This window comes from Streptomyces sp. 5-10 (genome assembly GCF_014712245.1).
Lineage (GTDB): Bacteria > Actinomycetota > Actinomycetes > Streptomycetales > Streptomycetaceae > Streptomyces > Streptomyces violaceusniger.
The window spans coordinates 1-55,933 of the sequence record NZ_JACVYG010000030.1; the positions used below are offsets into that span (position 1 = coordinate 1).

A 55,933-nucleotide genomic window follows, 5' to 3' on the forward strand; every position below is an offset into this window, starting at 1 on the left:
CTTGGGGTGTTCGCCCGCACCGGCCAACGACTCCTCGCCCTCGCAGCCGCCATCTGGCACAACTGGACCACCGGCGCCAAGATCAAGCGATCCCTGATCGCCTACGACCACTGAGAACATCGGACTCATTCATCTAGTGGGAGACGCAGAGCCGGACCACGAGCGAGACACAGTCCCGGGAGTCGCCGGAGCCGGAGCCGGAGCCGGAGCCGCGGCCGGTCGGCTTGGCCGTGGGCCGCTGCGTCGGCTGCCCGCTCGGGGTGCCCTCCGGGTCCGACGTGCCGCCGTCCGTCGGCTTCGCGGTCGGCTTCTGGGTCGGTTCGTCCGTCGGTTCGTCCGTAGGCGCGTGCGACGGACCGCTCGACGCGGAGGACGAAGGGGGTGAAGACGTCCGCGACGAGGGCGAATCGGAGGAAGCGGATGTCGGCGCCTTCCGCGAGGGCGATACGGCGCTGGACGGCACATCCGCCGGGGAATGCCCCGTGGGCACGCTCGACGTGGACGGCCGGTTCCGGGACGCCTCCCCCGGAACGCCCGCCCGCGGACCGTCCGAGTGTCGCGAGGCGCCCGACGTGGCGGAAGAAGAGGAAGAATCCGCGGAGTCGGATGTGTCCGACATGGACGGCTCCGAGGCCGCCGCCTGCTGCTGCGCCGCCGCCGAGCCGCCGTCCGTCAGCGCCAGCCCCGTCATGACCGCCGCCCCCGCGACCAGCAGCACACCGCCCGCGGCCGCCGCGACCGCCACCGGCCCCGCCTGGCGCACCTGCCCGCGGACGAGGTGGCGCATGGAGCGGCGCGAGGAGACCAGCGGCCCGTTCGAGGGCGCCGCGTGCGCACCGCCGCCGGTCGCCAGGGCAGCCACTCCGGCAGCCCCCACGGCACCCACCGCACCGGCGGCCGCCAGCGGCGCCAGGAAGCGCGCCATGTCCCGGTCGTACAGCGCGAGCAGCGCCGGGCCGGTCAGCGCGGACAGCCGGTCGTCGGCCGCGACCAGCAGCTCCATCCGGCCCCGGCAGTCCCGGCAGCCGTCGATGTGGACGGCGATCCGCTCGGCCTGGTGCGGGGAGTCCGCGCCCCGCACGTGGTCGGGCAGCCCCTCCCAGTGCCCACCGCACGCGGCGCTCGCCGGATAGCCGGGCTGGGCGCGCAGGAACTCCTGGCGCACGCTCTCCCGGACGCGCTCCACCAGGGCCGCCGCGCCGTCCGGGCTCACCCCGGTCCGCCGCGCCACCTCCTCCGGCGGGAGCCCGTCCACCTCGGCGAGCCACAGCACCTTGACCCAGCGCTGCGGCAGCTCGTCGAGGACCTGGACGAGCGGTTCGAGGTATGACGCCTGCTGCGACGGACCCCCGTTCCCCACCCCGGCCGACAGCGCCCTTACGGCGCTCGTCAGCTCGGCCGGGATGGCGTCGGCACCGAGGGGATGCCCCGCGCGGATCCGGCGCCACACGCTGTAGTGCGCCTCGGCCACCAGGTCCCCCGCAACCCAGGGGTTGCCGGTGAGAGTTCGGGCATATCCGCACAGACGCCCATATTCGGCTTCGTAGATTCGGCTGTAGGCGGCCGTGTCGAGCGCCGCGTGACCTTCGGTCATGGTGGAACAACCCCTGGGGTGGGTGCCTCGTCATTGCCGACGTTTCTGTAACAGCTCCGCACGGCGCCCGAGACCTTGCATGGTTTGGCAAGCCTAAATGCCCTATGTCCCCTCGAAAAATCAGTCGTGACGCACGTCACGTCGAAAGCGGGTGCACTGGCCTGATCGCCCAAACGTCTTAACGGTCGTAAGGGCGACGCGCCCCGCACCGATCGCAAGGGAGCCGACGTGACCACTGTCATCGACCAAGCCGTCCAGGCACAGCTCATCGCGTCGACGCCCGAGTCACGCGCGATCCCGGCGTGCCTGCGCTACGAGCGGGACGACCCGTTCGCCGTCCGCATCTCCTTCCCGCCCTCCGCGTCCCTCGACGGCTCCGCGGTGGAGTGGACGTTCGGGCGCGAGCTGCTCGCGGCCGGGCTGCGTGGCCCGGCGGGCAGCGGGGACGTGCAGATGTGGCCGAGCGGACCGCAGGGAACGGTCCTGGAGTTCCACGCCCCCGAGGGCATGGCCATGGTCCAGTTCGACACCGCCGACCTCCGCAGATTCCTCGGCCGGTCGTACGCGGTCGTCCCCGAGGGCAGCGAGGCCGGGGAGCTCGACCTGGACGAGGGGCTGGCGTCGCTGCTGAGAGACGCCTGAGGTCCGTACGGACACCCCGAGCCCGTACGGATGCCTTGGCCCCGTACGGACGCATTGGTCCGTACGGATGCCTCGGGCCGTACGGACGCCTCGGGCCGTACGGACGCTTTGGCCCCTACGGGCGCTTGAGCCCGCCCCCCTGCCGGTGAGGGGTCAGGTGGCGGTCACCGCCGTGGTCGACGCCAGCATGGTCGTGACGACGGCGGCGGCGAGCGCCGTCCGCACCTGGGCGATCACCTTCTCCAGCACCGGGCCCATGCCCCCGCAGCGCTCCCCCAGCTCCAGGATCCGGCGCTTGCGGACCTTGGCGTCCGTGGCCGTCACCACGGACCTCAGCTCACCCGCCGCCGCCAGGGTGACCAACGCCGCGTCCCGTTCGGACACTTCGGCGGCCGGCTGCTCGCCCTGCAGCACGCGCACCGCGTCGTCCCGCATCCCGGCCACCTGGTCGGGCCGTTCCAGCGTGTACTCCTTGGCCGGGAACAGCCCCAGCATCCGCTTCCCCTTCGCCCGCACATATCCGGCCGCCACCATCTGGTCGCGGACCGCGTGCTCGGTCAGCCGCGGCTGATGCCCCACCCAGATCTGCCAGCTGCGCGGCCGGGACTCGCCGATCAGCTCCAGCAGCCCGTCGAGCGTTTGGTCCCCGGTGGCCGCGTCGGGAACGGGGCAGGGGCTGCCGTCGGAGTCGGTGAGCATGCCCCGCTGAACGAGTTCGGTGAGGGCGGCGGCGCGCACGAGGAGGGCGGTGTGAGCACCGGCGGGCCGGCCGGTCTCAGGGTCGTAGGAGAGCAGGTAGAGCGAGGCTGCGAGGGAGAGCGATCCGTTCGGCACGGGGAACCTCCGACGGTCGGGCGTCCGGTGGGGCGGCGTACTTCGACCATATCGGCCACGTGCCCTCATGATCGACCCTCCGCCAGGGGGTCTCCGCGGCTCCCGGGACACGTCACCTGGCCGAGGCCCGGTTGCCCGGAACACGTCACCTCCCTGGGTCTTGGCATCCCCCCGGGGACATGGCCTCTCCTGGACACGGCGGTCCTCGGGACGGCGGCCCTCGGGACGGCGGCCCCGGGACACGCGGAGGTGGCGGCGACGCGTACCCCCGTGTGTACGCGTGGCCGCCACCGGTCCCCGCCCCCGTCGGCCCCCTCGGGCCGCGCCCCCCGTCTGCCCGAGGTGGCCGCATCCCCCGTCAGCCCGAGGGGCCGCGTCCCCCGTCAGCCCCTCGGCCGCCCCCGCTGGCCCCGAGCCATGTCACCCCCGTTGACCCGCTCGGGCCCACGTCCCCGTCAGGGCACGCCCTCCGTCCCCCTTCGGCCCCTCAGGCTGCGGCCCCAGCCCTGAGGGGCGTCCCCGTCCAGCCCCCTTGGACCCCGCTCACGGGTGGTACAGCTTGAGCACGGCAGTCGTGGTGGTGCGCTTGAAGTCGGCCAGGGGCGCCTGGTCATAGCCGCCCATCTCGCCCCACGTCACGACGGTGACGGTCCGGCCGTCGCGGCCCACGCCGAAGAGGTGGATGCCGGGCTCCGAGTCCGGGTACGAGGTGTGGACGCCGTAGACATGGGCGCCGTCCTCGGCCGTCAGGGCGCCGTAATCCCGCCATGAGGCGGTGCCCTCCGGGAACTGGCTCTCCCAGTCGGCGGCGCAGTTCCGGATCTTCTCCTCGGCCGCGGCGGCGAGCTTGCGGGCCGCCTCCACCGTGCCGGTCCTGACCACGATCTGGGTGGCGCCGGTGTCGTACTCGGTCCAGAAGGTGCGGTGGGTCGCCCCGGCCGACGGGAAGGTCTTCTCCCCGCAGAACGGAGGCGTCTCCGGCAGGCCCTCGGTGACATCACTCGCGTACCAGTCGGAGCTCGGGTGCGGCGGGAGCTCCCTCGGTACGAGGTGGGCGGGGGTGCGCTGGGGCACGGCCGCCTGCGCCCCCGCCTGGGCCTGGGCCCCCGCCTGGGCCTGGGCCTGGGCCTGGGCCTGGGCCTGGGACGACGGTGCATGGGCCTGGGCCGGCCCGGTCCCGGCCACCGCCATGGCCGTGACGGCGGCCGCGGCCACGACGCCGAGCGCGGCGCCGCGGAATGAGTGCGTGGGCTTGCGCATGAGGTGCTTCCTCGTCTCTTCCCGATCTCAGGGTTTCAGCATGTCGCCGTCGCACCGGGAGGTCGCGACGGCAGGACAAGCGTGTGCGCCACCTGGCCGTGGCGGCTACGACCGGCGGGGCATTCGGGACGCTGGAACGCCTGCACGTACGCTGACTTGGGGGTATGACAACACCCTGGAACGCGCTCGTGGGACGCCCACGGGACGACTCGCGGTGCCGGGGACGATATTGGGGGGTGGGGGGCGTGGGGAACGCCAAAGAGGTCGAGGATTTCGCCGAGAGACTGCGGGCGCTGAAGGAGCGCTCGGGCCGCAGTTACGGCTCGCTGGCCACACGACTGCACGTCAGCACGTCCACGCTGCACCGCTACTGCAACGGCGACGCGGTCCCGGCGGACTACGCGCCCGTCGAGCGCTTCGCCCGGCTGTGCGGCGCCACCCCGGATGAGCTGGTCGCGCTCCACCGCCGCTGGATCCTCGCGGACGCCGCCAAGCGCCGCGCGCGGGAGAGTGCGATGTCGGCTCCGCGCGGGGGCGAGGACGCGTCCGGCGGCCCGGCCGCGGATGGCACCGCGCGGAGGATGGACGCCCGGTCCGGCGGCGATGAGCCTCGGCAGTCGGCCGACGTCCGAGGCGCCGACGCCGCCTCGGACGCGGCCGGAACCACCGCGACGCCCGCCGCGCCTCCGGCCGCCGACCCGCATCAGGGGCGCGTCGCGACGCCCGGCCCGGGCCCGGCGACCGGCCCTCACCCGGATGCGGACACGGCCATCGGCCGGGCCGGAGACAGCGGCAGCGGGCCGGAGGCCGGGGCGCGCTCGCGCGACGCTCAGCCGGGCGGCGCAGGCGACGAGCGACACGACGCCGCCGCCCCGGCCGACGCGTCGAGGGCCACTCCGATGTCCGACGCCCACCCGGCCGCGCGCCGCGCATCCGCCGCGGCCGACCCCGCGTCGGGCCGCCCCGGAGACGACAACGGCCCGGACCGGTCGGCACAGGCCCATGGCACCGGGCACCGCGGCGCGGCCGCACACCGCGGCGCGGCCGCACACCCGAACGGCGACCCGCACCAGCACACCGACGCCACCGACCGTGCCGACGGCACCTTGACCGACGGCACCCGCGCCCAACCACCCGGCGCGCCCACGGCCGACGCCGAATCCCCGGCCACCGAGCAGGCCCAACCGCCCCGCCCATGGCCCCCGGCCACCAACCGCGCCGACGCCACCGACCGGGCCAACGAGACCCGCACCCAACCACCCGGCGGACCCACAGCCGAGACCGAATCCCCGGCCACCGACCAGACCGACGCCACCCGAGCCAACAACCCCCGACCCCAACCACCCGGCGCGCCCACAGCCGAGGCCGGACCCGCACCCACGGCCGCCAGCAAGACCGGATCCACGCCGACGGGCAAGACCGGATCCACGCCCACGGCCAAGGCCGAACCCACGGCCGGCGGCAAGACCGGACCCACGCCCACGGCCAAGGCCGAACCCACGGCCGGCGGCAAGACCGGACCCACGCCCACGGCCAAGGCCGAACCCACGGCCGGCGGCAAGACCGGACCCACGCCCACGGCCAAGGCCGAACCCACGGCCGCCGAGAAGACCGGCCCCCCGCCCGCCAAGCGAGCCCTTTTGCGGGCCGTGGCGGCAAGCACCACCGACACCGCCGCCACCTCACGCGTACGGCGGCCGTGGACGCTGCTCGCCGGGGCCGCCGCCGTTGTCGTGCTCGCCGTTACGGCGGTCGAGGTGCGGCCGCCTGGCGAGGACGGCCGTCAGGACACCGCGGCCGCGCCTCCCTCCGCCGCGCCCTCCTCCACGCCGCCCGCCGGGCCGACCGCCCGGGGCCATCTGGACCGTCAGAAGACGGACGGCGACAAGGAGTCCGGCGCACCGCGCCGCGATGGCGGTAAGGACGAACGTGGCAAGGAGCGGCGGGCCAAAGGCGACGCCTCCGGCTCTCCGGCGCCCGGCGCGACCAAGGGGACGGACCATGGCGGGTCAGGGTCCACCCAGGTCCCGCTCACCCTCTCCACCCGTTCCCATGTCTGGGAGAACGGCTGCGGCCACCGCTATCTCATCGACCGGCCCCCGGCCCGGGTCGCCCCGCCGCCCACCGAGCAGGACGCCCCGACGTGGGCCGCCGCCCATGGCGCGGTGCACGGCGGGACCACCAACGTCGAGGTCACGGTCCAGGGCCGGGCCTCGTCGGCCGTCGTCCTCCAGGCCCTGCACGTACGGGTCGTGGGGCGCCGCACGCCGCTCGCGTGGTCGTCGTTCGCCATGGACAACGGCTGCGGGGGCTCCCTCACCCCGCGCGCCTTCTCGGTGAATCTGGACGCCGCCCGTCCGCTGGCCCGCCCCACGGACGGCAACGACGCGGGCAAGCCGATCCCCGCCGTCCGCTTCCCCTACCGCGTCTCGGCCTCGGACCCGGAGGTGTTACTGGTCAACGCCCGGACGGCGGGCTGCGACTGCAGCTGGTACCTGGAGCTGGACTGGACGAGCGGGGGCCGCTCCGGGACGGTGCGGATCGACGACCACGGCTCGCCGTTCCGCACCAGCAGCGTCAGGGGCCGCCCCGCCTACGCCTACGACTACACCGACGGCACCTGGCACAAGAGCGACTGAGCACTTAGGGCGACACGGCCACCAGCGGCCACACCGCCGCCTCGCTCCACCACCACCGTCTCACTCCACCACCGTCGTCAGCCGCAGCGCCGCGTCCCGAACGTCCGCGTGCGGATGGCCGCGCAGCGCGCGCAGCCGCTCCCGCCAGGGCTCCGCCCATTCCGTACGGGCCCCGGCCACCTCCGTAAGGGTCGCGGCGAACAGCCCGGAGGCGTGGCCGCCGTCCTCGTCGAGCTCCCGCGCGGCGCGCAGCAGGGCCGCGTCGGATCCCGGCCGCGTGGCGGTGTTCAGCCGTCGCCGCAGGGCGTCGGCGGTACGGACGGCGAGCGCGGGGCGGGTGGTGTGCAGCCGGGCGAGGCGGGCGAGGGCCGCGGTCAGCGGGCCGGGGCGGGCGTTCAGGTCGAGGGCGTTCACCAGCACATGGGCGGCCTCCTGGACGAACGTCTCGTATCCGGCGAGGAGTTCACCGGCGGCCCGCGCGGTGCGCCGGGTCACCCTGGGCCGCATCCGGGCCCGGGTGGCGAGCCGGTCGGCGAGGTGCCGGATGCGGCGGTGGGCGGGGCGGTCCCGGTCCGGTTCGGCGTCGGGGCCGCCGGGCCGGGCGTCGGCGCTGGCGAGCGCGGCGAGCGCCCAGGCCAGCGGGTTGTCACCGGGCGAACCGTCGGGCGCCGCCGCCATCAGGTCCAGCAGGGCGTCGGCGGCGGACCGCCAGCTCGCCCGGTTGCCCAGGTCGGTGACGGCCGCCACCAGCACGGGCGCCGCGTCCGGCGCCCACGGCGACCAGCGGGCCAGCGCCCCGTAACCGGCCGCCGCCACCTCGGGGTCGTCGGTGTCGCAGACGGCGCGTATGAGCTGGGCGTAGCGGCCGCGGTGGGCCTCCGGGAGGTCCAGCGGGCGGGTGCGCAGCACGGCGTGGCGCAGTTCGCGCCGGCCGCGCGCGGCTGCGGTCAGCAGTTCCCAGGCGCGTTGGGTGTCGAGCAGCCCGGTGGCGAAGGCGACACAGGCGGCCTGCACATCGGGGTGCTGGCCGGGCTGTTCGAAGGCGTCGGCGAGCAGCGCGGCGGCGTCGGCCACCGGGAGCAGGGTGGCGGCGAGCCGGACGGCCTCCTTACGGCTGGTGACCTTCGCGGGGACGGGCGGTACGGCGGTGGCGACCCCGTCCGGCGCGAGCACCCCGCGCACCAGCCGCCCCAGCCGTGACGGCTCGACGTACCGGGACGCCCGGGTGGCCGCGTACATCGCCACCCGGGCCCGGTCGTCGCCCGCGTGGGCCAGCAGGGCGGGCAGGGCCTCGCCGGGGCGGTCGGTGCGGGCGAGGGCGGCGAGTGCGGTCTCGGCCAGGACCACATCGTCATCGTCGGTGTCCGTCCAGGCCCGGACGGTGGCCGCGTCCGTCCACCTCCGGACGGTGGCCGCGCCGTGGCCGGGGATCGGCGCGGCATCGGCGACGGCGGCCGCCCGCTGCCGCGGCCGAAGGGAGGTGTCGGCGGCGGCCCGGTCCAGGACGCGGGCGGCGGCCGCCTGCTGACGGGGCAGCCAGCGGCCGGTGTCCCGCCCGGTGGGCGGGGTCCAGTGGGTGCCGGGCGTCAGAAAGCGCCCATACGGCGGATTGTCGGCGAGGACGAGGTCGAGCAGATCCGTGCGACGGCGGGTCAGCACGGCCAGGACGGGCGGCAGCACGGCCGCCGACGGCTCGTGCGCGAGCAGTTCGGCCACGCGGGCGTCCCGCTCGGCGGGTGGTTCCAGCCACAGCCCGATGGCGGTGCGGGCCGTCGCGTCGCTGCCGAACGAGATGGCCTGCCACAGGAGTTCCTGGAGCTCGGGGAGGGTGTGGGCGCGCCGCCCGAGGGAGCGGGCGAGGGCGAAGGTCAGCTCGTGGTCGACCCGTTCGGCGCCCGCCTCCAGCCAGGGCCGCAGCGCCTCGAACACCGCCTGCTCCTGGCCGCGCCGCAGCTGGTGGTCGAGGCGGCCCAGGTCGGCGGCTCCGACGCTGCCCGCGAGCCGGGTGAGGGTGCGCAGCGCCCAGCCCAGCAGCTGCCGCCGCCCGGTGACGGCGTGTTCGCGCAGCAGCGCCACGGCCAGGTGGCGCAGCGCCTGGCGGGTGGCGGAGGACGAGTCGCGGGCGGAGATCGCGTCGGCGGCGATCCGGTCCAGATGCTCGGCGGCGTCGTCGGTGAACAGCGCGGGGTGGGTGCGGGCGAGCGCGCCGAGCGCCGCGGAGCGCACCGGGTCCTGCTCGTCGCGCAGCCGCTCCAGCAGGCGCAGCAGCTCGGTGAGGGCGTCCGGGTCGCCGGAGCGGGCGACGCACCGGATCAGCAGCGGATGGGCCAGGGCGCGGTCCTCGGCCGAGGAGCGGCGCACGGCGGCCTCCAGCTCCTCGCGCGCCTCCTCGACCGGCAGATGGGCCACCGACTCCAGCACGGTGGTCCAGGGCGCGCCGCGCTCGCGCGCCCGGGCGGCCATCCGGCGGGCCTCGGCCTGACGGCGGGGGCGCGGCAGGACCTCGAGCACGGCGGGCTCGACCACGGCGGGCTCGACCACGGCGTGGTCGGAGTCGCGTCCATGGGTTGCCTGGCCGACGGCGGCCTGGTTGTGGACGGTGACCCGGCCGTCGATGGCTCGGCCGTCGGTGGCCCGGCCGTCGATGGCTCGGCCGTCGATGGCTCGGCCGTCGATGGCTCGGCCGTCGATGGCTCGGCCGTTGATGGCTCGGTCGTAGGCAGCCCGGCCGTCGGTGGGCTGGCCGAAGGTGGCCCGGCCGTGGGCGGCCGGGTCGTGGGCGGCCGGGTCGTGGGCGGCCGGGTCGTGGGCGGACCGGTCGTAGAACGCGGAGCGGCGGGCGGGCGGCAGCGCGGCCAGCAGCCGGGCGAGCGCGTCGGCATCGGCGTCGTGCCGCAGGGCCCGGCCCAGTTCGGCGAGCTCGGGCGGGTCGGCGCGGACGACCCGGCGCAGCACGGCCCGGTCCAGCCGCCGCCGGGTGCCGCTGTGCTCGGGGGCGAGCAGCAGCCGCAGCGTACGGCTCGGCTCAGCGGCCACCAGCGCGGGCAGCCGGGCCCGTACGGGGGTCGGGAGCGGGCCCTGACCGTAGTCCTCCAGCAGCTCCAGCACCCGATCGGGCTCGACGGGCGCGGCGAGCGCGACACAGGGCGCGTAGCGGGTCCACCAGTCGGCGCGCAGCGGTACGGGCAGGGCGGCGAGCTGGCGGGCCGCCTCGTCCAGGACGGCCACCGGGTGACGGGAGACGAGGGGCCGCCAACCGCGGACGGCGTGGAACAGCCCGGGCAGCAGCCGCGCCACGGTCTCGGCGCCGCATCCGGGGAGCAGCCGGGCGGCCTCGCCGTCGCCCCAGCGCTCCCGGAACGGCTCGATCAGCCGGTCCGCGAGCGCGGTGCGCCGCCCGGCCACGACGGTGCGCGCCAGTTCGCGCCGTACGGTGGCGGGCGCGTCCTCGAAGGCCGCCTCCAGCGCGTCGTCCGGGACCGCGCCGGGGCCGCCCCGGCGTGCGGTGTCGAGGGCGCGGTGCCGCACCACGGGGTCCGGGTCGGCGAGCCGCGCCGCGAGATGGCCGGTGCGCCCGCCGGCGGCCGCGGCCACGGCCGCCAGCCGCCGCTCGTACGTCCCACGCCGCTCCAACTCCTCGATCAGCGCGCCCAACCGCCCCTCGGCACTGGCCGCCCGCGCCCGCCCGGCCAGCTCCCGCATCCGACGCGGAAAGGGCAGCGGATCGAGGGCGGCGAGCAGCTCGTCGGCGAGGGCGCGCCGGGAATCGGGGACGCCGTGGGCGTCGGCCGCACCGTGGACTCCGGGAGCGCCGTGGGCGTCGGCGGCATCGTGGGCTCGGGGAGCGCGGGGAGGCTCGGGGCCACGGTGGACTGCGGGGCCGCCATGGGCTTCGGGGCCGCGATGGGCTTCGGACGCGTTGACCATGCCAGGGATTGTGCCGCCCACACGCCCGGTCACACGTCCCCCCGGGAAATGGCTTCCCGGGGCCCCGCCCGCCCGGCCCCTTGGCGCCCGCCGCCCGGACCCCTCGCGCCCGGCCGCGCTCGCTCGCGTCCCGCCCACGTGTGTCACATCCGGGCCGCGATTCGTGCGGCCTCGCGGCGACCCGCGCCACGCCGAGCCGCACCCCCGCGACGGCCCCAGACGCGCCCCAACCGGGCTCGCCCATCTCGTCGGGGCCCCGGGTCGCCCACCGCCCCGCTCGCGTCCCACTGCGCCCACTCGCGTCCCCGCCACGCCCGACCGCGCGTGCCCCATCCGAGTCGCGATGCACGCGGGCTCGGCGGCCCTCGGCCCGGCGAGCCACACCCCGGCAATGACCCCGGCGCGCCCTGGCCGGGCTCGCCGATCTCGCCGGGGCGCTCGGGCCCGTGACACCCGCTCGCGTCCCCACCGCGCCCGGGGGCCGCACCACCACCGCACCACCGCCCCCGGGGCCGCACCACCGCCCCCGCAGCCGCGGTCGCACCCGCCCCCGCGGCCCCGCCCGCACCCGCACCCGCCCCCGCAGCCGCGGCCTCCGCACGCCGTGCGAGGGGGACCGGCGCCACTTAGGCTCGGTGTGTGGGCCGGACGGGTGCGTCGATGGATCCACTCGGGACCGGCCCTGTCGTCCGAGCCCGGAGGAAGCCATGCCGGAGCTGTTCATCGGCGGCCACTGGACGACCGCCCTCGACGGACACAGCCGCGAAATCCGCTGCCCGGCCGACGGCTCGATGGTCGCCGTGGTCGACGAGGCGGGGCCGAAGGACGCCGCCGCGGCGGTGGCGGCCGCCCGGGACGCCTTCGACCGCGGATCGTGGCCCGGCACCCCGCCCGGCGACCGGGGCGGACTGCTGCTGCGGGTGGCCGATCTGCTGGAGCGCGAGAAGCCGACGCTCGCCCGCGCCGAGTCCCTGGACACCGGGAAGCGGCTGGTCGAGAGCGAGTACGACCTCGACGACATCGCGAACTGCTTCCGCTACTTCGGCACCCTCGTCGCCTCCGGGAGCGGCGGCCGCGTGGTGGAGGTGGGCAGTCCGGAGATCGACAGCAGGGTGGTGCACGAACCGGTCGGAGTGTGCGTGCTGATCACACCCTGGAACTACCCGCTGCTCCAGACGGCCTGGAAGGTGGCGCCCGCGCTGGCGGCCGGGAACACCTTGGTCCTCAAGCCCAGCGAGCTGACCCCGCACACCGCGATCCATCTGATGCGGCTGCTGACCGAGGCCGGGCTGCCGGGCGGCGCCGCCAATCTGATCCTCGGCTCGGGGGCCATCGCGGGCGCGCCGCTGGTCACGGACGAACGGGTGGACATGGTGTCCTTCACCGGCGGAGTGGTCACCGGACGCTGGATCATGTCGGCCGTCGCGCCCACCGTGAAGAAGCTCGCCCTGGAGCTGGGCGGCAAGAACCCCAATATCGTCTTCACCGACTGCGATTTCGACACCGCGGTGGACTACGCGCTCACGGCGGTGTTCCTGCACTCCGGGCAGGTGTGCTCGGCCGGTGCCCGGCTGCTGGTCCAGGAGCAGCTGCATGACGCGTTCGTCGACGAGATCGTCCATCGGGCCCGGAACATCCGGCTGGGCGGGCCGTTCGACGGACACGCCCGCGCCGGGCCGCTGATCTCCGCCGAGCACCGCCAGAAGATCACCGACTATGTGGCGGCGGGGATCGACGAGGGCGCGGTGCTGCGCTGTGGCGGGACCCCGCCCGACGACCCGGAGCTGGCGAAGGGCTTCTACTACCTGCCGACCGTGCTGGACGACTGCACCCCGGACATGTCGGTGGTGCAGGACGAGTCCTTCGGCCCGGTGCTCACCGTGGAGCGGTTCCGGGACGAGGACGAGGCGGTGGCGCTCGCCAACGACACGGTGTACGGCCTGGCGGGCGGGGTGTGGACGCAGGACACCGAGAAGGCGCACCGGGTGGCGTCCCGGCTGCGGGCCGGGACCGTATGGATCAACGACTTCCATCCGTATGTCCCGCAGGCCGAGTGGGGCGGGATGAAGCAGTCCGGGGTCGGGCGGGAGCTGGGCCCGTCGGGGCTGCACGAGTACCAGGAGCTCAAGCACATCTGGCGCAACACCGCACCCCGTCCGCAGCGGTGGTTCGATTGACGGCGGCCGAGTCGGCCGGACCGCCCGCGATGACCGTCAACCTCGCCTGGCCCAGGGCTCAGGTCTGCAACGCGCCACCGGACCGCAGCACCGGTATCCGCGCTGGGGCGCGGTCCTGTTCGTGAGGAGAGGCCCGTGGACCAGTTCGACTACGTGGTGGTCGGCGGCGGTACGGCCGGATCGGTGGTCGCCTCCCGGCTGTCCGAGGACCCCTCGGTGAGCGTCTGCCTGCTGGAGGCGGGACCGTCGGACCTCGGGGACGACAACGTGCTGCGGCTGAACCGCTGGATGGGGCTGCTGGGCTCCGGCTACGACTGGGACTATCCGGTGCAGCCGCAAGAGAAGGGCAACAGCTTCCTGCGCCACGCCCGCGCCAAGGTGCTCGGCGGCTGCTCCTCGCACAACTCCTGCATCGCCTTCTGGGCCCCGGCCGAGGATCTCGACGAATGGGCCGCCATGGGCCTGGACGGCTGGTCGGCCGCCGACTGCTTCCCGCTCTTTCAGCGCCTGGAGGACAACGACGCGCCCGGCGACCACCACGGCCGCGGCGGCCCGGTCCGGATCCGCACCGTACCGCCCGAGGACCCGTGCGGCAGGGCGGTACTGGCGGCCTGCGAGGAGGTGGACATCCCCGTCACGCCGTTCAACACCGGGACGACGGTGGTGCGCGGAGCCCACTGGTTCCAGATCAACGCCCGCGAGGACGGCACCCGCTGCTCCGCCTCGGTGGCCTACCTCCACCCCGTCATGGACTCCCGGCCCAACCTGGAGGTGCGCACCGGACTCCAGGCCAGACGGCTGGCCCTGAACGAGGACCGGCGCTGTACCGGGGTCGACTACCTCTCCCCCGATCTGATCCACACCCTGAGGGTGCACGCCCGGCGCGAGGTCATCGTCTCCTGCGGCGCGATCGACACCCCGAAGCTGCTGATGCTCTCCGGGATCGGCCCCGCCGCACATCTGCGGGAGACGGGGGTGGAGGTGGTCGTGGACTCCCCCGGGGTCGGTGGCAACCTCCAGGACCACCCCGAGGGCGTCATCATGTGGAACGCCGAGCAACCCATGATCAAGAGCTCCACGCAGTGGTGGGAGATCGGCATCTTCACCGACACCGAGCCCGGTCTGGACCGCCCGGACCTGATGTTCCACTACGGCGCGACGCCCTTCGACCTGAACACCTACCGCCATGGCTACCCCACCTCGGAGAACGCCTTCTGCCTCACCCCGAACGTCACCCGGGCCCGCTCCCGGGGCACCGTGCGGCTGGCCACCCGCGACTTCCGCGACAAGGCGCGCGTCGATCCCCGCTACTTCACCGACTCCTACGACATGGACATCATGACCCGCGGTCTGCTGCTGGCGCGCAAGATCGCCGCCCGGCCCGCGCTGGCCATGTGGGCGGGCGCCGAACTGGCCCCCGGGACCGATGTGAACAGCGGCGACGAGCTGGCCGACTACATCCGCGAGACCCACAACACCGTCTACCACCCGGCGTGCACGGTGCGGATGGGCGCGCCCGACGACCCGGACGCCCCGCTGGATCCGGAACTGAGGGTCAAGGGGGTGACGGGGCTGCGGGTGGCGGACGGCTCGGCGATGCCGTCTCTCATCGCCGTCAATCCGTGCATCACGACGATGATGATCGGCGAGAAGTGCGCGGACATGATCAAGCGGCAGCCTTCCGGCCCATGACATGAGGGTTAGGCCACCGGGTTCTCCAGCAGGGTGACCCGGTTTCCGTCGGGGTCCTCCAGGGCCGCGATCCGGGTGCGCACACCGCCGGTCAGCACCGGTCCCGCGGCCAGGCCACGCTCGGCGAGCCCGGCCAGGGCACTGTCCAGCTCGGGCACCTCCAGATTGAGCAGCGTCGAGCCGGCGTGCTCCGGATCTTCGAAGACCTGAAGCCAACCACCCGCGGTGAGGTGCCAGTCGGCCAGCGACGGCATCGGCCGGGTGTCCGCCGGGCGGCCCAGCAACCGTTCGTACCAAGCCACCGCGATGTCGATGTCCCGTACTGGAGCGACCATCAGTACCCGCGCGACCTGCATGCGGATCACCTGCTTCCGGAGTGCGATTTCCGTGCTTCTCCTTATGCAGACCGCCGACGAACCCGGAAGTCATCGCAACGAGCTCGCGCACAAGCTCCGGCGGTGGCACGGGAGCTCAGCCGTGCTACGGGAACCTCCCCGACTACGGGCGCCACTGCGGCCCCGTGCCGGTGCCCCTCGGCACCACCGCCTCGATCTTCGCCCGGATCTCCCGCATCACCGCGACGATCCGCGCCTCACGCCCCTCCGTCAGCCGGGCCGTCGGCACCGAGCAGCTGATCGCGTCCACCGCCGGGACGTCGTACCGCAGGGCGAAACCGAAACCCACGATGCCCAGGACCCCCTCCTCCCGGTCGATCGCGTGGCCCCGCTCCCGCACCCGCGCCAGATCGGCCAGGAGCGCGGCGCGAGTGCGGTGGGTGTTGGGCGTCATCGGCGCCAACTCAACACCCTTCAGCGGGAGTTCGCCGTCGATCCGCTCGGCGAGCAGCGCCTTCCCCAGGGCCCCCACATGGGCCGGGAGCCGCCGCCCGACACGGCTGAAGGGGCGCAGGTACTCATGCGACTCCCGGGTGGCGAGGTAGACGACATCGCCGCCGTCCAGCCGGGCGAAGTGAATGGTCTCGCCCAGCGCGTCGGACGCCTCGTCCAGATACGGCCGCGCCGCCCGCACCCGTGGGTCGCTGTCCAGATAGCTGGTGCCGGTGAGCAGCGCGCGGATACCGATGCCGTACAGCGAGCCGGTGACGTCGGTGCGCACCCAGCCGCGGTCGATCAGGGTCTTGAGGAGGGCGTACATACTGCTGCGCGGGACGCCGAGCTCCTCGGCGAGTTCGCGCAGCCGGGCCGGCTGGTCGCCGCGCGCGGCGAGCAGCTCCAGCAGTTCCACGGTGCGGCCCGCGGACTTCACTTCGCGCACCCCACCGGTTTCCGCCATGACTCACATCGTAACTGTCGCCGCACACCTTGACGTTGAACCGATTCATGGCTTCCATCGTGGGGCCACGACGCCTGGGAGCGCTCCCAGCCCCCGGGCACCGCCCCGCCCCGGCAGGGGCATTCACGCTTCCTCCGACCGAGAGGCCCCCATGCGATCGATCCCGCACTTCTTACGCAGACTCTTCCTTCTTGTCATGACCGCGTCGCTCTGTGCGCTGGGGCTGAGCCTCGGCGTCACCTCCGCCGCACGGGCGGCGGCCCTGGGGAACGGCTCGGTGACCGACCCCAACATCGTCTACACCGGCCGCTGGGACCTCGGCTCCGCCACCGCCGCCGTCCCCAACTGGACCGGCGGCTACCTCCAGACGGCGTTCACCGGCACCACCGTGAAGGTCAAGGCCCGGGAGGCGGTGAACTTCTACGCGAGCGTCGACGGCGGCCCCGATGTCTTCTACGCGGGCGTCAAGGGCACCGTCGCCCTCACCCCCCAGCCGCTCCCCCAGGGCACCCACACCCTCCGCGTCTCCTACCGCTCCGGCGACACCGTCTTCCAGGGCCTGGTCCTGGACGCGGGCGCGGGCACGGTCGCCCCGCGCGTCCCGTCCGGGCTCATCGAGTTCGTGGGCGACTCCATCACCGCGGGCGCCCTCACCGACCGGCTGGCGCTGGACTCGTACGGCTGGAAGACCGGCGAGCGGCTGGGCATGCGGCACACCCAGATCGCCCGCTCGGGCTACTGCCTGGTCGGCAAGGACGGCTGTGCGGGGCTGGCCACGCAGTTCTTCAAGACGGCCTCGACCGGCGACCAGAACTGGGACTTCTCCCGCTACCAGGCCAGTGCGGTGGTCATCAACCTCGGCACCAATGACATCGGGCACGGCGTCACCGGACCTGAGTTCCAGTCCGCGTACACCGGTCTCCTCCGCGACATCCGGGCGACGTACCCGAACGCGGCGCTCTTCGCCGTCCAGACCCTCAAGAAGCGCTACGTCACGGAGACCAAGGCGGCCGTGAGCGCGCGCAACGCGGCCGGTGACGCCAAGGTGAGCTATGTCGACACCACCGGCTGGCTCACCGACGGCACGGACTACGAGGACGGCAACGGCCACCCCAACGAGGCGGGGCACACCAAGTTCGCCGACCGCCTGGCGCCGATCATCGCCGCGAAGCTCGGCACCGCACACGGCTCCGCGTCCCCGAAGGCAGCCGCGCCCCTCAAGACAGCCGCGCCCCTCAAGGCGGCCACGCCCCCCAAGACAGCCACGCCCCTCAAGGCCGCCGCCCCCGGCCGGCCGGGTGACCCCAACATCCGGTTCACCGGCCGCTGGGACACCAAGAGCTCGGCCACCGCCTACACCCCCTACTGGGCGGGCGCGTACTTCCGCACCGGCTTCACCGGCCGCACCGTCAAGCTCCAGCAGCGCAACGCGATCGACCTGTGGGCCAGCATCGACGGCGGCCCCGCCACCTTCTACGACGAGGCCAAGGGCACGGTGAACCTCACCCCGACCCCGCTCGCCGCCGGAAACCACACCCTCCAGGTCAACTACCAGGTGGTCGCGGGCTCCTACCACGGTGACGCGGTCTTCCAGGGCCTGACGCTCGACAGCGGCGCCACCACCTTCGCGCCACCCGCCCCCAAGAACCTGATCGAATTCGTCGGCGACTCGATCACCGTGGGCACCACCACCTCGCAGAACGCCCGCACCGCCTACGGATGGCTCATCGGCGAACGGCTCGGCGCCGACCACACCCAGATCGCCCAGGGCGGCGCGGCCCTGGTGGACACCGCGGACGACCGGATGAGCCTGGAGCAGCAGTTCACCAAGCTGAACCCGAACGCCGCCACGCCCGACTGGGACTTCTCCCGCTACCAGGCGAGCGCGGTGGTCATCAACCTCGGCACCAACGATGTGGGCCGCGGTGTGACCTCGGCGCAGTTCCAGGCGTCCTACGCCAGTCTGCTGCGCAAGGTCCGCACCGCCTACCCGAACGCCTGGATCTTCGCGCTGCGCACCTTCAGCGGCCGGTTCGGCACCGAGACCAAGGCCGCCGTGACCGGTTCCGGCGATGCCAGGGCCTCCTACGTCGACACCACCGGCTGGCTCGCCGCCGACGACCTCTCGGACTCGGTCCACCCCAATGACAAGGGCCACCGGGCCATCGCCGACCGCCTGGCCCCGGTCATCTCCGGGCGCCTTCCGGGCCTACCGCACGTGAGCCGTCACGACCCACGGTGACCAGCCGTTTGTCCCGTTTGGCCGGCGCGGGGAGCGGTACTCGGGAGCCATGGTTCGATGGGGATACACGATGATGACCGAGCAGGCCGGTCCACGTCAGCTCGTCGACGACGTGGTCCGGGCCGAGCAGGTCGGGTTCGACTTCTCGGTGACCTCCGACCACTACTTCCCGTGGCTGGACTCCCAGGGGCACGCCCCGTACGCCTGGAGCGTGCTGGGCGCCGCCGCGCAGGCCACCTCCTCGATCCCGCTGACCACGTATGTCACCTGCCCCACCGTGCGCTACCACCCGGCGGTGGTGGCGCAGAAGGCGGCGACGCTCCAACTGCTGTCCGAGGGGCGGTTCCGGCTGGGCCTCGGGTCCGGCGAGAACCTGAACGAGCATGTGGTCGGGCAGGGCTGGCCGTCGGCGGATGTGCGGCAGGAGATGCTGGAAGAGGCGATCGAGATCATCCGGGCGCTGTTCGGCGGTGGCTACGTCACCCACCACGGCACCCACTACGACGTCGACTCGGCGAAGCTGTGGGATCTGCCGGACCAGCCGCCGCCCATCGGCGTGGCCGTCTCCGGGCCGCGGTCCTGCCGGCTGGCCGGGCGGCTGGCCGACATTCTGATCGCGGTGGAGCCCAAGTCCGAGCTGGTGGAGGGGTTCGAGGCGAACGGCGGCGGCGGGAAGCCACGGATCGGCCAGATCCCGGTCTGTTACGACCCCGACCGGGACGCGGCGATCGCCCGCGCCCATGACCAGTTCCGCTGGTTCGGGGGCGGCTGGAAGGTCAACTCGGAGCTGCCGGGGCCCGCCTCCTTCGCGGGCGCCACCCAGTTCGTCCGGCCCGAGGACGTGGCCGCGTCCATTCCGTGCGGCGATGACGTCGAAGAGTTCACGGAGCTGGTCCGGCCCTTCGTGGACGCGGGCTTCACGGATGTCGCCCTCGTCCAGATCGGCGGCGACCATCAGCGGCCGTTCCTGGACTGGGCCGAGAAGCGGCTGCTGCCCGCGCTCAGGGAGCTATAGCCCCCGGGGAGCCCGGGGAGTTCCGGGAGTGTCCGCGCGCCGTACGAAGAGCTCGTGCAAATCGCGTACGGCGCGCGGCACCGATCCCGAGCGGCGCCGCTGGATCATCAGCAGCACCTCGGTGGCCTCGCCGTCCGCGAGCGGCCGGTGGGTGATCGCGCCGCCGCGCTCCAAGGGGTCGCCGATGACGCTGAAGTCGGGGAGCACGGTGACGCCGAGCCCCTCGGCCACCATCAGCTTGCCCATCTCGGCCCCGTCGGTGGAGTACGAGAAGGACGGGGTGCGCCCGGCCAGCAGCCGGTGGATGAAGCGGTGCATCAGATAGCCGGAGCGCATCACGATCAGCGGCTCCCGCCCGTCCAGCAGATCCGCCGCGCTCACCGCCGGCCGGGCGGCCAGCGGGCTGTCCGGGCGCAGACAGACCACCGGGCGGCCGCGCAGCAGCTCGGTGGACTCCAGGGAGGGCGGGACGTCATCGCCCTGGAGGCAGTTGACCAGGCCCAGGTCGAAACTCCCCTCCAGCAGCGCCCGGTGGATCTCGGCCTGCTGCGCGCCCACCACCTCGACCTGGGTCACCGGGTGGGTGGCGCGGAACTCCCGGACGGCCGGGATCAGCAGCGGGACGGTCGCGGTGTTGACCGTGCCCAGCCGGATCATCCGGCTGACCCGGTGCTGGTCACCGGCGGCGCCGCGCAGCCGGTCGACCGCCTCGATGACGCTGGCGATATGCGGCAGCAGCTCCCGTCCCTCCGCGCTGATCGTCGCGCCGGAGCGCTTGCGCTCCAGCAGATCCACGCCGAGTTCGCGTTCGAGATTGCGCACGGTCTCGCTGAGCGCCGGCTGGGACAGATGCAGTTCCTCGGCGGCGCGGCGGAGCGATCCGAGCCGGGTGACCGCGGCGATGTATTCCAGCTGTTCAATTCGCACACTGCGCACCCTGCCCGCGCGGACCCGCCCGCTTCAAGGGAATCCCTGTCACGGTCTCATGAATACCGACTCACGCCCCGGCCCGCCTCCCGGGTAATCTCGAAGCGGGCGCCGCGGAATTCCGCGGCCCGGCCCGCGCGTCCGGGATATGGAATGACTCCCGGGCCTTCTTGACCGGCAGGACTTCCCCCTGGTTGGATCGGTGACATGAAGCGACAGGACCTCACGCGGCGACGCCACGTCGACCTCGCGCGTGTCTCCAGCGCGTTCTGTTGCTGTCCGGTCTGACCCGCCGTACGGGTCCGAGCGAGCCCTGAGGGACCGCCTCCGCTTCGCTCCCCGCCGCCTCCCATGATCGGGAAAGGCTTTTAGCCGCCGCCACCGAGGAATCGCGGTCGCGCTGCCCCGCCTTCGGCGCACCTTCGCGCTCCCGGTCTTTCCGCGCCCGTTCCACGGTGAATTCCACTCGCCGCCGGGGCGCCGATTCCCCCTGCCCGCAATTGCTCCACCGGGAGTTCCCCATGCCCGCAGAACCCCTCCGTTTCGCCTATTGGGTGCCCAATGTCAGCGGCGGTCTGGTCACCAGCACCATCGAGCAGCGCACCGACTGGGGCTATGACTACAACCGCGACCTGGCCGTGCTCGCCGAGAACAACGGCTTCGACTACGCCCTCAGCCAGGTCCGCTACATGGCCAGCTACGGCGCCGAGTACCAGCACGAGTCCACCAGCTTCAGCCTCGCGCTGCTGCTGGCCACCCAGCGGCTGAAGGTCATCGCCGCCGTCCACCCCGGGCTGTGGCACCCCGGCGTCCTGGCCAAGCTGGGCGCCACCGCCGATCACCTGTCCGACGGGCGGTTCGCGGTGAACGTCGTCAGCGGCTGGTTCAAGGGCGAGTTCACCGCGCTGGGCGAGCCCTGGCTGGAGCACGACGAGCGCTACCGCCGCTCCGAGGAGTTCATCCGGGCGCTGCGCGCCATCTGGACCCAGGACCACGCCGAACTGGCCGGGGACTTCTACCGGATCCGTGACTTCTCCCTCAAGCCCAAGCCGCTGAGCAGCCCCGGGCGCCCGCATCCGGAGATCTTCCAGGGCGGCAACTCCACCGCCGCCCGCGCCATGGCGGGCCGGGTCTCCGACTGGTACTTCAGCAACGGCAAGGACTTCGACGGCGTCACCGAGCAGCTCCGGGACGTCCGTGCCTCCGCCGCCACCGCCGGCCGCCCGGCCCCCGGCTTCGCCCTCAACGCCTTCCTCATCGCCCGCGACACCGAGGCCGAGGCCCGCGAGACCCTTCGCGAGATCGTCTCCAAGGCCAACAGCGACGCCGTGCACGGTTTCCGCGACGCGGTGCAGCAGGCGGGCCGGTCCACCGCCGATGGCAAGGGCATGTGGCAGGACTCCAGCTTCGAGGACCTGGTGCAGTACAACGACGGCTTCCGTACGGGGCTGATCGGCACCCCCGAGCAGATCGCCGAGCGCATCGTCGCCTACAAGCGGCTCGGCGTCGATCTGTTCCTCCTCGGCTTCCTCCACTACCACGAGGAGGTCGAGTACTTCGGCAAGCGCGTGCTGCCGCTGGTGCGCGAGCTGGAGGCACAGCAGCCGGACACCGCGCCCGCGACCGCGCTCACCTGATCCCCGCAACCACGCCCGGAAGGGAACGCCCATGAGCACCGCCACCCGCACCGACTGGCAGACCCGCACCCGCCCCACCGACGCCGACGGCTGGATCGGACGCGCCGCGGAGGTCGCCGGGATCCTGGCCACCGACGCGGCCGCCCGCGACAAGGCCGGCGCCACTCCGTACGCCGAGGTCCAGCTGCTGAAGGACTCGGGCCTGGTCACCCTGCTCGGCCCCGCCGCGCACGGGGGCGGCGGCCAGGACTGGAGGACCGCGTACCGCGTGGTCCGGGAGATCGCCAAGGCCGACGGCTCCATCGGCCAGCTGCTCGGCTACCACTACCTGTGGAACTGGGCCGCCCGGCTGGTCGGCACCCGCGAGCAGTGGGAGCAGGTCGAGGCCGACGCGGCCCGGAACCAGTGGTTCTTCGGTGGCGCCGTCAACCCGCGCGACAACGACGTGGTCGTCCGGGACCAGGGCGACACCCTCACCTTCACCGGCCACAAGTCCTTCTCCACCGGCAGCAAGGTCTCCGACGTCACCGTCCTGGAGGGCGTCTTCGAAGGCACCGACCGCCATGTGTTCGCCATCGTCCCGTCCGACAGCGAGGGGCTGACCTTCCACGACGACTGGGACAACATCGGCCAGCGGCTCACCGAGAGCGGCAGCGTCACGCTCGACGGCGTGACGGTCCCCTGGGCGGCCGCCGCGGGATACGTGGACAAGGAGTTCCAGCCCCGCGTCTACAACACCCTCAACGTGCCGACGATCCAGCTGGTTTTTGTCAGCTTCTACCTGGGCATCGCGGCCGGTGCCCTGGAGACCGCCGCCGCGTACACCCGCACCAAGTCCCGGTCCTGGCTGCACGGCGGGTTCGACACGGCGGTCGACGAGCCCCACGTCATCGACACCTACGGCGACCTCACCGCCAAGCTGTGGGCGGCCGAGGCGCTCGCGGACACCGTGGCGGCCGAAGGGCAGCGGCTGCACGAGGACCCGGACGCGGTGACCGAGCAGCAGCGCGGCGAGTTCGAGGTGAGGGTCGCCGCGGTGAAGGCACGGGCCACCGATGTCGCCCTGGAGGTCACCAACCGCATCTTCGAGGTCACCGGGGCCCGCTCGACGGCCTCCGCCGAGGGTCTGGACCGCTTCTGGCGCAACGTCCGCACCCACACCCTGCACGACCCGGTGGCCTACAAGCGCCGCGAGGTGGGCCGCCACGTGCTGACCTCCGAACTCCCGCAGCCCACCTGGTACTCCTGACCGCCTGCCGCACTCGCGCCACACGCTGGCCACCGATCCGCTCGGCACTGATCCGAAAGGGGCCACCATGGCCACCGTCCTGTCCATCTCCGGCTCCCCCTCCGCCACCTCCCGCACCGCCCGGCTGCTGCGTCACCTCGACGCCCGCCTCACCGACCAGGGCCATGAGGTGATCCCGCTTGACGTGCGCACCATCCCCGCGACCGCGCTGCTCGGCGCCGACTTCGCGCATCCGGACATCGTCCGCGCCAAGACGCTGGTCGAGGAGGCGGACGGGATCGTCGTCGGCACCCCCGTCTACAAGGCCGCCTACTCCGGGCTGCTGAAGTCGCTGCTGGATCTGCTGCCGCAGTACGCGCTGGCGGGCAAGACCGTGCTGCCGCTGGCCACCGGCGGCACCACGGCGCACGTGCTCGCCATCGACTACGCGCTGCGCCCCGTGCTGTCCTCGATGGGCGCCGCGCACATCGTGCAGGGCTGGTTCACCCTTGACAAGGACATCACCGCCACCGCCGACGGCGGGGTGATCGTGACGCCGGGCGCGGCCGAGGCGCTGGAGCAGGTCGTCGACCAGTTCTCCGTGGCGCTCGGGTACAAGCCCCTGCTGGCCGCTGCGAGCTGACGCCCGTGTCTCCTCATCCCGAAGCCCCTCCCGGCACCGCCCACCGCATCGCCGACGACGCGGAGGCGCTGGAGGTGGCCGCGAAGCTCGCCGAGGAGTTCGTCGCGGGCGCGGCCGGGCGCGACGCGGACCGCGCCCTGCCCCGCGCCGAACTGGACCGGCTGTCCGCGTCCGGGCTGCTGGCCATCACCGTCCCGGCCGGGCACGGTGGCGCGGACGTCTCGGCGGTCACCCTCGCCGAGGTGTTCCGGCTGCTGGCCGCCGCCGATGGCAGCCTCGCCCAGATTCCGCAGAGCCACTTCGTGTACGTCAATGTGCTGCGCCGCCAGGGCACGCCGGAGCAGCAGAAGTTCTTCTTCTCCGAGGTGCTGGCGGGCAGGCGCTTCGGCAACGCCCAGTCGGAGGCGGGCACCAAGCACATCCAGGACATCCGTACCCGCCTGGAGCCACGCCCCGACGGCTCCTACGAGCTGACCGGCGTCAAGCACTACTCCACCGGCGCGCTGTTCGCCGACTGGATCCCGGTGCTGGCGCGCGGGCGGAACGAGGAGCTGTACGTGGCGTACGTGCCACGGGAGGCGCCCGGGGTGACGGTCTCGGACGACTGGGACGGCATGGGCCAGCGGACGACCGCCAGCGGCACCGTGCGGCTGGTGGGCGTGACCGTGCCCGCCGACCGCGTGGTGCCGCATCACCTCACCTTCCGCGGGCCCCAACTGCACGGCGCCGTCGCCCAGCTGCTGCACGCGGCGATCGACGCGGGGCTGGCCTCGGGCGCGCTCGCGGAGGCGGTGGCGTTCGTCCGCACCAAGAGCCGCCCGTGGTTCGAGAGCGGCTTCGAGACGGCCGCCGAGGACCCGCTGCTCATCCAGCGCTTCGGTGAACTGGCCCTCCAGGTGCGGGCGGCCGAGGCGCTGCTGTCCGCCGCCGCGCGGGCGGTGGACGCCGCCCGCGCGGATCTCACCGACGACACCGCGGCCGAGGCGTCGATCGCCGTGGCCGCCGCGAAGGTGTCGACGGGCGCCGCGGCGGTGGAGGCCGGCAGCGCGCTGTTCGAGGTGTCCGGCACCCGCTCGGCACTGGATTCCCTCAACCTCCACCGCCACTGGCGGGACGCCCGTACGCACACCCTGCACGACCCGCCCCGCTGGAAGGTCCAGCACATCGGCCGCTACGTCCTGAACGGCACCCCGCCGCCCCGGCACGGCCTCCTGTAACACCCCGCGAACACCCCCGATCGGAGCCGCACACCATGTCCCTCACCTTCCACTGGTTCCTGCCCACCAACGGCGACAGCCGCCATGTCGTCGGCGGTGGCCATGGCACCCCCGTCACCTCGGCCGGAGGGGACCGTCCGCCGTCCGTCGGCTATCTCTCCCAGATCGCCCGCGCCGCCGAACACCTCGGCTTCGAAGGCGCGCTCACCCCGACCGGCGCCTGGTGCGAGGACGCCTGGCTGACCACCGCGATGGTCAGCCAGCACACCGAGCGGCTGAAGTTCCTGGTGGCCTTCCGCCCGGGTTTCCTCTCGCCCACCTTCGCCGCCCAGATGGCCTCCACCTACCAGCGGCAGACCGGCGGACGGCTGATGCTCAACGTGGTCACCGGCGGCGAGAGCCAGGAGCAGCGCTCCTTCGGCGACTTCCTCGACAAGGACGCCCGCTACGCCCGCACCGGCGAGTTCCTGGACATCGTCCGCGACCTGTGGGACGGCAAGACCGTCGACCACACCGGTGAACACCTCCATGTCGAGGGCGCCAAACTGGCCCGGCTCCCCGACCCGCTCCCCCAGGTCTACTTCGGCGGCTCCTCCCCCGCCGCCGGTCAGGTCGCCGCCCGGCACTCCGATGTCTACCTCACCTGGGGCGAACCCCCCGCCCAGGTCGCGAAGAAGATCGCCTGGATCCGCTCCCTCGCCGCCGAGCAGGGCCGTACGATCCGCTTCGGCATCCGGCTGCACGTCATCACCCGCGACACCGCCGAGCAGGCATGGGCCGAGGCACGCCGACTGCTCGACGGCTTCGACCCGGAGACCGTGCGCTCCATCCAGGCCGGCCTCGGCCGCAGCGAGTCCGAGGGCCAGCAGCGCATGCTCGCCCTGCACGGCGGCAGCCTGGACAACCTCGAGATCTACCCCAACCTCTGGGCCGGTGTCGGCCTGGTCCGCGGCGGCGCGGGCACGGCCCTGGTGGGCAGCCACGCCGAGGTGGCCGAGCGGATCGCCGAATACCACCGCCTCGGCATCGACGAGTTCATCCTGTCCGGCTATCCGCATCTGGAGGAGGCGTACTGGTTCGGCGAGGGCGTCCTGCCCCTGCTGCGCCGCCAGGGCCTGTGGTCCCACCCCTTCCAGCCCGCCGCCCTCGAACAGCCCACCGCGCAGGTCCCCTTCGCGGCTGCCGGGAGCTCCTGATGTCCCGGTGACGTCGGGTGGCGTGCCCGCGATTGAGTCCGCGGGCACGCCTCCGGCTCAGCCGTGTGCGGCGAACCGCACGAACTGCGCCCAGCCGTCACGGCTGACGGCGAGACCGGGGCGCGCCGTGTCCTTGGAGTCCCGTACGTGGACGGCCCCTTCGGTGACGGCGACCTCCACGCAGTCGTCGTTCTGGGCGCTGCTGTAGCTGGACTTGAACCAATCGCGTTCAGGTGTGCTCATAGCGCTCCTCGCATCCGCTCCAGCAGGCCCCTGGAGTCCTTTGGAGAGAGGGCCTGCGAGCGCAGTCTGGCATAGCGCATCTCGATCCTGCACACCTCTTTCGGGTCAGCGATCAGGCGGCCGTTCTGTTGCCCCTCGGAGTACGCGAAGCGCCGCCTCTCCGGGGTCTCCACCAGCCGAACGGGCCCAGCAAGGCACGCGTGCTGTTCACAGTTCGCTGGCATGATCTGAAGTGTCACGTTGCGCAAGGAGGCGAGCTCAAGAATGAGGTCGAGCAGTTCACGGGTCACCTCGACTCCGCCAAGGCGGCGCATGAAGACCGCTTCCTCGACGATGAAGTCGAACGTGGTGTTGGGCCTTTCGTAGAGCAAGCGCTGCCGCTCCACACGTGCGGTGACCAGTTCCTCCAGCTCACGGTCGGTCAGTGGGGGGATGTCATTCTCGTAGAGGGCCCGCACGTACCCCTCCGACTGCAACAACCCCGGCACCAGCCGACACTCGTACGTGCACAGGCTCACCGCCACCCGCTCCAGCCGCGCCCACCGCCGGAACCACGCCGCCAGCCCCGGCTCACCCCGTGAGAGGAATCGGGCCGCCTTCCGCAGCGCTCCCGTGTTGCCCAGGACCTCCTCCGCCCGCTCCACGAACGACTCGTCCGGCATACGCCGCCCCAGCTCCACCGACGCCACGGTGTGCTTCGAGAACCGGACCAGTTCCCCGAACTGAGCCCGGGTGAGGCCCGCGTGTTCGCGGAGGGCCTGGACCACGGCCCCGAAGGTCCGCAGACTGTCGGAGGGGTCGGGCTCCCGTTCCCCGTCACCGTCCCCGGCCATACAGGTGTTGTCGGTCGTCATACGCGGACACCTCCAGGTGCGTACGTGCGAGGGCCCCCGCGCTCGACTCACCCAGGGTGACGGATCAACGGGTGTACCGTCCACCTAACGCGCATGTACGCTGACGCTGCGTACGCGGCGCGCCACTGGTGAAGGCCGACGCTCACCCACCACCGTGGCCCCATGAACGCAAGCACGCCCCAACTCCCCGCCACGAGCTGGACCTTTACCCAACGCCTGTCCTCCACGCGGCGCGGGGCCCGACTGGCCCGGCTGCTCGCCGTGGAGCAGTTCCGTGCCTGGCCCGTGTCACCCGCCGTCGCCGACCGCGCCGTGGCGATCATCGCCGAGCTGAGCGCCAACGCGGCGCTGCACGGGCGCGTGCCGGGCCGGGACTTCCGGCTCGGCCTCGCCCTCGACGGCGCCACGGAAACCCTCCGCATCGAGGTCACCGACACACGGGGCGAGCGGCAGCCCACCCTCCAGCCGCCCCCTCCCCCGGACCGTGAAACCGGGCGCGGCCTGCTGCTGGTGAACGCGCTCGCCGACCGCTGGGGCACCGAGCCGCACCATCCGGTGGGCAAGACGGTGTGGGCGGAGTGCGCCATGGAAGCGCCTTGATGTATTCCCGGCTGAGCCGGGAGGAATTCGGAGAATATTTCTGGGCTAAATGACTTACCTGGAGTCGAAAGACAAAAGGGACCGTAGCATGCCAGAAAAGCGGTGGCCGGGCCCAGGTATCAGGGACGGTGCACCGCGAGGCCCGCGCGATACGGCGAAAGCTGGATTGCCTGAACCCCAATCTCCAGTTGGTTAAAACACGGACCCGTCGGCACGATACCTGGAGCCGACGCCGCCTCCTGCATCGGCCATTTCTGCCAGCCGAAGCAACTCCGGGAGGCAGGGCGATTCCCAGCGAGGGAATTCAAGGAGATGAGTGGGGCGCCTAAGTCGCGCTAGATACGTACATCAAGACGAACCATGGGATCACCTAAAGGGCGCGAGCCCCATGGTGACGGAGTGCCCGTAGTAGTCGCAGGAGTAACGACCTGCCAGGGAGGGCGGGAAAGCCGCTCACAGGGCCAAGGGGCACAGGTGATATGGATCGACGGGACCGGGAGGTATGCGTAATGCAGAGCGCCGAAGCGGTACTTGACATCCTTCGTGAACGAGGTAGGCGTAACCTGCCGTGCAACGAGCTCTATCGACAAATGTTCAACCCGCAATTGTATTTACTGGCCCATGGCCGCATCTACTCCAACAAGGGGGCGATGACGCCAGGGGTCTCAGGGGAAACCGCAGACGGCATGTCACTGGAAAAGATCGGACGCATTATCGATACGTTACGCCACGAGCGATTCCGGTTCCAGCCCGTCAAGCGTGTCTTCATCCCGAAGAAGAACGGGAAACGGAGACCGCTGGGTCTGCCGCCATGGAGAGACAAGCTGGTGAGCGAGGTGATGCGCCTCCTCCTGGAGGCCTACTTCGAGCCCGGCTTCTCCGACCATTCACACGGTTTCCGTCCCCGGAGGGGCTGCCACACCGCACTGAGCGAGGTGGCGCGTGCCTGGACCGGGACGACATGGTTCATCGAGGGCGATATCGCCAAGTGCTTCGACTCACTTGACCATCAAGTGATACTCGACATCCTAGGCGAGAAAATCCACGACAATCGGTTCCTGCGGCTCGTGCGCAACATGCTCCGAGCCGGATACCTGGAAGACTGGACCTGGAACGCGACGCTCAGCGGCGCGCCGCAAGGCGGGGTCCTCTCCCCGATCCTGTCCAACATCTACCTGCACAAGCTGGACGACTTCGTCGAACGAGTCCTCATTCCGGAATACACCCGAGGGCACCTCAGGGCGAGAAACCCTGAGTATCGTCGGGTGGAAGCGGCTATTCAGCGAGCACGAGGGCGCGGTGATCGCGCCGAACTACGTGCTCTGCGCAAGCGGCAGCACAGTCTCCCGAGCCAGGACATGTCCGACCCGGGATATCGCCGACTGCGTTATGTGAGATACGCCGACGACACCCTTCTCGGGTTCGCCGGGCCCAAAGCCGAAGCCGAAGAAATCAAACAGCGACTGGCCCGGTTCCTGCGTGATGACCTCAAGTTGGAACTGTCCCAGGAAAAGACGCTGATCACCCACGCCAGAACCGGCAGGGCGAGATTCCTCGGCTATGAGATCTCCGTCCAAAGGAACGACCGCAGAGCGGAACGGAAACGAGGCAGCCGGCGCAAGCGCCGGTCGACCAACGGAACCGTTGCACTGCATGTTCCCCAAGACGTGATCAAGGCAAAATGCGCACCATATCTGGCACGCGGGAAACCCGCGCGGCAGCCCTCGATGTACCGCCTCGACGACTACACAATCGTCAACATCTACGGCGCCAGGTACTGCGGAATCGTTAACTACTACCTGCTGGCCGGTGACGTCTTTCGGCTGAACCGGTTGCATTGGGTCATGCAGTCCTCGCTGCTGTGCTCCCTGGCGGACAAGCACCGCTCGACCATGTCGCAGGCGGCCCGGAAATACAAGGCCACCATCGACACTTCGGCCGGGCCACGCAAGTGCCTCCAGGTCAGCATCTCCCGGCCTCCGAGCAGGAAACCGCTGGTCGCGCAGTTCGGTGGAATTCCACTCAAACGGCACAAGGTCGCAGTCCTGACCGACCGTGACCCTGTCCAACGGCGCGCGCCACGACGCGAGTTGACCAGACGGCTGCTGGCCGGAACCTGCGAACTCTGCGGACAGACCGCAAAGACCCAGGTCCACCAGATCCGCAGACTCGCCGACCTGGACCGGCTCGGGCAGACGCAGCCCGACTGGGCCCTCCTCATGGCAAAGAAACGGCGTAAGACCCTCATGGTCTGTCCGCCCTGCCACGAGGGCATCCACGACGGCCACGAAACCGCAGTTCACGAACATCGCTGGAGAGCCCGTTGCGGTTAACGCCGCACGACGGGTTCGGGAGGAGGCCGCTGGGAAAAGGACCAGCCCTGCAGGCTGGCACCTCGCCCGGCGGCCCACCTCACGCTGGATTCGCGCCCCCGCTGCCGGTCAGTGCCGTAGGTCCTCGGGGCGCGAGGGTATGCCCCGCAGATGACGGCCCTGCTCCGTCATGGCGTGTAAAAGGCGGTGTCCTTCGTGCGCCACGACCAGTTCCTCGGCCACGGCCACCCGGACGATGTCGACGGTGTCCAGAACCGTGATCCCCTTGCGTCGGGCGAAGCGGCCGGCCTCCCCGTCGTCGGTGATCCAGACCGAGCCCGCGAATTCCGGCCGGTTCTGGATCAGCGTCAGGGTCTCCGCCTCGCCGAGGTGCTGGAGGGGGCGCCGCGGGTCACCGGCGAAGACCAACCGCCGTAAGCGGTCGACCAGTTCGGTCTCGCGCGGGTCGTCGATCTCGATTGGCTCGCCGAGCCAGCCGTCGGCGGCGACCGTGCGAAGCCGGGGCAGGTGGCGCGCTGAGCGGGTGGCCTCGTAGGCGACGGCCTGGGTCCAGCGGCCCCGGCTGTCGAGGACCTTTTCCAGGAGGCTCAGCCGGTCGACGGCCGCGAAATTGCACAGGACCGTGTTGTCGGGGAACCACCAGGTGCGTTTCGTGGCCGTCATGGCTGGAAGATCAGGTCGCCCTTCTCGGTGTCCGCGGCGGGAACCGTGACCGCGGGCGGCTCGGGTTCCAGGGCGTCGTGCAATGCGTTCGGGTCCATGTCGAAGTAGGCCGCGAGCGGGCGCAACGTGGTGTCACCGGCGAGATAGCCCTCGTAGAGACCACGGGCGGGGGCCAGCGGGAGGCGTCTGGCCTGGGCGGCGGCGACGCGTTTCTCATGGAGATCCGCGCGTTGGGCCAACAGGTGGCACATCTCGGTCGTCACGCCGCGCAGGCGGTTCCTGGCATCGGGGGTGACCAGGCCGAGCTGGTGCAGGCGGGCGGCGAGAGCGCTCGGAGAGACCTTGAACCGCACGACCAGAGCCCGGAAGGCATCGTCGGACAGCCCGGATTCGGCCGACTCGGCGCCCACTTCGGCATGGATCTCTGCCTGCGGCATCAGGAAGTTCGCCGCGAAGACATTGGCACGGATCTCCGTATGGTCCTTCTGCCTGCCGGGAGCCAGATGGGTCTCGGTGCGCATCTCCTGTGCGTCACGGGCGAGGATGTGGCCGAGTTCATGGGCCAGGGTGAAGCGCTGCCGGGTCCACACACCGGTGCGTGCCAGCAGCACCAGCCGGAAGTGGTCCGTCTGCCAGGCCGCCCCGTCGAGACCCTGTGGGAGATCCGTCTGCGCCACGTCGATTCCGAAGTGCTCTTCGAGGGCACGGACGAGATCGGAGGTCTCGCACGCGGCCACTGACGCCACTCCGTGAGCGGAAAGCGCCGTCAGGGCATCCAGGGCCAGCTCTTCCCCCTGGTCGACATACCGCTCCAGGTCCGCATTGGGACGGGGCAGGGCGGGCAGCGAGCGGGAACGGCCCATCAGGTCGAGCACGTCGTACGCGGTGGTGAACCGGTTGACGAGATCCTTCAGGGCGAGCTCGTCGTCGGAGTCGGAGAAGGGACCGCTGGCGCGTGCCGCGAAGGCAGGACGCTGCGGCTCGCGGCCGGTGAGCAGCCAGTCCACCGTGGTCTGGCCCAGCTCCGCGATGCGGGCAAGGTCGAGCGAGGTGAAACGGCGCCTGCCGCTCAGAGACTTGGACAGCTTGTCGGGGGTGAGCCCGACCCGCTCCGCGAACGCGGCCTGCTGGAGGGAGGCCGCACCCATGACCTTGCGCACACGGTCGGTCACAGTCTCGTTCATGAGAACAGCCTACCCGGCGCTTGCGAAAATCGCAATCGACGAGCGCATGGCGCACCCCTGCTCTTGTAATTCGTAGGTCGCCGGTTCGGGCTCCGTCGAGAATCCCAGATCAGACGGCTTCTGACCTGGGGTTTTCTGCTGCTCGACGCATGATGTGAGGGGCGGTCGAGAAGCCGTGAGTCAGCTTGCGTGAGCGATGCGTGAGCGGAGGGGGCCAGGGCTTACTGGGTGAGCCTGCCGCGCTTGGCGATCTGGCCCCTGCGTTGCTCTCAGCCAGCGCCCTTTCCTGCTTGAGCTACTGAACTTGATTGAGTGATGTCGGCGCCGTTCGCCTGACAGTTGGCCGTCGGTGCCGGTAGCCCTGTGCCTGTGAGGTACGCGCAGGGTGGCGGGCTGACGGATGCTGAGAGGGCCGCGAGGGAGCGGTTACGGCTCGAGGCCGTGGAACGCTTTGCTGCCGGACAAAAGAACCAGCAGGTCGCGACTGCACTGCGGGTCAGTGAGCGGTCCGTGGAGCGGTGGCGCCGGGCCTGGCGTGAGCGAGGCGAGGCCGGGCTGCTCTCGAAAGGCTCTCCTGGAAGGCCCCGACTCGGCCAAGCCCAGATCGCGCGCTTGGAGCGTGAGTTGGAGCGTGGTCCGCTCGTCCACGGGTGGACGGACCAGCGGTGGACGCTGGCGCGGATCAAGACATTGATCGGCCGACTGTTCCACGTCTCGTACACGGTCGAGGGCACCTGGCAGCTGTTGAAGCGGCACGGCTGGTCGTGGCAGCAGCCCGCCCGGCGGGCCATCGAGCGGGACGACGAGGCGGTCGAGGTGTGGAAGAAGGAGACCTGGCCGCGCGTAAGAGCATCGCGGCGGAACGCAACGCCTGGATCGTCTTCGAGGACGAGGCCGGGCAGTCGATGACTCCGCCGCGCCCCAGGACATGGGGCCGGATCGGGCAGACCCCAGTGGTGCGGGTACGGGGCCGCGGCTCCGGGCGGGTGTCGATGACCGGCATGACCTGCTACAAGCCCGGCGAGCGTTCCCGGCTGATCTACGCGGTCCGGGAGTATCGGGGCCGCAAGGACGAACCGAAAGGCTTCGGCTGGCGGGACTTCCGAGACCTGATCGTCCGAGCCCGCACCCAGCTCGGCGGCCCGGTCGTTCTGGTCTGGGACAACGTCCGGCTCCACCTCACGGCGGGAATGCGGGAGTTCATTGCGGCGAACGCCGACTGGCTCACCGTGTTCCAGCTGCCGACCTACGCACCTGACCTCAACCCGCAAGAGGGCATCTGGTCGATGATCAAGCGCGACATCGGCAACCTCGCCGCCGCTGACCTCACCCAGATCACGACGGCCGTCAAGCGCCGGCTCAAGAAGATCCAGTACCGCTCTGACCTGGTCGACGGCTGCCTCGCTGCTACCGGGCTCACTCTGGACCTTTGAGCGAAGCCTGATCAGAAAAGCTCCAGCAGTTCCGTCAAAGTTGCGATGGACGGGACGGGAGGAACGTCCGGAAGCGGGGAATCCCGGCGGATCGCACGCCCCGCATAACCGAGGTCGATGGCCGCTTGGACCAGGTCGGGATCGTCGTCGATGAACAGGCATTGCGTGGGCGTCAGGCCAAGCGCGGTGCTGGCGTGGTGATACATGCGCGGATCCGGCTTGTTGCAGCCCAACTCGGCGGAGATCGCGTACGCCTCGAAGAAGCGGTGGATGCCCAGTGCCGCGTGCAGGCCGGGCAGGTCGGGCCAGGCATCGGAGACCACGGCCATCCGCACCTGCCGCTGGCTCAGCTCCTCCAGGGTCTTCCTCACGTCCGGGTACAGCTCCAGCACTCTGTCCGCGGGGACTTCACGACGCAGATCGGCCAGGAGCTGCGAGGTGGCCTCCATCCCGAGGTGGCGTAGCACCACCCGGTGGTAGTCGTCGTAGTCGGGGGTCGAGGACAAGGCGGCGAAGAACCGGTCTCCGGCGGCGATCGCCGCGGCGAACCGGTCATTCGTGATCGACGGATCGTGAGCGAGGACCGTCTCCTCGAAGTCCGCACGCGGGTTCCACCGGCCTCCGATCGGACGCATCAGCACACCACCGGAGTCGAAGAGAATGGCCTGAACATCCCCGGAACCGGGAGATCGTCTCGTCATCTGTCCAGTCTCACGGCCACGGGGCCGCCCTGTCGATCCGCAGTAGCCGGCCGGTCTGCCTCAGCAGCGCCAGACGCCGCCCACCTCGCCCGACATCACGATTTCAAGTTCAGTACTGGGTCATGGGTGGCGTACCGAGTGTCTGCCGTACCGCACTCGTGAAGCGTTCCCGACTGAGTTCCCGGGCCTGCTTGTTGCGCGTGAGGACAGCCACCATCGCGGATGCCTCTTCCATCGTCCCCGACAGGCGCGCGAGATTCTCCTCCAGTGCTCCCCGCGCTTCCCTGGAAGCGTGACGGTACTGCTCGATGCTCCTCATCACCTCGCCCAAAAGGGGGTGACCATCAAGATCTCGTAGGCTCCGCCCTTGGTCGCGATAAGAGCGCATGAGCTCACCAAGTTGCTCCGTGCGTTGCCTGTACTCCTCTGTTGCATCGGCCATGGCGTCAGCGGGAACCGCTCGGCTGTCGACCGCTGCTGTCGCGGCTTGGGCTACCTCGATGAACCGGGTGGAGACTGCGACGTCTTCCTGCATCGTCTCGGTCAGCTCCTCAGCCGTGCGCGTGACCTCTTCCGGTCCCAAGAGTGCGATGCGCCGTGCACGTTCCGCCATTCGACCTGCGGCTTCTCTGAGATCCTCGAGGCCCGTGGAGTCTGGATCGTGCACTGCTGCCGATGCTTGGGTGATTCGTAGGCATTCATCCCAGGCTTCGAGGAAGCTCTCGTACGTATTGAGCCGCTGCTGCCTCAGCCAGTGGCCGTGTTCCACGGCGGCTTGGTCCTGCACTTGCCGCCGAACGGTCTCGGCGTTCCTCTCGGCGCCGAACCTGGTTGCTCGTGCTCCAACAAGGGCACCCAGCCCGGTTGCAGCCAATCCGATGACTGCGATCACGAGAGGAATCGCGAAGTCCTTCACGGCAGCTAATCATGTCGGTATGGCATGCACTTGGAAACGGTGCGTCGGGCGGACCCGCCTGGAAAGCACCACCCCCGAGGAACACCCCACCGCCCGCCGCGACCGAACCACGACTCCCTGGGACCAGGCGACCGACGCCCTCGACACCCTGCACACTCAGGGCCTCGTACCGGAACGCGTAGCGCTTGACTCCCTACACCACGAAGCGCGACCCGACTGGCGTGGTGATCCTTTCGGTCGACGTGCGGCGGCACTCCGGGGACCGGCGGGGTATCGAGCGCCTAGACACGGCGGACGGCTGGCGCATGCGCGGTGGACCCGTGCGAGTCCCGGCTCGCGCTCACCTGCCGCGTGGGCGCCAGCCGCCTTGGATCGACTCAGCGGGGGACAGAACCGCAGGGGTGCGCTCATCGCCTTGTGCGGGCGGCCGCGGCTCAGTCCGGCAGTCCCCACGGCTTGGCGTCGCCGACGGCCGGGACTTCGCGTGGGGCCGGGTCCGGGCGGTGGCCTCGGGGGGTGATGAGGGCCGTCTCGTCGCGGGCGAGGGGGATCTCGATACGGCCGGGGCCGGTGGTGCGGTAGTGGAGGGGGCGGCCCCGGTGGTCGCGGACGTCGATCGGGCCGGGGATGCCGTGGTGGAGGACGAGGGGGGCACCGGCCTCGCTGTGGACGCGGATCCAGCGGGTGCGCCCGGCCGCGCGGTCGGCGTCCACCAGGAAGGCGCCCTGGGTGCGCAGGGAGTGGATCGACAGGTCGGGCCAGCGGCGGGAGACGGACGGGAAGACCCGCACCACGCCGTTGTGGCTCTGGACGGCCATCTCCAGGACCGACTGGGCCGCCGTCAGGGGGCTCTCGGTGGCGAGGTTGCCGCCCTCGACGTACATGGTGTTCGGGGTGATCCAGGCGTTGTTCACCTTGTTGCCGCCGATGAGGAAGGTGAGGAAGTCCAGCGCCTCCTCGGGCCGTTCCATGCGCGAGGCCATGGAGGAGGCCACCGCGTAGCTGTAACCGGCCCACAGGCCGCGGTCCTTGACCCAGTGGTCGAAGGTGGTGCGCATGATGTCCCGGTCGGCCGGGCGGTCCCAGTCCAGCTCGTGCAGCGGGTAGAGCCAGAGCATATGGGAGAAGTGGCGGTGGGACTCGGTGAGCGGCTTGCCCGCGCCGATCATGATGCCGGTGGCATCGCGGGGGTAGGCCACCAGACGGTCCAGGATCTCGCGCCAGCGCCGGGCGCGGGGGTGGTCGGTGCGCAGGATGCGCAGACAGTCCAGGAGGGTGGCGCAGCCCCAGCGGAGCAGGGAGAGGTCGTAGGTGCAGTCCTCGGCGTCCGCCCACTCCGGTGAGCGGGTCAGCGGCAGATGCAGCTTCCCGTCGCCGCCCTCGTACAGGAAGTGGTCGTAGAAGTTCACCGCCTTGGCGAGGATCGGGTACAGGACGTCGCGCACGATGCGGATGTCCATGGTGTGGCGGTAGCTGAGCCAGACGTTGTGCATGGCCCAGATGAGATTGCCGTTGTTGTCGGTCTTGGTGGAGGTGCCGGGGATGCCGACGGTCTTGGCGCCGGGGCGCAAGAGCCAGTCGGAGGGGTGGGCGAGGGCGTAGGTGTCCCCGTCCCGGTACTCCGGGGGGACGGACAGCGGCAGGTTCTTCTCGAAGTCCCGGAAGGTGGAGGTCACGGAGTCGAGTTCGAGGTGGTTGGAGCCCTGGATCAGCCAGGTGGCGATCTGGACGTTGAGGTTCCACCACACCGCGGTCCAGCTGCCGCCGGTCTCCGGGTACCACGGCCCCCATTCGGACATCGAGGGCCCATCGGCGCGGGTGGCGCAGGCGGCCTTGTAGAGCTGGATCCAGTAGAAGTGCTGAAGGCGCTTGTCGGGTACGGAGAGCAGGCTGCGCTGGTAGTAGCGGTGCCACCAGGCGCGGTGCTCGCGCACCAGGTCGTCCGGGTCCTCGGCCAGGGTACGCGCCACCTCGGCCACGGCGAGTTCGGTGGTCTTCGAGAGATCGTCGGGGTGGCGGTAGACGATGTGGGCGGCCAGCAGTCTGCCGGTGCCCACCCACCGTTCGCGCCAGGCGGTGGTCCAGCCGCCGCCCGCGATCAGCGGCTGCTCCACATAGTGGGTGTCGCCCGTGGAGCCGGTGCGGGGGTCGGGGTTGCCGGTGTAGTCGGCGGGTTTGTCCTTGGTCCGGGGGGAGGTCGCGGGCATCCATGTGAACGACCAGGCGGCGCTCTCCTCGCCCGCGCTGGGCCGGGTGGAGATCAGCAGCGCGGTACGGGCGTTGTGCACCAGCATGGTGAAGCGGACGCTGCCCCGGGTGGTGGTGACGGTGGAGCGCAGCTCGGCGTCCCACAGGTCGAGGGTCCAGTCGACATCGGTCACCTCTCCGGCCAGGGTGAGGTCGAAGTGACCGATGGGCAGCCGGGAGTAGCCGTACGGGGCGCGCCACTGGGGCCGCTGGTCCTGCACCTGACTGTGGCTGAGCATGACCTTCACGGAGTTGGGCGTGGCGCCCTGGTACACCACCGCGCCGAGCAGGCCGTTGGCCAGGAAGGGGCCGTCCTTCCAGTCGCCGGGCAGCCGCCGCCACCGCGGGGCGGCGGCCCTGGCCATCCGCTCGGGCAGGGCCGCCGCTCCGCCGGACGCCTGGGGCGCGGCCCAGGCGGTGCCGGATCCGGCCAGCCAGCCCCCGGCGCCGACCACGGCCGCGGTGCCGATCACACCTCTTCGAGAGATCCCGTTCCCTGTTGGCGCGGTCACGTATGTGCCTCCCCTATCCGGTGGTGAACTACCGGCATGGTGCAGGGCAGTTGAGCACCAGGGAATAGCTCCGACGTATGGAAATTCGACTGGTTACATATGCGCAGGTGAGGCGGGCTCAGGCGATCAGGCCGGACTGCCGGGGGCCGGATTGCGCCGATGTCTCGCCAGCCACGGTTACGGTCACGGTGACGGTCACGGTTCGGCGAGTTCCGCGCGCAGCCGTACCGTCTCCGCCGGGTCCCAGCCGTCGTGCGGCACCGACGACAGCAGCAGCCGGGTGTACGGGTCCTCCGGGGTGTCCAGCACCCGGGCCGTCGGGCCCGTCTCGACCGCGCGGCCGCGCCGCATCACCAGCGTGTCGTCCGTGATGTGCCGTACGACGGCCAGGTCATGGCTGACGAAGACCAGGGCCACACCGGTCTCCCGGCGGATGTCGGCGAGCAGCCGGAGGATCTGCGCCTGGATGGACACGTCCAGCGCCGCCACCGCCTCGTCCAGCACCAGCACCTCGGGTTCCACGGCGAGCGCACGGGCGATGGCCAGCCGCTGGCGCTGCCCGCCCGACAGACCGCGCGGGCGGGCGTCGCCCTCCCGCTGGCCGAGGCCCACCTGGTCCAGCAGCTCCTCGATCCGGTCGGCGGCGGCCTGCCCCTCGTACCGGCCGTGCAGCCGCAGCGCGGTGTGCAGGCACTGACGCGCGGTCAGGCGCGGGTCGAGCGATACGTACGGGTCCTGGAAGACGATCTGGATCTCGCGGGCGCGGCCCAGCCGGGCGGCCCGGCGCGCGCCCGGGCCGAGGAGCCGTTCGCCGCCCCGCCGTCCCGGGGTGCGCTCCCGCCCGTTCACCGCGATGGTCCCCGCGTCCGGGCGTACGAGGTCCACCAGGATCCGGGCCACCGTGGTCTTGCCGGAGCCGGACTCCCCGACGATGCCCAGCGAACCGCCCGCCGGGACGGAGAACGAGACGTCGTCCACGGCCGTGGTCCGGCCGCCGCCTGGGAGCGCGTAGGTCTTGCGCAGCCCCTGTACGACGAGTGCGGGCTCGGTCATGCGCTGCTCCTCGTGACGAGTTCCAGTCGGCGGCAGGCCGCGGAGCCGTCCGCATCCGATCCGGCGCCGTCGCCATCGCCGCCGTCGCCATCGCCGCCGAAGGGGACGGCCACCGGCGCCCAGGTCTCGCACTCCGCCTCGGCCCGTGCGCAGCGCGGGAGGAAGGGGCAGCCGGTGAAGGCGTCGGACAGGGAGGGAGGGCGGCCGGGGATGGGCCGCGGTGCGCGGTCGTCGCCCAGGCTGGGCGAGCATTCCAGCAGACCGCGGGTGTAGGGGTGTTTCGGATCGGCGAACAGCGCGTGGGCGGGCTGCTGTTCCACCACGCGGCCCGCGTACATCACGTACACGCGGTCGCAGTAGGCCGCCGCGAGCGGCAGGTCGTGGGTGATGAAGAGCGTCCCGAGGCCGCTTCCGGCCCGCCGCCGCTCCTCCTGAATGGACCGCAGCAGGGCCAGCACCTCCGCCTGGGTGGTCGCGTCCAGCGCGCTCGTCGCCTCGTCGGCGAGGAGGAGGTCGGGGTCGGTGGACAGGGCGGCGGCGATCACCACCCGTTGCAGCATCCCGCCGGACAGCTCGTGCGGGCGCTGCCGCATCCGGCGCTCGGGGTCGGAAAGACCCACCGAGGCCAGCAATTCGGTCGCCTTCGCCACCGCGTCGCGCCGGGACAGGCCCAGGACCCGGGTGAGCGGATCGGTGAGGAAGTCGCCGATCCGGCGGACCGGGTTCAGCGCGGAGCGCGGGTCCTGGAAGATCATGGAGACGGTGCGGGACCGGTGGAGGCGCAGCCGGGCCGGGTCCATGGCGAGCACGTCCTCGCCGTCCACCCGGACCGAGCCGGAGGCCCGCGCCCCCTCGGGGAGCATGCGCAGCACCGCCCGCGCGGTCGTGGACTTGCCCGAGCCGGACTCGCCCACCAGGCCGACCACTTCGCCCCGGCCGACCCTCAGCGACACCTCGGCGAGCATCGGCCGGGCGGCGGCACCGGCCGGCAGCTCGATGGTGAGATCCTCGATGTCCAGCAGCATCGCCGGCTACCTCCCCTTGCCCAGCCGGTCCGAGACCCGGACCCCGACGATGTTGAAGGCCACCACGACGGCGGCGATGGCCGTGCCCGGTACGAGGGCCGGCAGCAGCGCCCCCTGCACCACGGCGTCCTGCCCCTCCTGCACCATCAGCCCCCAGTCGATCGAGGGCGATCCGGCGCCGAAGCCCAGATAGCTGAGGGTGGCCAGGCTCATCAGCCCCTCGCCGAAGAGCACCACGAGATAGCCGACGATCGCCCCGGCGAGATTGGGCACCAGGTGGCGCACGCAGATCCGGGTCCCGCTCATGCCCTGCACCCGATAGGCGTCGATATACGGCTTGGAGCGCTCGGCGAGGGCGAGGCTGCGGGTGTACCGCGCGATGGTGGGCGCGTACGCGAGCCCCAGCGCGACGATCGACGTGGTGAGGCCGTCACCGAAGACCGCGATCACCAGGACCACGAACAGCAGGCCCGGGAAGGCGTACATCACATCGGTCACCCGCGAGAGCAGGGTGTCCACCCAGCCGCCGCGCCACGCCGCGACCGTGCCCATCGTGACGCCGAGCAGCGCGGCCAGCGCGAGCAGCGCCAGGGGTGCCAGCAGGCTCGACCGGGCGCCGTACAGCACCCGGGAGAGCAGGTCCTGCCCCGAGGCGTCGGTGCCCAGCGGATGCTGGGAGGTGGTCCCCGCGAGCGAGGCGGACAGGTCCACCGCGTCGGGCGCGTGCGGGGCGATCAGGGGTGCGCACACCGCCGCCACCACGACCAGGGCGAGGAAGCCGCCCGCGATCATCACCGGTACCGGGCGCCGGGCCCGTACCCGCACCGGGATCAGGGCCCCGGCCGTCACCGTCGTCATGCGGTCCTTCCTTCCGGCTTGCGTCCCCTCGACTGCCCGCCCGGCGAGACCCGGGGGTCGATCAGGGGATGGACCAGGTCGACCAGCGTCGTCACCACGACGTAGCCGATGACCATCAGCAGCAGCACCGCCTGGGTGACCGGGAAGTCGTGCGTGGTGATCGCGCTCACCAGCAGTGAGCCGATCCCGCTGAGCCCGAAGGCGGTCTCGACCACCACCGTTCCGGCGAGCATGCCCGCCATGACGAGCCCGCACATGGTGACGATCGGGCCGAGCGCGTTGCGCAGCACGTGCTGGACGACGATCTGGCGCTCCGGCTGTCCGGAGGCGCGGGCCGCCTCCACATGGTCGGAGGCGTACGCCTCGGCCATGGCCTGCCGGGTGACCCGGCTGATCACGGCGAGGGCGCTGAGGGCGAGGGCGAACGCGGGGAGGGTGAGATGGTGCAGCCGCCCGGCGAACCCCTCGCCCTGGCCCGTCACCGGGAACCAGCCGAGCCGCACCCCGAACAGGGAGACCAGCGCGATGGCCGCCACGAAGGCGGGCACCGAGGCGGCGAGCGTGGTGCCGCCGACGACCGCCGAGTCCACCCAGCCGCGGCGCAGCGCCGCCAGCACTCCGGACCCGACGCCCAGCACCACGAAGAACACCGTGGCGTAGCCGACGAGCTCCAGGGTGGTCGGCAGCCGCGCCCCGATCAGGTCGGCCACGTGGTCGCGGTACTGGAACGACCGGCCCAGGTCGCCCTGGAGCCCGTCCCACAGCCACCGGCCGTACTGGACGACGAGCGGTTCGTCCAGGTGGTGCTCCGCGCGGACCGCCGCGAGCTTCTCCGGGGTGAGCTCCTGTCGGCTGCCGGAGAGGAGGACGGCGGGGTCCCCGGGGGCCGCGTAGACGGCGGCGAAGATGAGGAACGAGGCGGCGAGCAGCGTGGCGAACAGGCCGGCGATCCGCCGCGGCAGTCCGCGGATCATGGGGTCAGCCCTTCTTCGTGCCGAGGTCGGCGGCCCACGGGTAGTACATCGACACCATGGACGCCGGCGGGCCGGTGTACGTGTCGCCGAGCACCATCACCGACGGCACCTGCACCAGGGGGATCCACACCGCGTCGTCGGCGAACTTGGTCTGTGCGTCGATGACGAGCTTCGCGCGCTCGCGGTCGTCGATGGTCTGCTGGGCCTTGCCGACGAGGGCGTCATAGCCCTTGTCCGAGTAGCCGAGCCAGTTGTTGGCGTTGCCGGATAGGCCGTTGTCGTAGAAGCCCGCCGGGTCGGCCTTGGAGATGTACCAGTCGACCGGGATCAGGTCGAAGCCGTTGCGGGACCCCGGGTCGGAGAAGAACTCGTCGTAACGGCTCGACGCGATCGTCTTGACGGTGACCTTCAGCCCGATCTTCTGGGCCGCGCCGCGCACCGCGTTGGTGATGACCGTCTGGCTCTCGCTGCCGTCGCTGGAGACGACGATCGGCTTCGAGGGCGCCCCGGCCCGCTCGACCAGCTTCTTCGCCCGGTCGATGTCGTCTGAGGAGGGCGAGACGGTGTAGGCCGTGGAGCGCTCGAGCTCCTTCTGCGCCTTCTGGAACGCGGCCTTCTCATAGCCCCACGCCCCGGGGCCCACCGGGGTCGCCCAGGGCTCGGCGAGGCCGTTGAAGCCGGACTTGGCGATGCCCTCGCGGTCCATGGCCAGCGACAGCGCCTTGCGCAGCCGGGCGTCCTTCAGCGCGCCGCTGTTGGTGGGGCTGAGCGACCAGGCGGTGGTGGACTGCCCGTAGTAGGCGCGCACGCCCTTCTTCTTGGACAGCACGGCGGCGGGGCCGGTGGCGGTCAGATAGGCGCCGTCCGCGGCGCCCGTGGAGATGGAGTTGACCAGCGCGCTGCCGGAGGCCCAGCGGAAGACGACCTCCTTGGTGAGCGGGCGGACGCTCTTGTCCCAGTAGTCCGCGGAGCGCTCGATGGTGAGGGAGGAGCCGGAGTTCCAGCTCTTCAGCCGGTACGGCCCGGTGCAGGCGTCGGGGTGGCCGGGGGTGCCGAAGTCGTCGCCCTGCTTCTCCACCGCCTTGCGCTCCATGATGATCCCGGCGTCACCGGCGAGGGCCTTGGTGAACAGGGCGCTCGGCTTCTTGAAGGTGATGGTGACCTGGTTCGCGCCGGTCTTGGCGATCGTGTCGACGTCCTCGTACTCGTCCGACTCGTTCATCTCCGGCCGGGCGTGCCGCTTGAGGCTCCACACCACGTCGTCGGCGGTCATCCGGGCGCCGTCGTGGAAGGTGACGTCGTCGCGGAGGGTGAGAACGAGCTTCTTGTCGCCGGTGTACTCGGCCTTCTCCGCCAGCCGCGGCGCGGTGGTCATATCGGGCTTGAGCAGGAGCAGCCGTTCGCAGATGTTGGCCATCACGGTGCGGGTGCTGCTGCCGCCCTGGGCGTCCATGTCCAGGGTGGCGGGCTCCTGTTCCACGAGCCAGTTCACCGTGGTGGCCGCGCCGGATGCCTTGGGGGTGGTGTCGGTGAGCTTGAGCTTCGCGGGGTCGACGGACGCGCCGCCGGACCCGGAGGTCGCCCCGGAGCACCCTGCGGTGAACAGCAGGGCGCCCACGAGGCCGACGGCGGTGGTACAGAGCTTGGTACTCATGGCAGGCTCTCTGGTCGTTCGTGCGAAACGTGAGGGAGGCGTCAGTTGGGGGCGTACGGACCGTCGTAGAGGTTCCAGGGCAGGTGCTGGTACGCGTGGTCGCAGGGGGTTCCGGGGGTCACGTGGTAGTCACCGGTGGTCAGGTCCACGCAGGAGGACAGCAGCGTCGTCCACCACTTGACCTCGGGCTGCCGGGGGTCGGGGTGGGTGCACAGGCCCTCGGGATGGCCGAGGTGGTCGGACATGGCCTGGTGGATCAGCTTGCGGGACTCGTCCGGCGCGCCGGCCTCGCGCAGCCGGCGCAGCCCGGCCTCGGCCCGGGGCACCCGGATCAGGGAGTCGGAGGACTCGGGGCGGTAGCGGGCCGCGAGCTGGACGGGGACGGTGGTCTGGTAGTGGTTGCCGTGGACGAGCAGCCCCTGCGTCGGATACATCCAGCCGTGCGCCCCCGGAGTGGTCTCCAGGTCGAGGGCGAAGCCCTCGCGGCAGGTCAGCAGGGCGTTGCTGGCGATGTGGCCGCGGGTGCGGCACAGCACGTCGACCGCCTCGCTGATCGACTGGCTGTCCAGGACCCGGCGGCGGATCACGGTCTGGGGCAGCCCCACGGCGTCGTCGAACCGGCCGCCGAGGCCGTTGGCGTTGAGGGCGATGCCCGCGGAGTTGGCGCCCTGGCGGCCGATCTGCCCGGCCTCCACCTGCATGATCACGGTGGGGTGCGGGGGCTGGACGATCCGGAGCATCAGGACGGTGTCCGCGACGCCCGCCCGCCAGTCCCAGTTCTGGCCGCAGTAGACGTGGCCGTCGCCGCTCGCCTCGCCCAGTACGGCGAAGGACGTACAGCCGTCGGTCACCTCGCGGTCGTCCGTGACGTCCGCGACGGCGTCCGCGCGGGCCCGCATCCGGGCGAAGGTCTGGTCGTAGATGATCTCGCCGCGGGCGTTCAGCGCGAGCACGTCCAGGAGCCCGACGCCCGCCCCCTCGGCAATCCCGCCCATCTCCTCGACGAGCTCGGGGGCGTAGGCGCGCACCGGCTCCAGCCAGCGCTCGGCGCGCGCGGTGATCTGGTCCCAGGTGAGCCCCGAGGATTCGCCGAACGCCTGCTCGTAGTAGGCGAGCGCCCTGCCGATCCTGTCGCGCGCCGCCTCGCCGTACTGGCGGCCGCGCTCGGCCGGCGGGCCGGAGATCTCGACGGTGGGGATGGTGGCGGCTGTCATGGCACTCCTGTGTTCTGAGGCCCGGGCCCATGGAGGGCTGTAATGTTTGTTTCAGAAATCAGCGTTCTTGGAACGGTGAGCCCAGATCGTAATGTCCGCCACAGGGAAGTCAATAGCTGTAATGAGCGAACCGAACAGCGCCAGCGGGACGACACGGCTGGCCGCCGCGGTCCGGGATATGTGGGGTGAACTGTCCGCCTCCGAGCGGGTGGTGGCCCAGTACCTGGTGAGCGCGCCACCGGAGAATCTGCTCTTCGCGAGCGCACAGGAGCTGGGCGCGGCCAGCGGCACCAGCAACGCCACCGTCGTCCGCGCCCTGCAGCGCCTCGGCTACGCCGGGCTGCCCGCGCTCAAGAGGGAGCTGGCCGCGGGCTTCACCTCCGAAACCGCCCCCGAAGAGCGGCTCAAGCAGCGCATCGCCCGCGTCGGCCACGACCTCGACGAGATCAAGGACCGGGTCTTCGACGAGGCCGCGGAGCGCCTCGACCAGTGCCGCCGCCTACTGGAGACGGATGTGCTGAAGCAAGCGGTGCAAACGCTGGCGGACGCGCGTGAGGTGGTCGCCTACGGCGTCGGCGCCTCGGAGCTCGCCGCCCGGCACCTGGTGCTGAAGCTGCGCCGGGCCGGCCGCCGGGCGCGCTTCGTGGGCGCCACCGGCTTCACCATGGCCGACGAACTGCTGGGCCTGGGCCGCGGGGACGCGGTGGTGATCCTCCATCCCGGGCGCCGGCTGCGGGAGTTCACCGTGCTCACGGACCGGGCGCGGGCCGTCGGCGCGAGCGTGGTGCTGGTCACCGACGTTCCCACGGGGCCCTTGGCCACCCACGCCGATGTGGTGATCAGCGCCCCGCACACGCCCACCGGCATCACCGCGGAATCCCTGGCGGGGATCGTCGTCATGGACACCCTCGTGCTGGCCCTCGCCTCCCTGGACGAGCCCCGGGCGGTTGAGGCGTCCCACCAACTGACCGTGTTGCGGGGGCAGTTGATCGACCGGCCGGAGCCGAGGCCGCGCAAGGGCTGAGCGAGCGGTGCGAGGGCGCGCGGGGTTTCTCAAGGGGAGGGCGGGCCCGCCGGGGAGTCCACCGGGGCGAGCAGGGTGCCGAGCGGGCCGAGGTCGAGGTTGAGGTCCGCCATCCGCAGGCCGTGACGGGCGCACATCTCCTCCATGCGCTGCTGGAGGATCATCAGCGTCATGCCGACGCGCTCCTCCTGCTCCTCCGTCAGGTCGCCCTTGTCGACGCGATGGAGCGCCTGGCGCTCCATCAGCTGACGCAGCAGCTCGACCACGGTCAGCACCAGCTTGGCCAGATCGCGCTCGACCGTGTCCGCGTCGGTGCGCAGCCGCTGGGCGGCGGCGGAGGAGGGGGCTGACATGCGCGGGTTTCCTTTCGTCAGGGCCTTTCGTCAGGGCAGCTGCGGGGCGGGGTGTTCGGCGTCGACCGGGGCGATGACCGCGCGCAGGTCGATCCGTACGAGATCGACGTCCGCGATGGACAGGACGAGGTCCCCGGCGAGCACGACCCCGCCCTGGAGCAGCCGGTCCAGCAGGTCGATCAGGGCGACCTCGCGGCCCGCGAGCGCCCGGGCGTCCTCCTCGTCCAGCGCCGCGCTCATACGGCCTCCTCCAGCGCGCCGCTCGTACGGGCTCCGGCCGGCGCCGCGCTCATACGGGCTCCGGCCGGGCGGCCGGGTCGGGCGGAAGGGCGAAGGAGTACGGCGCCCAGGGGCCGGTCACCTCGACGCGCACCCCGGGCTGTCCCTCGGCGGCGGCCAGCACCCGGGAGCGGAACTCCTCGGCGCGGTCGGCGGACACCAGATACGCGTCGTTGGCGATGTTCTCGCCACCGGGCTTCCCGGCCCCCGCCGTCTCGCCGCCGGGCTTTCCGCCACCCGCCGTCCCGCCACCGGCCACCTGGGCGAGTTCGCCGCGTTGCGGCCGATGGGCGACCCTGCCCACCGCCAGGGCCCCGGCCTCCTCGGCGATCCGCGCGGCCGTCCGGGCCGCCGTCTGCCAGGCTTCCTCGGCGCCGCGCCGGCGCCGGCGGCGGGCGGCGAGGTAGGCCCGGCCCGGGCTGAGGGCATCCTCCCCGCCCGTGGCCCCGGCGGGCACCGCCGCGTCCCTCGCCAGGGAGTCCGTGGGATCGGTATAGACTTTGACACCCCATTCGACGTGTCCGGCGAGCCGTTCCAGCAGCGGCAGGAACTGGTCGCGGCGCTCCTGGAGGACCTGCCGCACCCGGTCCTCGTCCCGGTAGACGGTGGCCAGCCGCAGCGGCAGTACGGCGCCCAGCGGGGCCAGCCCCGCCACCACCCCGTGGTGGCCGCGGGCCAGCGCCTCCAGCCGGGGCAGCTCCTCCAGACCCGCCTTCAGCGCGCCCTCCTCGAACTCCTCGGCCGGGACCGGGCCGACGGCCGCGGCCAGGTCCCCCGTCTCCACCAGCCCCACCTGCTCGTCCGCCACCCCGCGCAGTACGGCCGCCGCGCGCGCGGCCTCCGGGGTGGGGCGCAGCACCGCGTAGGCGTACACCATGTGCTGTCGCTGTGCGCTCTCGGTCAACCGTCCACGCTCCTGTCCTCGGCCCGTGCCCGCAGCGCCGCGATCTCGGCGCGCAGCCGGGCGTTCTCCTCGGTGAGGGACCGCTCTTGGTCGTCGTCCTGTACGGCCCGGGTGCGGGCGCGGGAGGACAGCGACGGATCGTGCTCCCACCAGTCGATGCCCATCTCCTTCGCCTTGTCGACGGAGGCCACGAGCAGCCGGAGCTTGATGGTGAGCAGTTCGATGTCCAGCAGGTTGATGCGGATGTCGCCCGCGATCACCACGCCCTTGTCCAGCACCCGCTCCAGGATGTCGGCGAGCGACGGGGCGCCCTCGGCGCCCTGGCCGTATGGGGTGGCGGGCAGGCGTGGCGGGCCCAGCCTGCCCGCCACCGGTTCTGTCGTCGTCACGGGGCTCTTCTCCGCTCGTCCGGCCGTTCCCTGCGTTCCAGCTGTGCCAGACGGTCCAGCAACTCGTCCTCGCGGCGGTCGTACGCGTCCTCGTCGATCCGCCCGGCCAGCAGGTCCTGTTCCAGTTCGGCGAGGGCGCGCCGGACCGGCGCCGGGTCGTAGTACTCGCGCTCGGCGGCCGCGGCCAGTTGCTCGGCGGCCCAGACGGTGGCGCGCACCGGTGCCAGCGGAAAGGTGAGCAGCCCGGTCAGCAGTCCCATGGCGCTCCCGCCCTCAGGCCACGAAGCTGTACGGCGGCAGGGGGCCGCGCAGCCGGAAGTCGTAGCCGTCTCCGTAGCCCTGGGCGAGCTGCCGCGCGGCCCGGGAGAACTCCTCGGCGCGCCCCCGCTCCACCAGGAACGAGACGTTGAGGAAGTCGTCCCCGGCCGGGGAGGCCACCACGTTGCCGCGGGCCATCTCCGACAGCCGCCCGACGACCTGGTCGGCCAACTGCCGTCGGCGTGCGTCCAGTTGTCGTGCGACCAGCTCGCCGAGGGCCAACCGGTCCGCGTAGGTGCCACCGCCGTCGCGGGTGCGTTCGTTGAGGCGCCGGGCGTCGTCGGACTCGGTGAGCACCTCCCGCAGCAGATCGTCCTGCGAGCGGGCCGCCTTCAGGTTGAACTCCGCGGTGGCGTGCAGCTCCTCGAGCCTGCGGACGTATTCGGCGCGCTTGCCGTCCAGCGCCGCCGTCACCGCGGCGTCGTCGGGCGCCAGCATGCCGAACCGCATCGGCAGCACCGCGCCGTCCGCCATCAGCCGCTCCTGGACCTCCTGGTGGGCGGCGAGGTCGCGGCGCTTGGGGCGCAGGTCCGGCGGCGCCGGGCTCACCACGCAGGCCAGCGGCCCGCCGGTGACCGCGCGCAGGGCGCCGGACACGCCGCCCACGGCCCGCAGCCCCTCCAGCCGCAGCGGATGATCGGACCCGGTGATGGCATAGATGTAGAGGGAGGGGGACGGAGACGGGGACGTGGGCGTGGACGGGGACGTGGTCGCCATGGTCACTTGTCCTCGTCGTCGCGGTCGAAGACATCGCTGATGGCCCCGAGGGCGCCGCTGATCGCCCCCTCGGTCTTGCCCCGGGCGCCGCCCTCGACGATGTTGCCGACGATGTCGCTCAGCTTGTCCGGGGCCTTGCGGCCCGATTCCAGGTCGAGGCGGTTGCACGCCTCGGCGAAGCGCAGATACGTGTCGACGCTGGCGATCACGATCCGGATGTCGATCTTCAAGATCTCGATGCCGACGAGGGAGACCCGGATGAACACGTCGATGACGAGGCCACGGTCCAGGATGAGTTCAAGGATGTCGAAGAGGCTTCCGGTCCCTGAACCGGTCGATGCGGTGGCAGGCAGCCCGCCGGTCTGCGTCATCACGGTCACGTGTGCTTCCTCTCGGTCGCGCTCGGTCGCCTGTCCGCGTCTGATACGGGCGCGGTGGCGGTGGCGTTCACCTGTGCGGCGCGGGTGACAGATGGGCGCGCACCCAGGGGACGGCCCCGCGCCGCGGACATCGCCGGCGCGGGGCCGTGGGAGGAAACCCGGCAAAAGAACGGCCGTGCCTGGTCCGGCGCGCGGCGTCTAACGTCCGCGGTCGAGCTGACCGCGGGCGTAGCGGTGTTGCCGCTCATAGCCGAGGAGCTGGCCCTGTGAGTCGAGGGTCACACGGTAGGTGGCCATGATGGTCATGGTCTCCGGCACCCGCTCCAGCTCCACCACCTCCACGTCGGCCACCCACCCGTCCGGCGTCGGCTGCATCGCGGAAACCGCCTCCGGCGCGGTGCCCAGCAACTCCCCCAACTGCCGGGCGGCGCCCCGCATGGCCTGCGCCACGGGTACGCGGCGGGGTGGCGCGGTGGTCTCCTCGGAAGTGTCCGTACGCGGTGTGTCCGGATCGATGCTCGTCATGGTCCTACGGTGCCAAGTCCTGGGGGTGCGTGGTGTGCGGATCAGCAAAGCGGCAGCGCGGCGACGCGGAGTTTCCCCTACCCGCCCCTCCCCGAACCAGGGGGCTCCGCCCCCTGCCCCCCGAACGCCCTCCGGGCGTGTCCTCAATCGCCGGACGGGCTGAGATCAGACCCTTGAGGCCCGGGGGCCGGGGCCCAGCCCCGGTTGCGGGACCCTGACCCCTGGCTCAGCCACGCCGCGCCAGTCGCCGTTCCCGCCGTCATCCGGCACCCAGCGCAGGACGTCGCCGGGCTGGCAGTCGAGGGTGCGGCAGATGGCGTCGAGCGTCGTGAACCGCACCGCCTTCGCCCGGCCGTTCCTCAACACGGCGACGTTGGCGGGCGTGATGCCGACGGCGGCGGCGAACTCACCGACCGACATCTTGCGCCGGCGAGCAGCATCCACACCGCGACGAGCGCCACTTGGACGCAGTCGATCATGCATCGACTATCGATGGATTCCTATCGGTAGTCAATCGATGTCCATGCGCTCGTCAAAGCCCGTCCGGGGGTTGACGGTCCGCCCGGCCGCCCACCAGTTCTCGCTGTTCGTCTCGACCACGCACAGGAGGATGTCCTCCTCGGGGACGTCCGCGTACAGCAGGAGGTTCCTGCGGATGGCCGCGAACAGCTCCGTCTTCTGCTGGGGGTCGCGGTCGTTGAAGAAGAGCTGGATGAACATCGTGCGGTCGCCACGGCGGATGTCGAAGAACACCGGCTGCGTCTGGACGTTCTCGGGCTTGAGCTCGTGGATGAGGTGGAACTGGTCGTCCTGCGGGATCTTCAGGACGTCCACCATGGACCGGTGGATGCCCAGCGAGACGTTCCGGCGGTACTCGGGGGTGGTGCCCTCGCGCATGTAGATGTTGACCAGAGGCATGGTGTGTCGTTCCGTTCTGCTGTGGTGTGCTCACCACGCTAGGAACGCGCACGACATTCCGCCAACGAATGTCTCGCATGGCCGGTATGCTGCCTGCGCATGGAAGGCATGCGCAGGGACGTGCGCTCATGGACATGACCCTGATCGGGCTGCGGGTGCTGCGCGAGGTGGCGGAGCGGGGCACGATCACCGCCGCGGCGGAGGCGCTCGGATACACCCAGTCGGCCGTCTCCCGGCAGGTGGCCGCGCTGGAGCAGGCGGCCGGCGCCCGGCTCTTCGACCGCCACCCCGGCGGTGTGCGGCTGACCACCGAGGGGCGCACCCTGCTGCGGCACGCCGTGGTCGCGCTGGACGCGCTCGACGCGGCCGACCGGGAGTTGCGCGGGGGCGAGGCGGAGGACGGCCCGGTCCGGCTCGGGTTCATCCCCACCGCCGGAGCGGTGATCGTGCCCCGCGCGCTGGCGGCCCTGTGCCGGGAGCACCCCCGGATCCGGGTGAGCACCAGGGAGGGCACCACCCCGTCGCTGGTGCGGGCCTTGCGCACCGGCACGCTCGATGTCGCCGTGCTCTCCTCCAGGCCACCCCACCGCTCCCCCGACACCGACGCCCCGCCGCTGCGCGTGGAGCCGCTGTTCGAGACCCGGCTGGGCGTGGCGGTGGCGGCCGGCGGCCGGTTCGCCGGACGCGACAGCGTTACGGCCGAGGAGATCGCGGGCGAGCCGTGGATCGCCAGCCCGGCCGCCGCGGAGGAGCCACTGCTCGGCGTCTGGCCGGGGCTGCCGGGACGGCCCCGGGTGCGCCACACCGTCCGCGACTGGCTGACGAAGCTTCACCTGGTGGCGGCCGGGGCGGGCATCACCACGGCCCCGCCGGCGCTGCTCCCCGCCGTCCCGCCCGGTGTGCGTCTCGTCGCCGTCGAGGGCGTGGCGGAGGAGTGGCGACGCGTCAGCCTCGCGCACGCGCCGGGCCCCGCCACGGCATCGGCGAACGCGGTGGTACACGCCCTGCGGCAGGAAGCCGCCGAACTGGCCGACGACCCCGGCTGACGGCCCGCGGCTCGCCGCCCGCGGCGACCTACCGTGCGAGCTCCATGCGCAGGACCTTCGAGCGGCGCGCACGGCCGTCCGGAGGCGGTGCGGTGGTCCCGCCGTCGGTGATGAGGTAGGCCACGCGTCCGTACTCACCGGGGCCGCGGCCCCAGGCGATGCTCGACGGGCCCAGGAGCCGCAGGTCCAGGGGGTCGCCGAGGACGATGTCCCGGGGCTGGTCCGGCGGCCCGTCCAGCCGCACGCGGTCGAGGGTGTTCTGACGGTGCGTCGTCACGTAGGCGACGCCCGCGTCCTCGTCGAGGCAGAAGTCGTCGGCCATCGTGCCACCGCCGACATGCTCCGGTGGCCCGGCCGGATCGAGGGTGTCGGGGTCGACGGGCACCCGCATGAACAACCGCCGCGCCGTGGAGGTGTAGTACAGGTGGTGGGTCCGCTCCGCGTAGCGCACCCCGTTGATGCCCGGCTGGGGCGGCTTCACGGTGCTGAGCGGGTCGTGCTCCATGCTCGGGTGGGCGAGCCAGACGTCGGCGGCCGCCGGGCCGCCGGTGGCGGAGAGGTCGACGCGCCAGACGAAACCGCCGAAGCAGTCGGCCAGCAGCAGGACACCGGGGGCGATCAGACAGCCCCCGTTCAGGGCCCGCACCCGGGAGTCGAAGGTGAGGACCGTCTCGATCGCGGGGGCGGCGCCGGGTGACCGGCCACGCAGATCGACCCGGCTCAGATACGACGCGTGTGTGGTGTAGCCGTCGCTGAGGGCCACGTGGAACACATCCGGCTCGGTCTCCACGACCGCCGAGACGAGGTGGTCGTAGGTGTGCAGGAGGATCGGCTCGACCGGGGTGTCCGTCGTACCGGCAGCCGGGATCAGCCACAGCTGCTTGTGGTTGAGCGACGTCACGACGATCGAGTTGTCGCTGCGCACCGCGAGGTTCTCCAGGAAGGAGTGCTCGGGGAACTCGGCGACGGTGTGCAGGGTTGCGGATTCCATGGTCGTCCTTCCTCCGGTTCTCACTGGTCCAGGCCGACCGCGTTCGACGGCACGTCGAAGGCGGCGAGGGTCAGCGACACACCGGTGAACCAGCCCATCAGCACGGTGACGTCGACGATGCCCGTGTCGCCGATCGTCTCCTTGGCCCGGCGGTACCGCCCGACGGGGATGACACGCCGCCCCACCAGCGATGACGCGAGTTCGTACACGAGCTGCTGCCGTGGCACGACTCCACTGGTTGTCGCCACAAGCGTTCTCCTGTCCAAAAAAACGAATGACCGTTCTCTTATGCCCACACTGCCTCGCTCGCCACCCACTGTCAAGGAGAAGATGAACGATCGATCGCTTTTGATATAGCCTGGCGCCATGCCGAAGGTGAGCCAGGAGTACCTCGACGCCCGCAGAGCGGAGATCCTGACCGCGGCGAGACGCTGCTTCGTCCGGGACGGCTTCCACGAGACGTCGATGCAGGATCTGCTCGCCGAGGCCGGGATGTCCTCGGGGTCGGTCTACCGGTATTTCCCCAGCAAGCAGGACATGATCATCGCGATCGCCGAGGAGAACCTGGCCGAGGTGGTGCACGAGGCCCGCCGCCAGGCCGAGCGCAGGCCCGCCGCCGGGGTCGGCGCGGCGATCGCTGATCTCTTCGAGGCCATCAGGGCGAAGCACGCGGAGAACGGCTTCGCCGCCATCGCACTGCTGACCTGGTCCGAATCCCTGCGCAACCCGACGCTCGCCGAGCGGCTCAGGACCGCGCTCACCGAGGCGACGGCCGACCTCGCCGCCATCGTCCGGGAGCATCAGGACTCCCGCCATCTGCCGCCGGAAGCCACGCCGGACTCACTGGCCCAACTGATCACCTCGACGGTGCCCGGCTACATCCTCCAGCTCGCCACGCTCGGCCCGGAGGCGGTCGACGGCCTGCCCGACGCCGCCCGGGCGCTCTGGCCGGCACCCGAGGCGCAATAGACTGGACCAGCCAGTCCAGTCGAGAGGGGGCGCGCCATGCGCAAGGAACTGACGGCGAAGGGGAAGGCCACCCGGAACCGGATCGTCGAGGGCGCGGCCGCGGTGCTGCGCGAGAAGGACGTGTCGGTGGCCACGCTCGACGACGTCATGGCACGCACGCGCACCAGCAAGAGCCAGCTGTTCCACTACTTCCCCGACGGGAAGGACGAGCTGCTGTTGGCGGTCGCGCACCACGAGGCCGACCAGGTCCTGGCGGACCAGCAGCCGTATCTGGGCTGTCTGGACTCCTGGGAGGCGTGGCAGCGGTGGCGCGATCAGGTGGTCAAGCGCTATGCGGAGCAGGGCGAGGAGTGCCCGCTGGGCTCGCTCGTCCTCCATCTGGGCCGCTCCACCCCGGGCGCCCGGGATGTCGTGGTGGCGTTGATGCGGCAGTGGCAGGAGAGCCTGGCCACCGGCATCCGGGCCCTCCAGACGGCCGGGCAGCTGCCCGCCGAGCTGGATGTCGAGCACCGCGCGGCCGCCCTGCTGGCGGGCATCCAGGGTGGTGTGCTGATTCTCCAGTCGACCGGCCGAGCCGACCATCTGCGGGCCGCGCTCGATCAGGGCATCGGGGATCTGCGGCGCGCCGCGGCGGCCTGACCGTCACAGAACGGAAAGGCGCGCCACCGCGGCCCCGAGCGACCCCGGATAGTGGACTTGCAAGTCCATTTTTTTCTTCGCACAGTGGCATGGCCCCGGCGGTCCCGCGGGGCGTCCAAGGTGCGGTGAACGAGCGTGCGGGAGTGTGTGATGAGTGGACGGCTGCAGGACAAGAGGGCGCTGGTGACCGGCGCGACCAGCAACATCGGGCGGGCGATCGCGGAGCGGTTCGCCGCCGAGGGCGCGCATGTAGTGGTGTCCGGCCGCAGCGCCGAGCGGGGTACGGAAGTCGTCGGCGCCATTCGCGCGCGGGGCGGCCGGGCCGACTTCGTACGGGCGGATCTGGACGGAAGCGCGGAGGCTTCCCGCGCCCTGGCCGAGGAGGCGACGTCCGTTCTGGGCGGGGGCATCGACATCCTGGTCAACAACGCGGGGATCTTCCCCGGCGACAGCACCGCGGACACCGATGAGAAGACCTTCGACCACGTCTACGCGGTGAACGTGAAGGCGCCGTTCTTCCTGACCGCCGCGATCGCTCCGGCGATGGCCGAGGCCGGCGGAGGGGCGATCGTCAACCTGGGGTCGTGGATCGCCCGGCTGGGCATTCCCCTCGGTGCGCTCTACAGCTCCAGCAAGGGCGCGATGGAGACCCTGACGCGGGCCTGGGCCGCCGAGTTCGGCCCGCGGGGTGTGCGGGTGAACGCGATCTCTCCCGGAGTGGTCCACACGCCCGTGCCCGGCGAGGTGCACCCGGGCGAGGTCATGATGAACGGCACCCCGGCCGGGGGCGTCGGAAGCCCGGAGGCCATCGCGCACGCGGCGGTCTACCTCGCGGGCGACGAGGCCGCGTTCGTCCACGGCATCGTGCTGGACGTCGACGGCGGCCGCACCACGGCGGCCGTCATCGCGGCGTAGCGGCCGTCATCGTGGCGTGGCGAACCGCGCGTCTCGGCGTAGCGGACCGCGCGTTTCGGCCGGTGGGCACGGGGCCGCGCTAGCGGTGCGCGGCACTCTCGGAGGCCGTCCGGGCGAGCGTGTCCGCCACCGTGGCGCACGCGAGCCGGACCACGGAGCGCAGCTCCGCGTCCGGCGCACCGGCCCGGCTCAAGACGGCCAGCGACTGGTTGACCGCGACGACGTACGTGGCCAGCTCGTCGAGCACCCGGGGGTCGGCCGAGGCGCCCGCCAGCGCCTCGCGCACTCGTCGGCGCTGGAGGTCGAGCAGACCGCGCACCTTGGCGCCGTTCTCCTCCTGGAGCGTCGGTGACTGCGTGGCGGACTGTGCGATGAGGCACCCGGTGGGCGTCTCCGGGTCGGCGATGCGGGCGAGGATGACGTCGAAGAACGCCTCCACCGCACGCACCGGATCATCGGGGTGCGCGGCGAGCGCCTGCTCGTACCGGGCGCCGTAGATCGCCGCGTAGCGGTCGAGGCACTGGCGGAACAGCCGGTCCTTGTTGCCGAAGGCGCCGTAGAGGGAGCCGCGCCCGAGGCCGGTGGCGGAGCCGAGGACATCGAGCGAGGCGTCCGCGTATCCGCGCTGCCAGAACACCCGCATGGCCTGGTCAAGGGCCGTCCCTACGTCGAACTGCTTCCGGCCCGACATTGCGGCACACCTCCTTCTTCGCGACTGCGCTGTGATCCTACCTACATCTTGGATCGATTGGTCAATCTATGTTTGATCGATCGGTCCAAGATGGTTAGCGTGGTGGCCGGTGGTTATCGCACTCGAAAGGCCGCATGATGATCGACGACATCGCACCGGAGGTCCGCACACCGGACTCCCGCACACCGGCTGTGCCGCCCGGCGGTGGACGGGGGGCGCGCGGCGGGTTCTGGCTCGTGGCCGCGGTG

Annotated in this window: 53 protein-coding genes and 2 pseudogenes (1 of these 55 cut by a window edge); 22 read left to right on the top strand and 33 right to left on the bottom strand. The window is 71.7% G+C overall.

The genetic code is table 11. The features are described 5' to 3' along the window. Positions 1–114 (top strand): annotated as a pseudogene (locus tag IEJ02_RS28410) (IS982 family transposase); the annotation flags it as partial. A gap of 19 nt (positions 115–133) precedes the next feature. Here the strand turns inward: IEJ02_RS28410 and IEJ02_RS28415 are convergent. Continuing rightward, entirely contained in the window at positions 134–1,594 is a 1,461-nt protein-coding gene (locus IEJ02_RS28415; RefSeq protein WP_191067438.1) for a PT domain-containing protein, read from the bottom strand. Between the two features lie 228 nt (positions 1,595–1,822). Here IEJ02_RS28415 and ssgD point away from each other — a divergent pair, with 228 nt between their 5' ends. After that, positions 1,823–2,236, top strand: a complete 414-nt coding sequence (gene ssgD, locus IEJ02_RS28420) for a spore wall synthesis regulator SsgD (RefSeq protein WP_138916733.1) — start codon at positions 1,823–1,825, stop codon at positions 2,234–2,236. A 153-nt stretch (positions 2,237–2,389) separates the two neighbouring features. On the opposite strand, the gene IEJ02_RS28425 is transcribed toward ssgD, so the two are convergent. Next, positions 2,390–3,070, bottom strand: a complete 681-nt coding sequence (locus IEJ02_RS28425) for a GOLPH3/VPS74 family protein (RefSeq protein WP_191067439.1) — start codon at positions 3,068–3,070, stop codon at positions 2,390–2,392. Positions 3,071–3,613: 543 nt separating this feature from the next. After that, on the bottom strand, positions 3,614–4,330 hold the full coding sequence (locus IEJ02_RS28430) for a hypothetical protein (protein ID WP_191067440.1): 717 nt from the start codon (positions 4,328–4,330) through the stop codon (positions 3,614–3,616). A gap of 245 nt (positions 4,331–4,575) precedes the next feature. Between IEJ02_RS28430 and IEJ02_RS51145 the strand changes: the two genes are divergently transcribed. Beyond that, positions 4,576–6,969 (top strand): helix-turn-helix domain-containing protein, encoded by a 2,394-nt coding sequence (locus IEJ02_RS51145; RefSeq protein WP_370467149.1) that lies wholly within the window; start codon positions 4,576–4,578, stop codon positions 6,967–6,969. Positions 6,970–7,029: 60 nt separating this feature from the next. Here IEJ02_RS51145 and IEJ02_RS48930 read toward each other — a convergent pair whose 3' ends face one another. After that, positions 7,030–10,896: a hypothetical protein gene (locus IEJ02_RS48930; RefSeq protein WP_223864556.1), complete on the bottom strand. Its 3,867-nt coding sequence runs from the start codon at positions 10,894–10,896 to the stop codon at positions 7,030–7,032. A 707-nt stretch (positions 10,897–11,603) separates the two neighbouring features. On the opposite strand from IEJ02_RS48930, the gene IEJ02_RS28445 reads away from it, so the two are divergent. Together IEJ02_RS28445 and IEJ02_RS28450 are read left to right on the top strand one after the other, a co-directional pair. Then, positions 11,604–13,073, top strand: a complete 1,470-nt coding sequence (locus IEJ02_RS28445) for an aldehyde dehydrogenase family protein (RefSeq protein ID WP_191067441.1) — start codon at positions 11,604–11,606, stop codon at positions 13,071–13,073. Between the two features lie 135 nt (positions 13,074–13,208). Continuing rightward, complete coding sequence (locus IEJ02_RS28450) at positions 13,209–14,765, top strand: GMC family oxidoreductase (RefSeq protein ID WP_191067442.1); 1,557 nt, start codon at positions 13,209–13,211, stop codon at positions 14,763–14,765. An 8-nt stretch (positions 14,766–14,773) separates the two neighbouring features. On the opposite strand, the gene IEJ02_RS28455 is transcribed toward IEJ02_RS28450, so the two are convergent. Together IEJ02_RS28455 and IEJ02_RS28460 are read right to left on the bottom strand one after the other, a co-directional pair. After that, complete coding sequence (locus IEJ02_RS28455; protein ID WP_191067443.1) at positions 14,774–15,121, bottom strand: VOC family protein; 348 nt, start codon at positions 15,119–15,121, stop codon at positions 14,774–14,776. A 142-nt stretch (positions 15,122–15,263) separates the two neighbouring features. Then, positions 15,264–16,058, bottom strand: a complete 795-nt coding sequence (locus IEJ02_RS28460) for an IclR family transcriptional regulator (protein ID WP_191067444.1) — start codon at positions 16,056–16,058, stop codon at positions 15,264–15,266. A 196-nt stretch (positions 16,059–16,254) separates the two neighbouring features. Here IEJ02_RS28460 and IEJ02_RS28465 point away from each other — a divergent pair, with 196 nt between their 5' ends. Beyond that, a complete protein-coding gene (locus tag IEJ02_RS28465; RefSeq protein ID WP_223864557.1) occupies positions 16,255–18,300 on the top strand; it encodes a GDSL-type esterase/lipase family protein in 2,046 nt (681 codons plus the stop codon). Positions 18,301–18,349: 49 nt separating this feature from the next. After that, on the top strand, positions 18,350–19,315 hold the full coding sequence (locus tag IEJ02_RS28470; RefSeq protein ID WP_191067446.1) for an LLM class F420-dependent oxidoreductase: 966 nt from the start codon (positions 18,350–18,352) through the stop codon (positions 19,313–19,315). On the opposite strand, the gene IEJ02_RS28475 is transcribed toward IEJ02_RS28470, so the two are convergent. After that, a complete protein-coding gene (locus IEJ02_RS28475; protein ID WP_191067447.1) occupies positions 19,310–20,242 on the bottom strand; it encodes a LysR family transcriptional regulator in 933 nt (310 codons plus the stop codon). The genes IEJ02_RS28470 and IEJ02_RS28475 overlap by 6 nt on opposite strands. Before the next feature lie 207 nt (positions 20,243–20,449). On the opposite strand from IEJ02_RS28475, the gene IEJ02_RS50860 reads away from it, so the two are divergent. The 6 genes from IEJ02_RS50860 (at position 20,450) to IEJ02_RS28500 (ending at position 26,163) form a co-directional block, all read left to right on the top strand. Continuing rightward, entirely contained in the window at positions 20,450–20,530 is an 81-nt protein-coding gene (locus tag IEJ02_RS50860; RefSeq protein WP_350338121.1) for a putative leader peptide, read from the top strand. A gap of 233 nt (positions 20,531–20,763) precedes the next feature. Continuing rightward, positions 20,764–21,879, top strand: coding sequence for a dimethylsulfone monooxygenase SfnG (gene sfnG / locus IEJ02_RS28480; RefSeq protein ID WP_191067448.1), 1,116 nt, complete (start codon positions 20,764–20,766; stop codon positions 21,877–21,879). Between the two features lie 31 nt (positions 21,880–21,910). Continuing rightward, positions 21,911–23,128 carry an acyl-CoA dehydrogenase family protein gene (locus tag IEJ02_RS28485; RefSeq protein ID WP_191067449.1) on the top strand — a complete coding sequence of 406 codons (1,218 nt, stop codon included), beginning with the start codon at positions 21,911–21,913 and terminating at the stop codon, positions 23,126–23,128. Between the two features lie 67 nt (positions 23,129–23,195). Then, positions 23,196–23,750, top strand: a complete 555-nt coding sequence (gene ssuE, locus IEJ02_RS28490; protein WP_191067450.1) for an NADPH-dependent FMN reductase — start codon at positions 23,196–23,198, stop codon at positions 23,748–23,750. Between the two features lie 5 nt (positions 23,751–23,755). Then, the gene (locus tag IEJ02_RS28495) at positions 23,756–24,967 is read left to right on the top strand and encodes an SfnB family sulfur acquisition oxidoreductase (protein ID WP_191067451.1); all 1,212 of its coding nucleotides are present in this window, start codon (positions 23,756–23,758) and stop codon (positions 24,965–24,967) included. Positions 24,968–25,002: 35 nt separating this feature from the next. Further along, entirely contained in the window at positions 25,003–26,163 is a 1,161-nt protein-coding gene (locus IEJ02_RS28500; protein ID WP_191067452.1) for an LLM class flavin-dependent oxidoreductase, read from the top strand. Positions 26,164–26,220: 57 nt separating this feature from the next. Here the strand turns inward: IEJ02_RS28500 and IEJ02_RS28505 are convergent, their stop codons facing one another. Further along, entirely contained in the window at positions 26,221–26,406 is a 186-nt protein-coding gene (locus IEJ02_RS28505) for a DUF397 domain-containing protein (RefSeq protein WP_138916749.1), read from the bottom strand. Then, a complete protein-coding gene (locus tag IEJ02_RS28510; protein WP_182468779.1) occupies positions 26,403–27,260 on the bottom strand; it encodes a helix-turn-helix domain-containing protein in 858 nt (285 codons plus the stop codon). Before IEJ02_RS28510 ends, IEJ02_RS28505 begins: the two co-directional genes overlap by 4 nt. 162 nt (positions 27,261–27,422) lie before the next feature. Between IEJ02_RS28510 and IEJ02_RS28515 the strand changes: the two genes are divergently transcribed. Continuing rightward, positions 27,423–27,860 carry an ATP-binding protein gene (locus IEJ02_RS28515; protein ID WP_191067453.1) on the top strand — a complete coding sequence of 146 codons (438 nt, stop codon included), beginning with the start codon at positions 27,423–27,425 and terminating at the stop codon, positions 27,858–27,860. 509 nt (positions 27,861–28,369) lie between these two features. Next, complete coding sequence (locus IEJ02_RS28520; RefSeq protein ID WP_191067454.1) at positions 28,370–30,193, top strand: reverse transcriptase/maturase family protein; 1,824 nt, start codon at positions 28,370–28,372, stop codon at positions 30,191–30,193. A 108-nt stretch (positions 30,194–30,301) separates the two neighbouring features. Here IEJ02_RS28520 and IEJ02_RS28525 read toward each other — a convergent pair whose 3' ends face one another. Both IEJ02_RS28525 and IEJ02_RS28530 read right to left on the bottom strand, forming a co-directional pair. Further along, positions 30,302–30,856, bottom strand: a complete 555-nt coding sequence (locus IEJ02_RS28525) for a PIN domain-containing protein (protein ID WP_191067455.1) — start codon at positions 30,854–30,856, stop codon at positions 30,302–30,304. Continuing rightward, entirely contained in the window at positions 30,853–32,040 is a 1,188-nt protein-coding gene (locus tag IEJ02_RS28530; protein WP_191067456.1) for a helix-turn-helix domain-containing protein, read from the bottom strand. The genes IEJ02_RS28525 and IEJ02_RS28530 overlap by 4 nt, the downstream gene beginning before the upstream one ends. 369 nt (positions 32,041–32,409) lie before the next feature. Here IEJ02_RS28530 and IEJ02_RS51435 point away from each other — a divergent pair. After that, a protein-coding gene (locus IEJ02_RS51435) for an IS630 family transposase (protein WP_498067113.1) occupies positions 32,410–33,473 on the top strand; the annotation gives its coding sequence in 2 pieces (ribosomal slippage) (positions 32,410–32,866 and positions 32,866–33,473; 1,065 coding nt in all). Positions 33,474–33,484: 11 nt separating this feature from the next. Here IEJ02_RS51435 and IEJ02_RS28545 read toward each other — a convergent pair. The 9 genes from IEJ02_RS28545 to IEJ02_RS28585 form a co-directional block, all read right to left on the bottom strand. Continuing rightward, positions 33,485–34,174, bottom strand: coding sequence for an HAD family hydrolase (locus tag IEJ02_RS28545; protein ID WP_223864558.1), 690 nt, complete (start codon positions 34,172–34,174; stop codon positions 33,485–33,487). A gap of 109 nt (positions 34,175–34,283) precedes the next feature. After that, complete coding sequence (locus IEJ02_RS28550; protein WP_191067458.1) at positions 34,284–35,090, bottom strand: hypothetical protein; 807 nt, start codon at positions 35,088–35,090, stop codon at positions 34,284–34,286. A gap of 434 nt (positions 35,091–35,524) precedes the next feature. Then, positions 35,525–37,849 carry a glycosyl hydrolase family 95 catalytic domain-containing protein gene (locus IEJ02_RS28555; protein WP_191067459.1) on the bottom strand — a complete coding sequence of 775 codons (2,325 nt, stop codon included), beginning with the start codon at positions 37,847–37,849 and terminating at the stop codon, positions 35,525–35,527. A gap of 195 nt (positions 37,850–38,044) precedes the next feature. Continuing rightward, a complete protein-coding gene (locus IEJ02_RS28560) occupies positions 38,045–38,902 on the bottom strand; it encodes an ABC transporter ATP-binding protein (RefSeq protein ID WP_191067460.1) in 858 nt (285 codons plus the stop codon). Continuing rightward, positions 38,899–39,927, bottom strand: coding sequence for an ABC transporter ATP-binding protein (locus tag IEJ02_RS28565; protein ID WP_191067461.1), 1,029 nt, complete (start codon positions 39,925–39,927; stop codon positions 38,899–38,901). The genes IEJ02_RS28560 and IEJ02_RS28565 overlap by 4 nt, the downstream gene beginning before the upstream one ends. A gap of 6 nt (positions 39,928–39,933) precedes the next feature. Then, on the bottom strand, positions 39,934–40,785 hold the full coding sequence (locus IEJ02_RS28570; protein ID WP_191067462.1) for an ABC transporter permease: 852 nt from the start codon (positions 40,783–40,785) through the stop codon (positions 39,934–39,936). Next, on the bottom strand, positions 40,782–41,759 hold the full coding sequence (locus IEJ02_RS28575; protein ID WP_191067463.1) for an ABC transporter permease: 978 nt from the start codon (positions 41,757–41,759) through the stop codon (positions 40,782–40,784). The genes IEJ02_RS28570 and IEJ02_RS28575 overlap by 4 nt, the downstream gene beginning before the upstream one ends. 4 nt (positions 41,760–41,763) lie before the next feature. Further along, the gene (locus IEJ02_RS28580) at positions 41,764–43,413 is read right to left on the bottom strand and encodes an ABC transporter substrate-binding protein (RefSeq protein ID WP_191067464.1); all 1,650 of its coding nucleotides are present in this window, start codon (positions 43,411–43,413) and stop codon (positions 41,764–41,766) included. A 41-nt stretch (positions 43,414–43,454) separates the two neighbouring features. Then, positions 43,455–44,627 (bottom strand): C45 family autoproteolytic acyltransferase/hydrolase, encoded by a 1,173-nt coding sequence (locus tag IEJ02_RS28585; RefSeq protein WP_191067465.1) that lies wholly within the window; start codon positions 44,625–44,627, stop codon positions 43,455–43,457. A 121-nt stretch (positions 44,628–44,748) separates the two neighbouring features. Between IEJ02_RS28585 and IEJ02_RS28590 the strand changes: the two genes are divergently transcribed. Continuing rightward, positions 44,749–45,651 (top strand): MurR/RpiR family transcriptional regulator, encoded by a 903-nt coding sequence (locus IEJ02_RS28590; RefSeq protein ID WP_191067466.1) that lies wholly within the window; start codon positions 44,749–44,751, stop codon positions 45,649–45,651. Between the two features lie 29 nt (positions 45,652–45,680). On the opposite strand, the gene IEJ02_RS28595 is transcribed toward IEJ02_RS28590, so the two are convergent. The 10 genes and pseudogenes from IEJ02_RS28595 to IEJ02_RS28640 all read right to left on the bottom strand — a co-directional run bounded on the left by IEJ02_RS28595 (position 45,681) and on the right by IEJ02_RS28640 (position 50,434). Then, the gene (locus IEJ02_RS28595; RefSeq protein ID WP_191067467.1) at positions 45,681–46,004 is read right to left on the bottom strand and encodes a gas vesicle protein K; all 324 of its coding nucleotides are present in this window, start codon (positions 46,002–46,004) and stop codon (positions 45,681–45,683) included. A gap of 30 nt (positions 46,005–46,034) precedes the next feature. Continuing rightward, complete coding sequence (locus IEJ02_RS28600) at positions 46,035–46,244, bottom strand: gas vesicle protein (protein WP_191067468.1); 210 nt, start codon at positions 46,242–46,244, stop codon at positions 46,035–46,037. Between the two features lie 49 nt (positions 46,245–46,293). After that, a complete protein-coding gene (locus tag IEJ02_RS28605; protein ID WP_223864559.1) occupies positions 46,294–47,187 on the bottom strand; it encodes a GvpL/GvpF family gas vesicle protein in 894 nt (297 codons plus the stop codon). After that, positions 47,184–47,576, bottom strand: a complete 393-nt coding sequence (locus IEJ02_RS28610) for a gas vesicle protein (RefSeq protein WP_275561236.1) — start codon at positions 47,574–47,576, stop codon at positions 47,184–47,186. The genes IEJ02_RS28605 and IEJ02_RS28610 overlap by 4 nt, the downstream gene beginning before the upstream one ends. Next, positions 47,573–47,836, bottom strand: coding sequence for a gas vesicle protein GvpG (locus IEJ02_RS28615; protein WP_191067469.1), 264 nt, complete (start codon positions 47,834–47,836; stop codon positions 47,573–47,575). The genes IEJ02_RS28610 and IEJ02_RS28615 overlap by 4 nt, the downstream gene beginning before the upstream one ends. 13 nt (positions 47,837–47,849) lie before the next feature. Further along, positions 47,850–48,611, bottom strand: coding sequence for a GvpL/GvpF family gas vesicle protein (locus IEJ02_RS28620; protein WP_191067470.1), 762 nt, complete (start codon positions 48,609–48,611; stop codon positions 47,850–47,852). A gap of 2 nt (positions 48,612–48,613) precedes the next feature. Further along, positions 48,614–48,982, bottom strand: a complete 369-nt coding sequence (gene gvpJ, locus IEJ02_RS28625; protein WP_137981015.1) for a gas vesicle protein GvpJ — start codon at positions 48,980–48,982, stop codon at positions 48,614–48,616. A 207-nt stretch (positions 48,983–49,189) separates the two neighbouring features. Continuing rightward, positions 49,190–49,516 (bottom strand): gas vesicle protein GvpO, encoded by a 327-nt coding sequence (locus IEJ02_RS28630; protein WP_137980192.1) that lies wholly within the window; start codon positions 49,514–49,516, stop codon positions 49,190–49,192. Between the two features lie 258 nt (positions 49,517–49,774). After that, a pseudogene (locus IEJ02_RS51150) lies at positions 49,775–49,936 on the bottom strand (helix-turn-helix domain-containing protein); the annotation flags it as partial. Between the two features lie 90 nt (positions 49,937–50,026). Then, the gene (locus IEJ02_RS28640) at positions 50,027–50,434 is read right to left on the bottom strand and encodes a tautomerase family protein (RefSeq protein ID WP_191067471.1); all 408 of its coding nucleotides are present in this window, start codon (positions 50,432–50,434) and stop codon (positions 50,027–50,029) included. 128 nt (positions 50,435–50,562) lie between these two features. Between IEJ02_RS28640 and IEJ02_RS28645 the strand changes: the two genes are divergently transcribed. After that, positions 50,563–51,480, top strand: coding sequence for a LysR family transcriptional regulator (locus IEJ02_RS28645; RefSeq protein ID WP_191067472.1), 918 nt, complete (start codon positions 50,563–50,565; stop codon positions 51,478–51,480). Positions 51,481–51,508: 28 nt separating this feature from the next. Here IEJ02_RS28645 and IEJ02_RS28650 read toward each other — a convergent pair whose 3' ends face one another. Continuing rightward, positions 51,509–52,471, bottom strand: a complete 963-nt coding sequence (locus IEJ02_RS28650) for a hypothetical protein (RefSeq protein WP_191067473.1) — start codon at positions 52,469–52,471, stop codon at positions 51,509–51,511. Between the two features lie 20 nt (positions 52,472–52,491). Beyond that, a complete protein-coding gene (locus tag IEJ02_RS28655) occupies positions 52,492–52,719 on the bottom strand; it encodes a hypothetical protein (RefSeq protein ID WP_223864560.1) in 228 nt (75 codons plus the stop codon). Positions 52,720–52,837: 118 nt separating this feature from the next. Here IEJ02_RS28655 and IEJ02_RS28660 point away from each other — a divergent pair, with 118 nt between their 5' ends. The 3 genes from IEJ02_RS28660 (at position 52,838) to IEJ02_RS28670 (ending at position 54,994) form a co-directional block, all read left to right on the top strand. Then, the gene (locus IEJ02_RS28660) at positions 52,838–53,440 is read left to right on the top strand and encodes a TetR/AcrR family transcriptional regulator (RefSeq protein WP_191067474.1); all 603 of its coding nucleotides are present in this window, start codon (positions 52,838–52,840) and stop codon (positions 53,438–53,440) included. Positions 53,441–53,476: 36 nt separating this feature from the next. After that, positions 53,477–54,079: a TetR/AcrR family transcriptional regulator gene (locus tag IEJ02_RS28665; RefSeq protein ID WP_191067475.1), complete on the top strand. Its 603-nt coding sequence runs from the start codon at positions 53,477–53,479 to the stop codon at positions 54,077–54,079. A gap of 150 nt (positions 54,080–54,229) precedes the next feature. Then, on the top strand, positions 54,230–54,994 hold the full coding sequence (locus IEJ02_RS28670) for an SDR family NAD(P)-dependent oxidoreductase (RefSeq protein WP_191067476.1): 765 nt from the start codon (positions 54,230–54,232) through the stop codon (positions 54,992–54,994). A 79-nt stretch (positions 54,995–55,073) separates the two neighbouring features. Here the strand turns inward: IEJ02_RS28670 and IEJ02_RS28675 are convergent, their stop codons facing one another. Beyond that, the gene (locus IEJ02_RS28675; protein WP_191067477.1) at positions 55,074–55,685 is read right to left on the bottom strand and encodes a TetR/AcrR family transcriptional regulator; all 612 of its coding nucleotides are present in this window, start codon (positions 55,683–55,685) and stop codon (positions 55,074–55,076) included. 134 nt (positions 55,686–55,819) lie between these two features. On the opposite strand from IEJ02_RS28675, the gene IEJ02_RS28680 reads away from it, so the two are divergent. After that, positions 55,820–55,933 carry the 5' end (the start) of an MFS transporter gene (locus IEJ02_RS28680; protein ID WP_223864561.1) on the top strand. It continues 1,122 nt past the right edge of the window, so 114 of the gene's 1,236 nt are visible here — the first part of the coding sequence; it begins with the start codon at positions 55,820–55,822; its stop codon lies off the right edge, out of view.

Bases quoted from the DNA above. Each gene is read 5' to 3' on its own strand.
- IEJ02_RS28445 (WP_191067441.1), top strand. From the start codon at position 11,604: ATGCCGGAGCTGTTCATCGGCGGCCACTGGACGACCGCCCTCGACGGA.
- IEJ02_RS28455 (WP_191067443.1), bottom strand. From the start codon at position 15,121: ATGCAGGTCGCGCGGGTACTGATGGTCGCTCCAGTACGGGACATCGAC.
- IEJ02_RS28510 (WP_182468779.1), bottom strand. From the start codon at position 27,260: ATGACGACCGACAACACCTGTATGGCCGGGGACGGTGACGGGGAACGG.
- IEJ02_RS28415 (WP_191067438.1), bottom strand. From the start codon at position 1,594: ATGACCGAAGGTCACGCGGCGCTCGACACGGCCGCCTACAGCCGAATC.
- IEJ02_RS28590 (WP_191067466.1), top strand. From the start codon at position 44,749: ATGAGCGAACCGAACAGCGCCAGCGGGACGACACGGCTGGCCGCCGCG.
- IEJ02_RS28615 (WP_191067469.1), bottom strand. From the start codon at position 47,836: ATGGGACTGCTGACCGGGCTGCTCACCTTTCCGCTGGCACCGGTGCGC.
- IEJ02_RS28620 (WP_191067470.1), bottom strand. From the start codon at position 48,611: ATGGCGACCACGTCCCCGTCCACGCCCACGTCCCCGTCTCCGTCCCCC.
- IEJ02_RS28600 (WP_191067468.1), bottom strand. From the start codon at position 46,244: ATGAGCGCGGCGCTGGACGAGGAGGACGCCCGGGCGCTCGCGGGCCGC.
- gvpJ (WP_137981015.1), bottom strand. From the start codon at position 48,982: ATGACGCAGACCGGCGGGCTGCCTGCCACCGCATCGACCGGTTCAGGG.
- ssuE (WP_191067450.1), top strand. From the start codon at position 23,196: ATGGCCACCGTCCTGTCCATCTCCGGCTCCCCCTCCGCCACCTCCCGC.
- IEJ02_RS28560 (WP_191067460.1), bottom strand. From the start codon at position 38,902: ATGACCGAGCCCGCACTCGTCGTACAGGGGCTGCGCAAGACCTACGCG.
- IEJ02_RS28660 (WP_191067474.1), top strand. From the start codon at position 52,838: ATGCCGAAGGTGAGCCAGGAGTACCTCGACGCCCGCAGAGCGGAGATC.
- IEJ02_RS28585 (WP_191067465.1), bottom strand. From the start codon at position 44,627: ATGACAGCCGCCACCATCCCCACCGTCGAGATCTCCGGCCCGCCGGCC.
- IEJ02_RS28505 (WP_138916749.1), bottom strand. From the start codon at position 26,406: ATGAGCACACCTGAACGCGATTGGTTCAAGTCCAGCTACAGCAGCGCC.
- IEJ02_RS28645 (WP_191067472.1), top strand. From the start codon at position 50,563: ATGGACATGACCCTGATCGGGCTGCGGGTGCTGCGCGAGGTGGCGGAG.
- IEJ02_RS28530 (WP_191067456.1), bottom strand. From the start codon at position 32,040: ATGAACGAGACTGTGACCGACCGTGTGCGCAAGGTCATGGGTGCGGCC.
- IEJ02_RS28470 (WP_191067446.1), top strand. From the start codon at position 18,350: ATGGTTCGATGGGGATACACGATGATGACCGAGCAGGCCGGTCCACGT.
- IEJ02_RS28565 (WP_191067461.1), bottom strand. From the start codon at position 39,927: ATGCTGCTGGACATCGAGGATCTCACCATCGAGCTGCCGGCCGGTGCC.
- IEJ02_RS28630 (WP_137980192.1), bottom strand. From the start codon at position 49,516: ATGACGAGCATCGATCCGGACACACCGCGTACGGACACTTCCGAGGAG.
- IEJ02_RS28500 (WP_191067452.1), top strand. From the start codon at position 25,003: ATGTCCCTCACCTTCCACTGGTTCCTGCCCACCAACGGCGACAGCCGC.
- IEJ02_RS28460 (WP_191067444.1), bottom strand. From the start codon at position 16,058: ATGGCGGAAACCGGTGGGGTGCGCGAAGTGAAGTCCGCGGGCCGCACC.
- IEJ02_RS50860 (WP_350338121.1), top strand. From the start codon at position 20,450: ATGAAGCGACAGGACCTCACGCGGCGACGCCACGTCGACCTCGCGCGT.
- IEJ02_RS28465 (WP_223864557.1), top strand. From the start codon at position 16,255: ATGACCGCGTCGCTCTGTGCGCTGGGGCTGAGCCTCGGCGTCACCTCC.
- IEJ02_RS28595 (WP_191067467.1), bottom strand. From the start codon at position 46,004: ATGTCAGCCCCCTCCTCCGCCGCCGCCCAGCGGCTGCGCACCGACGCG.
- IEJ02_RS28515 (WP_191067453.1), top strand. From the start codon at position 27,423: ATGAACGCAAGCACGCCCCAACTCCCCGCCACGAGCTGGACCTTTACC.
- IEJ02_RS28650 (WP_191067473.1), bottom strand. From the start codon at position 52,471: ATGGAATCCGCAACCCTGCACACCGTCGCCGAGTTCCCCGAGCACTCC.
- IEJ02_RS48930 (WP_223864556.1), bottom strand. From the start codon at position 10,896: ATGGTCAACGCGTCCGAAGCCCATCGCGGCCCCGAAGCCCATGGCGGC.
- IEJ02_RS28545 (WP_223864558.1), bottom strand. From the start codon at position 34,174: ATGACGAGACGATCTCCCGGTTCCGGGGATGTTCAGGCCATTCTCTTC.
- IEJ02_RS28670 (WP_191067476.1), top strand. From the start codon at position 54,230: ATGAGTGGACGGCTGCAGGACAAGAGGGCGCTGGTGACCGGCGCGACC.
- IEJ02_RS28640 (WP_191067471.1), bottom strand. From the start codon at position 50,434: ATGCCTCTGGTCAACATCTACATGCGCGAGGGCACCACCCCCGAGTAC.
- IEJ02_RS28665 (WP_191067475.1), top strand. From the start codon at position 53,477: ATGCGCAAGGAACTGACGGCGAAGGGGAAGGCCACCCGGAACCGGATC.
- IEJ02_RS28570 (WP_191067462.1), bottom strand. From the start codon at position 40,785: ATGACGACGGTGACGGCCGGGGCCCTGATCCCGGTGCGGGTACGGGCC.
- IEJ02_RS28430 (WP_191067440.1), bottom strand. From the start codon at position 4,330: ATGCGCAAGCCCACGCACTCATTCCGCGGCGCCGCGCTCGGCGTCGTG.
- sfnG (WP_191067448.1), top strand. From the start codon at position 20,764: ATGCCCGCAGAACCCCTCCGTTTCGCCTATTGGGTGCCCAATGTCAGC.
- IEJ02_RS28575 (WP_191067463.1), bottom strand. From the start codon at position 41,759: ATGATCCGCGGACTGCCGCGGCGGATCGCCGGCCTGTTCGCCACGCTG.
- IEJ02_RS28580 (WP_191067464.1), bottom strand. From the start codon at position 43,413: ATGAGTACCAAGCTCTGTACCACCGCCGTCGGCCTCGTGGGCGCCCTG.
- IEJ02_RS28525 (WP_191067455.1), bottom strand. From the start codon at position 30,856: ATGACGGCCACGAAACGCACCTGGTGGTTCCCCGACAACACGGTCCTG.
- IEJ02_RS28675 (WP_191067477.1), bottom strand. From the start codon at position 55,685: ATGTCGGGCCGGAAGCAGTTCGACGTAGGGACGGCCCTTGACCAGGCC.
- IEJ02_RS28520 (WP_191067454.1), top strand. From the start codon at position 28,370: ATGCAGAGCGCCGAAGCGGTACTTGACATCCTTCGTGAACGAGGTAGG.
- IEJ02_RS28485 (WP_191067449.1), top strand. From the start codon at position 21,911: ATGAGCACCGCCACCCGCACCGACTGGCAGACCCGCACCCGCCCCACC.